The organism is Azospirillum sp. INR13 (genome assembly GCF_015390205.1).
Taxonomy (GTDB): domain Bacteria; phylum Pseudomonadota; class Alphaproteobacteria; order Azospirillales; family Azospirillaceae; genus Azospirillum.
On the sequence record NZ_VUOI01000025.1, the window covers coordinates 1 to 55,000 of the forward strand.

Genomic DNA, 55,000 nt, shown 5'->3' on the forward strand with positions numbered 1-55,000 from the left:
GAGCTGTCGCGCCAGCGTCTGCGCCCGTCGCTGCTGGAGACCAACTTCGAGCGCTGCCCGCACTGCTCGGGCACCGGCCGTCGTCCGTTCGGTCGAATCCGCCTCGCTGCACGTCCTGCGCGCCATCGAGGAAGAGGGCATCCGCAAGCGGTCGGCGGAGATCACCATCTTACGTCCCGACCTCCATCGCGCTCTACATCCTCAACCAGAAGCGCGGTGAGCTGGCCAAGATCGAGGAGCGTCACAGCTTCCACGTCATGGTCCAGGCCGACGACGGCCTGATCGCCCCGGACCACCGTCTGGAGCGCAACAAGGCCCGCCTGCCCGACGAAGACGGTCCGCTGGTCAGCGCCGACCGCGTCATGGCCGAGACCGATCGTGCGCTCGCCGCCGAGCCGGTCGTCGAGCCGGTCGAGGAGGAGGTCGACGTCGAGACCGCCCAGGCCGAGGAGGCCGGCGAGCGCGCCGAGGCCAACGGCGCCAGTGGCGATGGCAATGGCGAGGATCGCCCGCCGCCGCCGCCGCCGCCGCCGTGGCCGGGGCCGTGACCGCGAGGAAGGCCGCGTCGAAGGCGACACCGCCGGTACGGGCGAAGACGCCGAGGAGTCCGACGAGACGGGCGACGAGTCCGCCGAGACCGGCCTGCCGGTTGCCGCCGAGGCCATTCCCGGCGCTGCCATCTCCGAGCCGGCCGAAGACGACGACTCGGATGAGGAGGACGGCGAGGGCGAGGGCGAGGGCGAGGGCGAGGGCGACGAGGAGACCGGCGCCGACGCCGGCGATCGCAACGGCGATGGCCGCAAGAAGCGTCGCCGCGGCAAGCGCGGTGGTCGCCGCCGGTCCCGCCGCGAAGGTGCGGAAGGGCTGGAGGGCGGCGAGGAGACCGCTGCCGACCAGTCGCCTGCCGCTCCGGCCGAAGCCGCTCCTGTCCAGGCGCCCGCACAGTCTCCGCCGAGGCGTCCGACCTCGACTGGATCCTGGCCGGCGAGAGCGCTCCGGCACACGACGCGGAAGAGGCTCCGGTTCCGGTGCCTGCGACCGAGCCGCCGGTGACCGCTCCGGCCCCGGCCGAAGCAGCCGCCGAGAGGGCTCCGGCCAAGAAGGCATCCCGCAAGCGCAAGGCCGCCGCCGAAGCCCCGGTCGAGGCCGCTCCGGCGGTCGCCGAAGCGCCGGCCAAGAAGGCGTCCCGCAAGCGCAAGGCCGCTGCCGAAGCACCGGCCGAAGCCGCTCCGGCGGTTGCCGAAGCACCGGCCAAGAAGGCGTCGCGCAAGCGCAAGGCCGTTGCCGAGGCTCCGGTGGAGGCCGCTCCCGCTGCCGCGCCTGTGGTCGCCGAAGCGCCGGCCAAGGGCCGCAAGCGCAAGGCCGCCGCGGCGGAAGCACCGGCTGAGGTCGCGACCGACACGGCCTCCGGCCAAGAAGGCGTCGCGCAAGCGCAAGGCCGCTGCCGAAGCTCCGGCCGAAGCCGCTCCCGCCGCCGCTCCGGCAGCGCCCGAACCGGCTCCGGCAGCCGCTTCGGAACCTGCTGCAGCTCCTGCTGCGGCCGGCGACAACGGCGATGCCTCGACAAGCCGCGCCGCGGCTGGTGGAAGCGGTAAGCCGCACGGCCAGTTGGGACCTCTGGAAAAGGAAAAGGCGCCGCGAGGCGCCTTTTCCTTTTCCCGGACGTTATCTCCCTGCCACAGGACAGGTCGGACCATGAGCAAGGCCTTCACCCGCGAGAACGACACGCCCCCCGAAAGCGAACTCGACGATCTCGACGATCCGGCACCGCTTCCGCAGGGCTTCAAGAACTACATGACGCCGCCCGGCTTCCAGCGCATGCAGGAAGAACTGCGCCACCTGCTGCGGGTGGAGCGGCCGAAGGTGGTGGAGGTGGTTTCCTGGGCCGCCGGCAACGGCGACCGGTCGGAGAACGGCGATTATCTCTATGGCAAGAAACGCCTGCGCGAGATCGACCGTCGCATCCGCTTCCTGAACAAGCGCTTGGAATCGGCGGTGGTGGTCAATCCACAGGACCAGAAGAACCGCGAACAGGTCTTCTTCGGAGCCACCGTCACCTATGCCCGCGAGGACGGATCCGAGAACACGATCACGATAGTCGGCGCCGACGAGGTCGATCCCGACCGCGGTCATGTCAGCTGGATTTCCCCCATCGCCCGCGCGCTGCTGAAAGCCCGCGAAGGCGATCTGGTGGATGTCCGCACCCCGGCAGGGATGGAGCAGGTGGAGGTGCTGGAGATCAGGTATGCGGGGTGAGTGGGGGCGTTGATGCCCACTCCCCATCCCTCTCCCGCCTTCGGCAGGAGAGGGGGTAGGAGCTTTGCCTGAGTACGGCGGCGGCCCCCTCTCCCTCGAAGAGGGGAGGGTTAGGGAGGGGGCATCACTGCCGAGACTTCACTCACTCCGCCGGCTGGTAAATCTCCCCGCCCGACCTCGCGGAACTTCTGCGACATCTCGGCCATGCCAGACTCCGCGGCGTCGCGGATTTCCTGCGTGATCTTCATCGAACAGAATTTCGGTCCGCACATCGAACAGAAATGCGCGGTCTTGGCCCCTTCGGCCGGCAGGGTCTCGTCGTGGTAGGCCATCGCCGTCTCGGGATCGAGCGACAGGGCGAACTGGTCGCGCCAGCGGAAGGAGAATCGGGCCCGAGACATGGCGTCGTCGCGCAGTCGCGCCGCCGGGTGGCCCTTGGCGAGGTCGGCGGCATGGGCGGCAATCTTGTAGGCGATGACGCCGGCCTTCACGTCGTCACGGTCGGGCAGGCCCAGATGCTCCTTCGGCGTGACGTAGCAGAGCATCGCCGTGCCGAACCAGCCGATCATCGCCGCACCGATGGCGCTGGTGATGTGGTCGTAGCCCGGTGCGATGTCGGTCACCAGCGGCCCCAGCGTGTAGAAGGGCGCCTCGCCGCACAGAGCCAGTTGCTTCTCCACATTGTGCTTGATCTTGTGCATGGGCACATGGCCCGGCCCTTCGATCATCACCTGCACGTCACGCGCCCAGGCGATCTTGGTCAGTTCGCCCAGGGTCTCCAGCTCGGCGAACTGAGCGGCATCGTTGGCGTCGGCCTGACTGCCCGGCCGCAACCCGTCGCCCATCGACAGGGCCACGTCATACGTGCGGCAGATTTCGACGATGTCGGCGAAATGATCGTAGAGGAAACTCTCGCGGTGATGCGCCAGGCACCATTTGGCGATGATCGAGCCGCCGCGCGAAACGATGCCGGTCACCCGCTTGGCAGTCAGCGGAATATGGGCCAGCCGCAGGCCGGCATGGATGGTGAAGTAATCGACGCCCTGCTCCGCCTGTTCGATCAACGTGTCGCGGAACAGTTCCCAGGTCAGGTCCTCGGCCCTGCCTTTCACCTTCTCAAGAGCCTGATAGATCGGCACCGTCCCGATGGGAACCGGGGAGTTGCGCAGGATCCATTCGCGGGTCTGGTGGATGTCGGCACCGGTGGACAGGTCCATCACCGTGTCCGCTCCCCAGCGGATCGCCCAGACCATCTTCTCCACCTCCTCCTCGATCGAGGAGGTCACGGCGGAGTTGCCGATGTTGGCGTTGATCTTGGTCAGGAAGTTCCGGCCGATGATCATCGGCTCCGACTCGGAGTGGTTGACGTTGGAGGGGATGATCGCCCGCCCGCGCGCCACCTCGTCGCGAACGAATTCCGGGGTGATGAAGTCGGGAATCCCGGCTCCGAAATCCTCGCCGTCTCGGACTGATTCCAGCGCCGCAGCGCGGCCGATATTCTCGCGAACGGCGATGTATTCCATCTCCGCGGTGACGATGCCGGCGCGGGCATAGGCCATCTGCGTGACGGCCCCGCCACCCTTGGCGCGCAGCACGCCGCTGTCGGTGGTCTCCACATCGCCCCGGGCCAGGATCCAGTCGCGGCGGTGCTTGGCCAGACCGGCCCGCACGTCGATCGCCACGGCCTCGTCGGTGTAGGGTCCGGAGGCGTCAAAGACGGTCAGCGGCGGCTCGCCGCCCGACAGCGCGATCTCGCGCATGGCGACGCGCAGGTCGGGAAAACGCGTGCCCGGCACATGGATTTTCCGCGACGACGGCAGCGGGCCGGTCGAAATGCGGATGGCGGATTCGTTGAGGTCCTTAGGCATTGGGTTTCTCCGTCGGAGTTGGGCGGACAAACCCGGGACTGCGGACGGAGGTGCGGTGTCTTCGTGCGGGCCGTTTCCCGATATGGCGGGCGTCGCTACGGCCGGACGGGGGCCTTTGCGGCCCGTCACGAGGTCCCTCCCTTCGCCGGTATGACCCGGATCAGGTTCGAAGGGTCACCACGCTGCCGGAGACGCTTGGCGCCGTCCGGCCGTTGGTATCTCAGCCCCCTGTCGGGACCCCCCTGGAATGCGCCCATCCTGCCGGGACGGACGGACCCTGTCAAAAGGAAAGAACCGCGGACGATCAGCAGTTCGTACTGTCAAGCCGTTCTGTATGGATGCAGCGTCACATCCAACGTTTCAGACGGACATAGATCATCGGCAGCAGCGCCGACAGCAGCATCAGCCCCAGGGCGCTGGGATAGCCGAAAAGCGAGTCGGTTCCCGGCATCTCCTCGAAGTTCATGCCGCCGATGCTGGCGACCAGGGTCGGCGGAAACAGCAGGACCGTCAGGACCGAGACGATCTTGACGATCTCGTTCTGCTCCACGTTGATCTGGCCCAGCGCCGTGTCCAGCGCCAACGCGACCTTTCCCGACAGGAAACGGGCATACTGGTCGAGCCCCCGCAGATCCTGCAGCGTCGTCTTGGCCCAGCGCCGCGTCGCCTTGCCAGGGTTCCAGCCGTCGCCGCGCGCCAGGAAATCGGTCATGCGCGACAGGCTGGCCAGGCTGATGCGGGCCTTGCCGATCAGGTGGCCGGCATGGCCGATGCGCTTGAGCGTCTGGGCATCGTCCAGCGTTTCGCCGCGCGAGCGCAGCTTGCGCCCGCGGAAGAAGCGGCGGTTCAGCACGTCCAGCTCCACCCCGGTCCGCCGCAGAACGGCGGAGGTGCGGTCGACCATCCCGTCCACCAGCGCCGCCAGAACCAGTTCGCCACGGGTGGCGGACACCTGCCCATGGGTGGCGCGGCGGCGGAAGGCAAGCAGTGCCTGCGGATCGATGTCGTGGATGGTGACCAGCCGGCGCCCGGCCAGCACGAAGCTGACGGTGGCGATGCGCGGCTCGTCGGTGTCGGCCCAGACCAGGGCGGTGACGGTCATGGTCAGGGCACCACCGGCGATACGCAGGCGGCTCGACTCCTCGATCTCCGCCATCTGCTCGCGGGTGGGCAGGCTGGTGCCGATCAGCGCCTCCGCCCGCGCCAAGTCCTCGGCGGTCGGGTTGATCAGATCCAGCCAGACGGTAGCCTCCGGCAGCGGCCCCACCTCGTCCGCGGCCTCCCTGGCCCAGCGCAGCAGACCGCCGTCATTGACGAAGACATGCAGCAAGGCTGTGCTCCTTGCGTGGGTTCGAGACGGCGGGTGGAGCGCCTACGTCATCCGGCCGCCGCGTCTTGGCTTCTCGGGCGGTTTAACCGGCGGGGGTGACTTCGCCTCGGTGCCGAGGTCCAGCGTCTCCCCCTCCGCCTTCAGCGCCTGTTCCAGCTTGCGGCGGAAGGCACCGCCATCCCGCTTGGCATCCAGGAAATGGCCGACCGCCTCCTTGGCGGAGTCGCTGTCGTAGGGGACCTTGCCCAACGCCGCCAATTTGGCGCGCTCCACCAGCTTCGGGTCCATCCGGTCGCGGATGGCCTTCATCTGGCGGAGCAGGTCCTTGCGCAGGTCGGTCATCGCCCCCCCTTGAACAGCGTCAGGCCTTGCCGATCAGGGTGCCGGCGCCCCCTTCGGTGAAGATCTCCAGCAGCAGCGCATGCGGCACGCGGCCATCCAGGATAACAGCGGCGTCGACTCCCTGCTCCACCGCGCCGATGCAGGTCTCGATCTTCGGGATCATGCCGCCGGACGCGGTGCCGTCGGCGATGGCCTTGTGGGCATCCTCCAGCGACATCTTCTCGATCAGCTTCTTTTCCTTGTCGAGGACGCCGGCGACGTCCGTCAGCAGGAAGAAGCGCGCCGCCTTCACCGCCGCCGCGACCGCACCGGCCGCCGTGTCGGCGTTGATGTTGTAGGTGTCGCCATTGACGTCGAAGCCGACCGGTGCGATCACCGGGATGATGTCCGACTGCGCCAAAGCATGCAGGATCTGCGGGTTGACCTTGTACGGCTCGCCGACGAAGCCGAGGTCCAGCACCCGCTCGATGTTGCTGTCGGGGTCGCGCTGCACGCGCTCCAGACGGCGGGCGGTGATCAGGTTGCTGTCCTTGCCCGACAGGCCGACGGCACGGCCGCCGGCGCCGTTGATGGCGGCGACGATCTGCTTGTTGATGGAGCCGGCCAGCACCATCTCGACCACCTCGACCGTCTCCTTGTCGGTGACGCGCAGGCCGTCGATGAAGCTGGACTTGATCTTCAGCCGCTCCAGCATCTGGCCGATCTGCGGGCCGCCGCCGTGGACGACCACCGGGTTGATGCCGACCTGCTTCAGCAGGACGATGTCGCGCGCGAACAGCTCCGCCAGGCTGGCGTCGCCCATGGCGTGGCCGCCGTACTTGATGACGAAGGTGCTCCCGGCATAGCGGCGCATGTAGGGCAGCGCTTCGGACAGGGTACGGGCCTTGGCGAGCCACTCGTCACGGGTGGGAGTCTGCACGGGAGGATGCCCTTTGTCGGGGTGGACGGTCGGGCTTCTTTAACGGAAAGGCCGGCCGGTTGCCTAGGGGTCAATTTAACGGTCACATACCCCCGTGCCGGCCGGCTGCGGCCGATGCCCTGCCGGCCGGGCCCCACCATCCGGCCAGCCGGGTCATCGGCTGGGTCAGCGCGGTCACCGCCACCGCCATCAGCACCATGGCCGAGAAGCAGGCGCCGGACAGCACCCCCGCCTCCAGCAGGACGGTCAGCACGATCACCTCCATCAGGCCCTTGCAGGGCATCAGCGTGCCCAGCCGAAGGGCGTCCGGCCAACTTTCCCCGCTCAGGCGCGCGGGCAAGGTCGTGCCGGCCATCTTGCCGACGAGCGTCGCCAGGGTTGCAAGTGCGAAGACCGTCCACTGCGCCGGATCGTCCAGCGTCAGGTTCACCTTCAGCCCGGTCAGCGTGAAGAAGAAGGGCAGCAGGATCAGGGTGGAGAAATGCTCCAGCCGGTCGAGGATCGCGGCGGCGTAGCGGCGCGGCATGGCGGTTCCGGCGACGAAGGCGCCCAGGATGTAATGCAGCCCGATCAGTTCCGTCACCGCGGCTGAGGACAGCAGTGCCGCGCAGGTCACCACCACCGCAGTGTCCCCCATCCGGCCATCGGGGGCCACCCGCTCCAGCAGGCGGTCCAGCAGCGGACGCACGACCAGGACGGTCATCCCGACATAGGCGAATCCCAGCATTCCCACCCAGGCGACCGCCCAGCCGCCGCCACCACCGGACAGGCCATCCGCCGACGCCCAGGCCAGCACGGCGGTGATCAGCAGCCACAGCAGCGCATCGTTCACCGCCGCATAGCCCAACGCCAACCGCCCGACCCGGTCGCCCAGCAAATCCATCTCGCGCAGGATGGCACCCAGCACCGGCAAGGCGGTGACGCCGACGCAGATGCCGAAGCCGGCGGCGAACAGACCCGGCGTGGCGTGCGGTCCCGTCATGCCGGGAAAGGCGCCGGCCAGCCACCAGCCCAAGGCTCCGCCCATCAGCGTCGGCACGATCATGCTGGACAGCGCCACCGTGGCGAAGGCGCCACCCCGCCCGCGGAAATCGGCAGGGTCGAGGTGCAGCCCGGTCAGGAAGGCGAAAAAGACGACGGCCATCAGCGCAAGGCCCGACAGCGGCGCCAGGGCGGCCGGCGCGAACAGCACGCCCCACAGTTCCGGCACCAGTTGGCCGAGCAGCGACGGCCCCAGCGCCACGCCGAACAGGATCTGGATCACCACCATCGGGGCGATGTGGCGCCCGCCGCCGAGCCGCCACAGCAGGAACGGCCCGGCGATCAGCAGCAGGGCCTGCATCAGGAACAGCAGCGCGGGAGAGAGGCCACCCATCGCCGTCTCTCCGTGCTATTCGGCGGCCAGAGCGAGCGCCGCGAGGCTGGCGCGCAGTTCGGCGATGCCGGTGCCCTTCTCGGAACTGGTGACGTGGATGTCGGGGAAGGCGGCGGGGTGCTTCTTCAGTCCCGCCTGGGTGTCGCGGCGGATCCTGTCCAACTCCGCCGGCTTCACCTTGTCCGCCTTGGTCAGCACGACGACATAGGGCACCGCAGTGCGGTCCAGCATGTCCATGATTTCATGGTCGTTGGGCTTCAGCCCATGGCGCGAATCGATCAGCACCAGCGCGCGCCGCAACGTCACCCGCCCGCGCAGGAAGCGGCGGACCATGTCGTTCCACGCCTCCACCTTCTCCTTCGATTCCTTGGCATAGCCGTAACCGGGCATGTCCACCAGCTTCAGCCGGTTGCCGAGGTTGAAGAAGTTGAGCTGCTGCGTGCGCCCCGGCGTGTTGGAGGTGCGGGCCAGGGTCTTGCGCCCGGTCAGCGCGTTCACCAGGCTCGATTTGCCCACATTCGACCGCCCGGCGAAGGCGACCTCCGGCAGATCGGCCTCCGGCAGCTGGTTCAGCGCGTTGGCGCCCCAGACGAAGTCGCACTCCTTGGCGAACAGCAACCGCCCGGCCTCCAGCGCGGCCTCGTCGAAGCCGGCAACGATGCTGGGGGTGTTGGGGGTCGGCGTGTCGGGGGTGGTCATGGCAGGCGCTTTCGTTGGTACGGGCTCAAAAACATACCGCCGGCAAAGTCCCGTCAAGGGTCTTTGCCGGCGGCAGGTCTCGGACGATGGGCAGAGCGAGCTGCGATCCGGGAATCAGACCTTCACGCCCATGCGACGCATGATGGTCCACTGCTGGGCGACCGACAGCAGGTTGTTCCAGGCCCAGTAGATCACCAGACCGGCCGGGAAGCCGGCAAGCATGAAGGTGAAGACGATGGGCAGGAACTGGAACACCTTCTGCTGGATCGGGTCCGGCGGGGCCGGGTTCATCTTCTGCTGCAGCCACATGGTGACGCCCATGATCAGCGGCCAGGCACCGAGATGCAGCATGGCGGGGGGATCCCAGGGGATCAGGCCGAACAGGTTGAAGATGGTCGTCGGATCGGGCGAGGACAGGTCGTGGATCCAGCCGAAGAAGGGCGCGTGCCGCATCTCGATGGTCACGAACAGAACCTTGTAGAGCGCGAAGAACACCGGGATCTGGATCAGGATCGGCAGACAGCCCGACACAGGCGAGACCTTCTCGCGCTTGTACATGGCCATCAGTTCCTGGTTCATGCGCGCCTGATCGTCGCTGAACTTCTCGCGCAGCTCCTGCATCTTCGGCTGCAGGGCCTTCATCTTGCTCATCGCCTGGTAGGACTTGTTGGCGAGCGGGAAGAAGACGGCCTTGACGCAGACGGTCAGCAGCAGGATGGCGAGGCCGAAGTTGCCCAGCACCTGCCCGAAGAAGTCGAGCGCGTAGAAGAAGGGCTTGGTCAGGAAGTAGAACCAGCCGAAGTCGATCGCCAGATCGAAATTCTTGATGTTCAGCTTTTCGGAATAGGCGTCCAGCAGCTTGACCTGCTTGGCGCCGGCGAACAGGCGGCCGGTGGTCTCGGCCGAGGCACCGGGCGCCACGGTGACCGGATCGCCCATGAAGTCGGCCTGATAGCGGTCGGCATTGGCGACGGTGCTGTGGACGAAGCGCGCGGTGACCTTCTGCGCCGGGTCGGGGATGACCGACACCAGCCAGTACTTGTCGGTGATGCCGAGCCAGCCGCCGGTGGTCTCGATCGGCTCGGTGCCCTTCTTGCGCAGGTCGTCGTAGGACCGCTCGGTCAGCGTGCCGTTGAAGACGCCCAGCGGGCCTTCATGCAGGATGTAGTAGCCCGAGGTCTGCGGCGTGCCGGTGCGCGACACCAGGCTGTAGGGCAGCAGGGTGACCGGGTTGGCGCCGGTGTTGCGGACCGTCTGCGTCACCGTGAACATGAAGTCCGGATCGACGGCGATCTTGCGCTCGAACACCAGGCCCTGGCCGTTGTCCCAGGTCAGCGTCAGCGGCTTTTCCGGGGTCAGCGCGGTGCCGTCGGCGGTCCAGCGGGTCGTCGCGGTCGGCGCGGCAATGCCGGCGCCCTGCGGGACCCAGCCGAATTCGGCGTAATAGGCGGCGGGCGTGCCGGCCGGGGCCAGCAGCACGATCTCCGGGCTCTTGGGGTCCGGGGTCTCGTGGTACTGGGCAAGCGTCAGGTCGTCGATGCGGCCGCCGACGAGGTTGACGGAGCCGTGCAGGGCCGGCGTGTCGATCTTCACGCGGGCGCCGGCCGCCAACTGCTCGGCGAGCAGCGCGGGCCGGTCCTTCGCGACCTCTGCCGTTGCGGGGGGCTGCTGGGCGGGCACGCCGGGGGCCGGCACCGGCACCGACTGCTCCGTCTGGGCGGCCTGCTGGGCGGCGAGTTGCTTCTGCTGCTCCACCCGCGGCTTTTCGTAGAAATACTGGAAGCCCAGAAGGATGGCGATCGACAGGGCAATCGCGATGATGAGGTTGCGTTGGTCGGTCATGGCGTCCCGGTTGCCGTGGGGCCTTTGAAGAAGGTCGGCGTGTGCGCGGCCTTGTTACGGGTTTTCGCCGGGCTGGGCAACCGCCGCATGCCCTTTTTCCGGCAAGCCGCAGCGATGGGGCGGCGATGCCCCCGGCGGCAGGGGATCGGGCACGGGATCCCAGCCGGACCCACCCCAGGGATGGCAACGCCCGAGCCGGCGCAACGTCAGCCATCCCCCCCGGATGGCGCCGTGCTTTTCCAGCGATTCGATGGCGTAGCAGGAGCAGGTCGGCTGGAAACGGCAATGCCAGCCCACGAAGGGCGACAAGGTCCAGCGATAGAGATAGACGAGCGCGCGGAGAAGATGCGCGAGTGGGCTGAGGCCGGCGATGCGAAACATGACGTCGCGGGCCCCCTACCCTTCCGCCTCGCGCCACAGGCCGAGGCGTTTCAGCCCGGCCGTCAGGTCGCCGAGCAGATCGGTCCACGGCCGCTCGGCCGTGTCGCCGCGCGCGACCAGGACGAAGTCATGGCCCGGTGCGGCATGGATGGGCAGTATCTGCCGCGCTGCCTCACGCAAACGGCGGCGGGCGCGATTGCGCACCACCGCGTTGCCGACCTTGCGGCTCGCCGTCAGTCCGAGACGGATCGGCGGACCGCCATCGTCGGCGGGCCGCTGCTTGTCGTCGTGCCGGCGCACCTGGAGGATCAGGCCGGGAGCCACGTGCTTGCGCCGTGTCCCGGCCACGGCCAGAAATTCCGGCCGCCGCATCAGGCGCCCGACCTTGTGGTCCGGCGCCGCCATCGCGGGGATCAGGCGCTCAGAACCTTGCGGCCGCGGGCGCGGCGACGGGCGATGACCTTGCGGCCGCCGACGGTGGCCATACGGGCGCGGAAGCCATGGCGACGCTTACGCACGATTTTGGAGGGCTGGAACGTGCGCTTCATGGCGCCTACTCCTTAAGCTTTGCTGATGGTGACGGGACGAAGGCGCCCAGCCGCAGGGCCGGGCGCCGAACCTATGAACCTGGAACGAACCGGTGGGCGCCTTACTCGGCAGCCCGGCGGCCGTTGACCATGCCGCGGCCGGTGGTGCGCTCGGCGATGCGGGCGGCCTTGCCGCGCAGATCGCGCAGATAGTACAGCTTGGCGCGACGGACGGCGCCCTTGCGGACCAGCTCGATCGAGTCGATGCGCGGGGAGTACAGCGGGAACACGCGCTCCACGCCCTCGCCGTAGCTGATCTTGCGAACGGTGAAGGAGCTGTTCACACCGGCGTTCTTGCGGGCGATGACGACGCCCTCATAGGCCTGGACGCGCTCGCGCGTGCCTTCGACGACCTTCACGTTCACACGGACGGTATCGCCCGAGGAGAACTCCGGGATCGTCTTGCCGCCGAGGGCCTTCTCGATCTGCTCCTGCTCGAGCTGCTGCAACAGGTTCATAGCACTACCCCTTTTCTATCGGCGCGCCTCGCGGCGGACCGTCACTCCGGTTTCGGGTCGCGCCGGCGAGCCTGCCGCCGACCCTTGTTCGTAACAGTTGCTGCCGGGCGGCTCGCCTGGTAGAGCGACCACAGGTCCGGCCGTCGGGCCTCCGTGATCTTCTCCGCCTCGGCCAGCCGCCAGGCCTTGACCTTTCCGTGGTGACCGGAGAGCAGAACCTCCGGCACCGCGCGCTCCACACCCTGTCCGTCGGTCCAGACCGCCGGCCGGGTGTAGTGGGGGTATTCGAGCAACCCCCGTTCGAAACTCTCTTCCCCCGCCGTCTCCACGTTGCCCATGACGCCGGGGAGCAAGCGCACCACGGCATCCATCAGGCTCAGAGCGGCGAGTTCCCCGCCGGACAGCACGAAATCCCCGAGGCTGACCTCTTCGAGGCCGTGCGCATCGAGGACCCGCTGGTCCACCCCTTCGTACCGGCCGCAGAGCAGCGTCACCACCGGGGTGGCGGCCAGCTCCTTGACCAGTTCCTGGTCCAGCACCCGTCCGCGAGGCGACAGATAGATCGCCCGGCCGCGTCCCGGTGCCCCCACAGGTCCCGCCGTCGCGGTCAAAGCCGCGTCCAGCACGTCGGGCCGCATGACCATGCCGGCCCCTCCGCCGAAGGGGGTGTCGTCGACGGAGCGGTGTTTATCGCGCGCGAACGAGCGAATGTCCACCGATTCCAGCGCCCAGACTCCATTTTCCAACGCCTTGCCGGCCAGCGAGTGGCCGAGCGGCCCCGGAAACATTTCCGGGAACAGCGTCAGAACCTTGGCGGTCCAGACCCGCGGGCCTTCGGCGCCGTGATTCACGGCCCCTCGCTCCCGCGTCCGTCTTCATCCCTCTCTTCCGCCTCGTCCTCGGAGCCCTCGCGGGCTTCGATCACGGCCGGAAGATCGACGACGATGCGTCCGCCCCGGACATCCACCACCGGCACGCAGGCCTTGGAGAAGGGAAGCATCTCCAGCGGCCCGCCGGCGGTCCGGACTTCGAGCACGTCGCCGGCTCCGAAATCGTAGATCGCCTTCACCGTGCCGTAGAGGCTTCCGTCGGCGAGTTCCGCACGCAGGCCGATCAGGTCGGCGTGGTAGAACTCGTCCTCGTCCTCCGTCGACGGCAGGGCGCCGCGGTCCACGTAGAGCCGCACACCGGCCAGCGCCTGCGCCTGTTCCCGGCTCGTCACCCCGTCGACCTTGGCCAGGAAGTTGTCCTTGACCATGCCTTGGAGCGTCACCGTGAAGCGGCGGGCGCCGGCTTCGTCCGACAGCGGGCCGTAGGCCATGATGTCGGCGGGTTCGGCAGTGAAGCTGCGCAGCTTCACCAGCCCCCGCACGCCGTGCGATCCCGCGAACTGGCCGACACAGATTTTGGCGGTCATCGAAGGAGCACCCGGCACGTCGTCACGACCTCGACCCTGCGGGCCAAGAGGCCCACCTTCACCCTTGTCAGCCCTCGGCGGCAGCCGCGGCGGCGGCGGCCTCGGCCTTCAGACGCTCCTGCGCCTTGGCCTTCGGAGCCGACTTCTTCGGGGTCTCGCGGACGGCGGGCTTCTCGACCAGGCCGGCATTGGCCAGGAAGTGCACCACGCGGTCCGTCGGCTGAGCGCCGACCGACAGCCAATGCTTGGCGCGCTCGGCGTTCAGGATGATGCGCTGCTCGTGCTCGCGCGGCAGCATCGGGTTGTAGGTGCCGATCTTCTCGATGAAGCGGCCGTCACGCGGGCTGCGGGCGTCCGCGATGACGATCGAGTAGAACGGACGCTTCTTCGCACCACCGCGAGCCAGACGAATCTTCAGAGCCATTGGTCGAAACTTTCTCTTCTCAAGTCAAACAGGTATCAGGTGATTTCGAAAGGCGGTCAGGTCACCCGAAGGGACCCTTCCCGCCGAAGCCGCCGAGTCCCTTCGGCAGCAGATTGCCCAGGCCGCCGCGCAGCATCCCCTTCTTCCCAAGCTTCTGCACCTGCTTCATCATTCCGCGCATGGTCTCGAACTGCTTCAGCAGCTTGTTGACCTCCTGCACCGAAGTGCCGGAACCGGCGGCGATGCGCTTGCGGCGCGAAGCCTTGATGATGTCGGGGTTCTTGCGTTCCGCCTTGGTCATCGAGGAGATGATCGCCTCCTGGCGCTTGATCATCCCGTCGTCGACGTTGGCGTCCTTCAGCTGGTCCTTGATCTTGCCGATGCCCGGCAGCATCCCCATCAGGCCGGACATGCCGCCCATCTTGCGGAGCTGCTTCAGCTGCATCGCCATGTCGTCGAGGTCGAAGCCCTGGCCCTTCTCCATCTTGCGGGCGAGCTTTTCGGCCTCGTCCTTGTCGATGGTCTCGACGGCCTTCTCCACCAGCGACACCACGTCGCCCATGCCGAGGATTCGGCCGGCGATGCGGTCGGGGTGGAAGGGCTCCAGCGCGTCGATCTTTTCGCCGACGCCCAGCAGCTTGATCGGCTTGCCGGTGATCTGGCGCATCGACAGGGCCGCACCGCCGCGCGCATCGCCGTCGATACGGGTCAGCACGATGCCGGTGATGCCGACCTTGTCGTTGAAATTGGTGGCGACGGTGACGGCGTCCTGACCGGTCATCGCATCGGCGACCAACAGCGTTTCCGCCGGCCTGGTCGCGTCGCGGACGGCCGCGACCTCCGCCATCAGTTCCTCGTCGATGGCGAGGCGGCCGGCGGTGTCGAGCATGACGACGTCGTAGCCTTCGAGACGGCCGGTCTCGATGGCGCGTTTGGCAATGGCGACCGGGTCCTGGCCCGGCACGATGGGCAGCGTGGCGACGCCGGTCTGCTCGCCCAGAACCTTCAGCTGCTCCTGCGCGGCTGGACGGCGGACGTCCAGCGAGGCCATCAGGACCTTCTTGCGGTCCTTCGTCTTCAGGCGGAGCGCGATCTTGGCGGTGCTGGTGGTCTTGCCCGAGCCCTGCAGGCCGACCATCAGGATCGGCACCGGGGCGGCGGCGTTCAGGTTGATGTCGGCGCCTCCACCCAGCATCTCCACGAGGTTGTCGTGGACGACCTTGATGACCTGCTGGCCGGGGGTGACGGACTTCAGCACCTCCTGGCCGACGGCGCGTTCCTTCACCTGGGCGACGAACTGCTTGACGACGGGCAGAGCGACGTCAGCCTCCAGCAACGCCACGCGAACTTCGCGCAGTGCTGCGGAGACGTCCTCTTCGGTCAGCGCGCCACGGCGGCGCAGCTTGTCGAAGATGTCGCCCAGGCGTCCGGTCAGGCCTTCGAACATGCGATACTCGTTCCCCAGTTCCGGGTCCAGCGTCAGAGCCGCCACCCGCACAAGCACGAAAGCGCCAGTGCGCGAACCTCGCGGACTGGCGGAGATACCCGGCATTGGGCCGGGGTACCCGGTCTATCGACTTGGCGGAAGACAGGTCGGCGGACCATAGAGAAGCCGGCTTGGAGAGTCAACCACCAGAAGGACGTCTCTGCCTTCGGCCGAAGGTCGCCCTTGCCGCCGGGTGGTTATCCGTCCGACACTTGTCACAAATCTTCGCACCTTAACGAATTTTTGGCGACTCTTTCGGATTATGAGTAACCAAATAGAGAAGGTATCCCGGCGATGTCGTCCGCCCAGGGCTTTGGTTCCAACAGCCCGCGAACCAAGCTGACCCAGAGCCAGCTCAACGCGATCCTGTTGCGGCACCAGGCTTTCCGCAAGAGCCAGCCGGGCGGCGTGCGCGCCAATCTGAAGATGCGCGACCTGTCGCATCTCGACCTCTCGGGCATAGACCTGTCGGACGCCGACCTGTCGGGCGCCAAGCTGTTCAGCGCGCGCCTGACCGGCGCCAACCTTGCCAACGCCAACCTCTATGCGGCCGACCTGCGGCTGGCCAACCTGGAGAAGGCCGACATGCGCCGGGCCGACCTGCGCGGCGCCTGCCTGCGCGGCGCCGTGTTGAGCGAAGCCACATTGGTCGAGGTCGACCTACGCGACGGCACCCTGCTGCATTACGATTCCAGCGGGGAGATGTTCTCCAACAAGTATGAGGACAGCGTCCTTACGTCGGAGCTGACGGCGGCGACCATTCGCGGCGCCGACCTGTCGCGGGCGAAGATCGCCAACGCCTTCGTCATGCAGACCGACCTGACCGACGCCATCCTGCGCGGCACGAAGTTCATGCGCGCCAACCTGACCGGCTCCAACCTGACCGGTTGCGACCTGACCGACGCCGACCTGACGGAGGCGAACCTGTCGGGTGCCCGGTTGTCGGGAGCGGTGATGACGGGCTGCGCCATCAATCGCACCAATTTCAGCGGCGCCACCCTCATCGGTGCCATCCTGGACGCGGCCCAGCTGCGCTCGCCCAACATCCAGGCGGCGGTTCTGGCGAAGACGCTGGAAAATCCGGACGACGACCTGCGCGACATCCTGGTGGAGCATCTGTCCTGGATCGACAGCGGCGGCAAGGCCGGCAAGCGCGCCGACCTGTCGGCGCTCGACCTGTCGGGGCGGAAGCTGGACGGCATCAACCTGTCCGCGGCCATCCTGCAATGCATCGCGCTGCGCGGCGCCACGCTGACCGGTGCGGCGATGGCGATAGCCGACCTGTCGCTGGCCGACCTGCGCAAGGCCGACCTGTCGAACGCCGACCTGCGCGGGGTGAATTTCGAGCGGGCGACCCTGACCGGCGCCAATCTGACCGGCGTCCAGCTCGGCCCCGTCCATATCCAGACCATGAGCGGCCACATCTGGCGCGCCAACCTGCAGCGCGCCCGGCTTGGTATGGCGCTGCTGTGCAAGGCTGACCTGCGCAAGGCCAACCTGGCCGGCGCCAATCTGGCGGGTGCGGACCTGACCGGGGCCGATCTGAGCGAAGCCGACCTGACCGGGGCCGACCTGACCGGCGCGGTCCTTGACGGCGCCACGCTGGACCAGGCGATCGTCGAGGAGGCGATCGGACTGCAGGGCTGAGGTCAGTTCACGCCGAAGGCCCGCCGCGCTTCGCCATCCAGTCGCCGGAACCGTAGACGCTGCGGACATGGTGGACCAGCAGGTTGCGGGCGTCGATCAACTGGCCCATCCGCTCGCGGCAGGCGACGATCCCGGTATCCGGGTGGTAGACCGGCGCCAATTCGCGAAAACGCCGCCGCACCTGATCCTCGTCGAAACACCATTCGTTGACGAAGCCGAACAGTTGGGCCGCGTCACGCACCTCGGTGATGCGGCCGTCCAGCGGCTGGAAGGACAGGCGCTGCAGCGCATGGGCCAGCGTCTTGTTGCGGTATCCCAGCGTCTCGACCGCGGCTTCCAGCCGGCGGACGTCCTCGCCCGGCAGGATGCGGGCGCCGGGATCGGCCAGCGCCAGCGCCGCGGCCAGTGCCTTGCGGATCACGGCGTCGGACGCGGCATCGCACGGGGCGGCGCCCCCCACCTCCAGCACCGCCTGCCCGCCGGCATCTTGCGGGCCGGGGTCGACGGCGCCCTCCGGAGCCAGCAGCAGGGCGGCAGTGGCCAGCACCGGCACCCCGACCCCGCGCATCGCCGCCAGTTCCAGCACGGCGGCACGGAAACGGACGCCGCAGGGCACGGTGCGCCCGGAGGCGGCTGGGGGACTGGAGTCTTCCGGTGCGTTCATCGCCGGTGCGGTCATCGTCAGCGCCAACACATGGTGGAAGCGGGCGCGAGTCTACGCAACGGCTGGAAATCCCGCAATCGCGCGGATGGACGCGGCGGGACGGGGTGGTTCCTTTTCCGCCTCAGCGGAGCGTCGTGGCACCCGGCTTGGCCGGCAACCTGTTCAGCAGGTCGTCGATATAGGCTGTCTCGTCCTTGCCGGACATGGCGGCAAAGCCCTTCAGCATCTGGCTGCCGAAGGTGAAGACGCTGGCGAGGTCGATTCGCCATGCCCCGCCTTCGCGCACGAAGTCGGCGGGGACCAGCGCCGGCCGGTTGTCGACCATCAGCAGGCCCGACGCCCGGTCACCCTTCACCCGCACCGGCCCCAGCGCACTGCGGGAGATGACGTTGGGTCCGAGCCAGCCGGCCTTCAGCGCATGGTTGGCGATGTCGCCGACCGACATGCGGCGCAGGTCCGACGGGCCGAGATAGCGGCGCAGCCCCATGGCGGCGAAACGCTCCGCCGGCTCCAGCCTCTGCAGCGGCGCCTCGCCGGGCTGGCGGGCGGCGTCGCGCACCGACTCCAGCGTCTTGACCGAATTGCGGGTGAGCAGCGGAATCACCGCAGACCCGCGCTTTTCGACCAGCGCGGTTCGGGCGGCATCGAAGGTGGCGGCGACCGCCCGCTCCTCCGGCGTTTCGCGCGGCGGGGCGGCGAAGCTGGTGGATGCTGCGATCAGGATGACGAAAAAGGCGAGGAAAGCGACACGCATACCAGAAGAACCGGATAGGGAACGGAACGTCACGCCTTCGCCTCGACGCCGAAGAACTCGAGCTGCCAGCGCATCTCTTCATCGGTCATCGGATAGTGCGTGCCGTCGCGAGCATTAAGCGCCGTTTTCGGCGGAATTTGGGCGAGCCGCAATTGGACCTGCCGGGCGAAGCGCATGGTGAGACCGGCGCGCCAAACCAGGGCGGTGACTGCGCGCGGCGCATGGGTGGCGACGATGCGGTCCACCACCGCCAACTCGATCTGCGACAGTTCCGCCAGCGCCGCCATGACGAAGCCGCGGTCGCCCTCCACCATCGATCCTTCGATCAGCTTCTCGGTCAGCTTGCCTTCCTTGTTCAGGCGTGCCGCCTTGTCGCTGGGGCGTTCCACCGGCTTTTCCGGTCCGGCGGCGGCACTGCCGACCGCCTCCTCGCCGAAATCCACGGGGCCGAGCGGCAGGCCGGGCGCGGCGCCGGCCGCCTGCCCCACCCGCTGGCGCACCGCCTCCACCAGACCGCGCGCCGCGGCGGGGTCGAGGTCGTCGCGGTCCTGCAGGACCTTCAGCAGATTGTCGGCGACGAAGCTGGCCAGACGCGCCACCGCGCGCGCCGGAAGCCGCGGACGGCGGACCAGCGGCGAATGCCAGGGCTCGTGCTGCGGCGCCTGATCGAGGATGCGGTCGAGCGTCTCCTCGCGGATCTGGGCAGACGGGTTGCCGAGCAGCGCCGTCACCGCCGCCTCGTCGTCCGACCGGGCGATGGCGTCGGCGACCGACGCCGTCACGTTCTGCCGGCTGGCGATGGCGGTCATCGCGCCGCGCACCGGCCCCTTCATGATGATGTCGGTCAGATCCTCTTCGGTGAGGATCGGCGAATGTTGCAGGACGGGGCCGCAGACCGACAGTTCCACGTCGCGGGCCAGCCGGTTGATCACGCCGTGCGGGGCGTTGGGCAGATCCTTCAGCGCTTCGGCCAGGATGCCGCGCACCTCCGTCGCCTGATCGCGGGCCAGCGTTTCCAGGCATTCCACGGTCAGCCGCTCGATCTGGATCGCCTGATCGGCCGACAGTTCGGGCAACAGGCGGGCGATCTTCCGCGCCACCGCCTGACGCACCATGACCTCGCGGTCCTTGGCCAGCAGCAGATCGGCCTGACGCGGGGTGCCGGCGTTGGTCGCGATGGCCCGGCGCACCTCCGCCGCGGCGTCGGCGGCAAGGAAATACAAAAGCTCCGGCCGGGTCTTGGGATGCTCGGCGACCTTCCGGCGGACCGCCGGATCCTCGCTCTGCACCATCCGCTTGGCGGATTCGTAGTCGGCGGGATCGAGCGTCTCGGGGCGCTGGGTGGCAGGCGGGGTCACGATGCGGGCTCCGCGGCGGAAACGTCGGAAGATAATTCTACGGAATCGGACGCCTGATAGGCCGGGGCCAGGGCGTAGTGGCCCTTGCCGCTCTTCTTGGCGTCGTACATGGCGGCGTCGGCACGGTCGGTCAACTCCCGCACCGTCTCGCCGCGGCCGGGGGCGTGGACGGCGATGCCGATCGACAGGCCCAGCGGCTTCTCATGACTGGCCGACAGGTGGGCCAGCTCGCGCATGCCCTTCAGCAGCCGTCCGGCGACGATGCGGGCCTTCGCCTCGTCGGTGCGGCCCAGCCACAGGACGAACTCGTCGCCGCCCAGCCGGCCCGGCAGGTCGCCCGGCCGCACCCCGGTGGTCAGCAGCGTGCCGATGGCCTTCAGCACCGTATCGCCCTGCTGGTGACCATGCAGGTCGTTGACCGCCTTGAAGTTGTCGAGGTCGACATAGAGAAGGGCCGACGGGCCGCTGTCCGGCCGCGAGATTGACTCCTCCAGCCGTTCGAAGAAGGTGCGGCGGTTGAACAGACCGGTCAGCCCGTCGCGCTCCGACAGGCGACGCAGCCGCTCCTGGTAGGCGAGATGGGCATGGGCGATGCCGATATGGTCGGCCACGCCCGACATCAGCTGCCGGTCGTCGTCGTCCCACGGTTCGGAATCGCCGGCGCGCCAGACCAGCAGCGCGCCGTTCACCGCCTGCCGGTATTCCGTCCGCTCGCCGATCAGCTGGACGTCACCCAGCCGGTCGGCCACCAGCCCCTCGCCATTCGCGATGCGGTCGAGCAGAGCGGTGCCGACCTCCGGCAGTTCGGCCCCGAATTCCGCCACCAGCGACAGGACGACGCGGTCGCCCTCCCCGCACCCCTCTTCCGCCCGGTAGATGCGGCAGCCGTCGGCGCTGAGCGCCCGCGCCGTCTCGGTCGCGGCCACGGCCAGCGCCTCCGCGGCGTCCAGACGGTCGCGCAGGGTGTGGACGATGTGGCCCAGCAGCCTTTCGCGGTTCCGGATGCGCGCGAGCTCGTTGGAACGCAGCACCTGCTCAGTCACGTCGCGGCAGACGCCGCGGGCGCCGATCCAGTCGCCCTGCGGTCCGAACAGCGGCAGGGCGGAGGCGACGATGCAGGCCGGCGTGCCGTCAGCGCCCTTCAGCCAAAGCTCCGTCTGGTCGACCGGGCGGCGGCAGTCGAAGGGCGTCGGCAGGTCTTCCGTCTCCTCCAGCGCCAGGCTGCGCGGATCGCGGCCGATCAGCGCGTCGGCCGGATATCCCAGGGCGCCCTTGTGGCTGACGAAGACGAAGGTGCCGTCGGGCCCCGTCTCCCACGCGAAGTCGGAGGAGACCTCCACCAGATCCTTGTAGCGGCGGCGCGACTCGGTCAGCGTGTGGCGCAGCTGCCGCTCCAGCGTGTCGTCGCGTCCCAGCAGGAGGAAGCCGCCGTCCGGCAGCGGAACGCCGGCCCATTCGACGATCATGATCCCGCGCAGCGACTCCACCGGCACCGACCGCAGGCCCGGCGCCACGCTGGACGCCGACAGCCAGCCGCGGAGGTCGGGCAGCCAGCGCGGGTCGCTGTCCATCATGTCCTCCGCCTCCGCATTGGCTTCGGCGACGGCCAGGGCCGCATCCAGCCGCAGAGCCGGGCCGGGATACAGCGCGACCAGCGTCACGGGGCCGGACTGGCCGCCGGTGGCGGCGGAAGGGGCGGCGGAGGTACCGGTGGTCAGGAGGAGGTCCACGGCGATCCCAGATGGGCAATCCACGAAGCGGGCGGGGCGAAAAACCTTCGGCTGCAAACCGTTGCAGAGTCCGATCCATGCTACCTCTTTAGGGGTTAATCTTCAATCAACCAACGAGGTGGAGGACTCCGCATTGCCCCGGCCCGCAAATGGGGCGGGTGGCGGCTGCGACCTTGTGAAGCGGCTTGCGGCCGGCCGGCGTCGGCCCCATTCTTCGGGAATGACCGCCCCGACCTCTCCCGCCGCACCGGCGCCCGCCCCCGTCACCAAGCTCCCCTCCGCGCTGCGGGACCGCGCGGTGTGGATCTTCGATCTCGACAACACGCTCTACCCGGCGTCCTGCAACCTGTTCGCCCAGGTCGACCTCCGCATCAACGAGTTCATCGCCGCGCATTTCAACATCGGCATGGACGAGGCCAGGGTGCGGCAGAAGCAGTTCTTCCGCGATTACGGCACAACGCTGCGCGGCCTGATGAGCGAACACGACGTCGATCCGGTGGCCTACATGGACTATGTCCACGACATCGACGTCGCCGGCGTCCAGCCCTCCGCCCTGCTCGCCGACGCGCTCGACCGGCTTCCCGGCCGCAAGATCATCTACACCAACGGCTCGGTCCGCCATGCGGAGAACGTCGCCGGCCGGCTCGGCATCATCGACCGGTTCGAGGCGGTGTTCGACATCACCGCGGCCGGCTATGTGCCGAAGCCCGACCCTCGCCCCTATGCCACCCTGGTGGAGCGCCACGGCGTCGACCCCGCCGACGCCTGCATGGTGGAGGACATCGCCCGCAACCTCGCCCCTGCCCACGCGCTGGGCATGACCACGGTCTGGGTCCGCGGCGAGCAGGAGTACGAGAAGGCCGGCGTCGGCGCCGGGGTCCACATCGACCATACCGTGGACGACCTGCCGTCCTGGCTGGCCGCCGTTGCGGGCGCATAGGGCGCTGTCGCAAACCGGCCATCATCGGCCGCGGGTATGGTTGACAGCGGGCGCGATGCGGCTCCATGGTGCCGTCCCTTGGACAATCGACAGCAGAACGACCGCGCCATGAGCCACGCCAGCCTGCAGGCCACCATCGACGCCGCCTGGGAAAACCGGGCCGATCTCACCACCGCCACCACCGGCCCCGTCCGCGACGCCGTGAACGCGGCGCTCGACGCGCTGGATGCCGGCGACCTGCGCGTCGCGGAGAAGACCGCGGACGGCTGGAAGGTCAACCAGTGGCTGAAGAAGGCGGTGCTGCTGTCGTTCCGCCTGAACGCCAACGAGATGATCCCCGGCGGCCCCGGCGGTTCCTCCTGGTACGACAAGGTGCCGCCGAAGTTCGAGAACTGGAGCGAAGGCCAGTTCCAGAACGCCGGTTTCCGCGCCCTTCCCGGCGCCATCGCCCGCAAGTCGTCCTATGTCGCCCCCGGCGTCATCCTGATGCCCAGCTTCGTCAATGTCGGCGCCTATGTCGACAGCGGCACCATGGTCGACACCTGGGTCACGGTCGGTTCCTGCGCCCAGATCGGCAAGAACGTCCACCTGTCGGGCGGCGTCGGCATCGGCGGCGTGCTGGAGCCGCTGCAGGCCGACCCGGTCATCATCGAGGACAACTGCTTCATCGGCGCGCGTTCGGAGATCGTCGAGGGCGTGATCGTCGAGGAAGGCGCCGTCATCTCCATGGGCTGCTACATCGGCGCCTCGACCAAGATCATCGACCGCCACACCGGCGAGGTCTTCATGGGCCGCGTCCCCGCCTATTCGGTGGTCGTCCCCGGCTCGCTGCCCGGCAAGCCGCTGCCGGACGGCACCCCCGGCCCGAGCCTGTACTGCTGCGTCATCATCAAGCGCGTCGACGAGAAGACCCGGTCGAAGACCGCGATCAACGACCTGCTGCGGGATTGATCCGGCAGCCGCCCCCCGTCACCCCCGCGAAGGCGGGGGTCCAGGCTACGCATCGCAGCATTCCGGCCCCTGCAGCTGGATCCCCGCCTTCGCGGGGATGACGACCGGCGGAGGCCGGGCCGGTTGGAAAATACCAGCATGACCATCGACCCCGTCGACCTCGCCCAGGATCTCATCCGCTGCCCCAGCGTCACGCCGCGCGACTACGGCGCGCTGGGTGTTCTGGAGGCGGCGCTGGCGCCGATGGGCTTCACCTGCCACCGCCTGCGCTTCCAGCAGGAGGGGACGGAACCGGTGGAAAATCTCTATGCCCGGCTCGGCACCGACGGTCCCAACTTTTGCTTCGCCGGCCATACCGACGTTGTTCCGCCGGGCGACAGGGGCTGGACGGTCGATCCCTTCGCCGGCGAGGTGATGGGCGGACGCCTGTTCGGCCGCGGCGCGGTGGACATGAAAGGCGCCATCGCCGCCTTCGTCGCCGCCGTGTCGCGCCGGCTGCAGGACGGGCCGCCCGCCGGCTCGATCAGCCTGCTCATCACCGGCGACGAGGAAGGGGTGGCGATCAACGGCACCCGCAAGGTGCTGGACTGGATGGCCGAGCGCGGCGAGCGCATCGACGCCTGCGTGGTGGGGGAGCCGACCAACCCCAAGGCGCTGGGCGACATGATCAAGATCGGCCGGCGCGGCAGCCTGACCGGCTTCCTGACCGTGTTCGGCGCGCAAGGCCACGTCGCCTATCCGCATCTGGCCGACAACCCGCTGCCGCGGCTGGTCCGCATGCTGGCCGCCATCACCGAACACCCGATGGACGAGGGCACGGCGCATTTCCAGCCCTCCACCCTGGCGCTGACCACCATCGACGTCGACAACACGGCGACCAACGTCATTCCCGCCCAGGGCAAGGCGACCTTCAACATCCGCTTCAACGATGCCCACACCCCGGCCGGCATCGAGGCGTGGCTGCGCCGCACCTTCGATTCCATCGGCGGTGCCTATGAGCTGGAGGTCTATTGTTCCGGCGACAGCTTCGTCACCCCGCCCGGTCCGCTGACCGAACTGGTAGCCGAGGCGGTGGAAAGCGTGACCGGGCGCCGTCCCGAATACTCGACCACCGGTGGAACGTCGGACGCCCGCTTCATCAAGAATGTCTGCCCGGTGGTGGAGTTCGGGCTGGTCGGCCAGACCATGCACAAGGTCGACGAATATTGTTCGGTGGAGGATCTCCGCCGGCTGACGGACATCTACGAGGCCATCCTGAAGGGCGTGTTCACGCGCCTTGCCGGGTGAGTCTTCCAACCGGGACACCATGATGCCGCTGACCACCCCCGCCATCCTGTCCGCGCTGACCGGCGCCTGGCGGTTGGCCCGCTTCGACCGGACGGGGATGGAGTTCTTCGACCGCACGCCCGAGGGGGCGCTGAACTCCTTCTATGCGGCGCTGGTGGTGCTGCCGGCCTATGCGCTGCTGCTGGCGATCCGGCTGTGGGACCAGCTGGACGGCACCCCGGTGCTGCAGCTGGTGACGGTGGAGGGCATCGCCTATGTCGTCAGCTGGACCGCCTTCCCGCTCGCCCTGTTCCGCATATCGGCGCTGCTGGGCAAGGAGCAGCTCTATCCCGGCGCGCTGACCGCCTACAACTGGTCGGCGGTGGTGCAGATGGCGATCTACCTGCCGGCCATCGTCCTGTCGGCCAGCGGCCTGCTGCCGTCCGGAATGTCGGAAGCGCTGGTCTTCGGCGTGATGATGGCGATGCTGACCTACCAGTGGTTCGTGCTGCGCACCGCCCTGTCGCTGTCGGGGCTGGCCGCCGCGGCGCTGGTGATGCTGGATCTGTTCCTGTCGGCAGCGATCAGCGACTTGGCCGACGGGATGTTGTGAGGGCTGGCTGACTTGCCCCCACCTAACCTCCCCCGCTGGGCGGGGAGGTTAGGTGGGGGTGTAGCTCCGCTCTATCTGCAGATCACCCCTGCGTGGCAACGCCCGCGTCGGCGAAAGTCGCCATGCCGGCGTGGCAGGCGACAGCGGACTTCACGATGTTGATCGCCAGCGCCGCGCCGGAGCCCTCGCCCAGCCGCATGCCCAGATCGAGCAGCGGCTCCTTGCCGATGGCCTGCATCAGGCGGGTATGGCCCGGCTCGACCGAGCGGTGGGAAACCATGCAGTGGTCTAGCGCGCGGCGGTCGGCCTTGAACAGCACGGCGGCGGCGGCGGTGCAGGCAAAGCCGTCGAGCAGCACCGGCACGCGGGCGACGCGGGCGGCCAGGATGGCCCCGGCGATGGCGGCGAACTCGTAGCCGCCCAGGCAGCGCAGGGCCTCGAACGGGTCGTCCTTGGCCTGCGGGTTGGCGGCGACGCCGGCCTCCACCGCGGCGATCTTGCGGGCAAGGCCGGCATCGTCGATGCCGGTGCCGCGGCCGGTCCAGTCGGCCGCCTCGCCGCCGAACAGGGCGAGGCACATCGCCGCCGCCGAGGTCGAGTTGGCGATGCCCATCTCGCCCAGCGCCAGCAGCTGGACGCCCATCTCCACCGCCATCATGCCGTAGGCCATGGTGCGGCAGCATTCCTCCTCGCCCATGGCCGGGCCCTGGGTGAAGTCGGCGGTCGGGTTCTCCAGGTCCAGCTCGTAGACGCGCAGGTCGGCGTCGGCCACCTCGCAGAGCTGGTTGACCGCCGCGCCGCCGTTCTGGAAGTTGGCGACCATCTGCACCGTCACCTCGGCCGGGAAGGCCGAGACGCCGCGGGCGGCCACGCCGTGATTGCCGGCGAAGACGGCGACGCGCGGGCGGCGGACCTCGGCCGGATGCTGGCCCTGCCAGGTCGCCATCCACTGCGCGATCTCCTCCAGCCGGCCGAGCGAGCCCGCCGGCTTGGTCAGCTGCCGTTCGCGCTGGAGGGCCGCGGTGCCGGCCTCCAGGTCGGGGCCGGGCAGGTTGCGCACGAGCGCGCGGATTTCCTCGAAGGTGACGGCGGGCTGCTGGTTGCTCATGATCGGTCCTGAGGGGTGAGCGCCAAAAAACGGCGCGACCTTGCACCCATCCGGCCGTCAAGTCAAAGCGCCAGCGTAGGGCATTTTGCCCCTGCGGCAGCCCTACGGCCCCGCTCAGGCCGCCTTGGTCACGGCATCCTTGCCGGCGGCGCCCGCGGTTGCGGCGGCGACCGGCGTCGCCGATTCGGACCCGACGATCCGGCCGAGCCCCAGCCCGAAGCCCATGGCGACGCCGTTGCCCGCCGTCTGGTCGGTCCGCACCGGCTCCTCGCGCATGCGGCGGTTCTCCTTGTCTCGCAGGCGGGCCGGGCGTCCGCTGACGCTGTCGACTTCGTCCGGCGTCTCCAGCGCGTTCAGCGCCAGCACCTGATAGATCGACAGCGGCGTGCCGTTCAGCGCCTTGGCCGGGGCCATCGGCACCTGGGTGGTGAAGCCGTCCGGCATGTCCTGCTTGCGCACGGCATCGGTCGCCGCCTGGGCCGGGGCGAAGTTGGCCAGCGGGTTCTCCGAGAACTTCGTGGCGAAACGGTCGTAGATCTCTTTCAGCGACTTCGCCTTGCCGGTAGCCTTGTCGTAGAAGACGTTCTTGTTGGCAGCGGCGGCGTCGGGAAAGACGTCGCGGGCGGTGCGGCCGGGATTCTCCTGCATCGCGTTCAGGAACTTCGACGCGCCGCCGGCCCCCAGGAAATGCGCCATGTACAGCTCCGTCGAGCCGATCTTGCCGCCCACCGTCTCCTCCAGATACTCCTTGTTGCCGCGGGTGTATTCCGCCGCCATCAGTGCCGAGGCGGTGGGATCCTTGCGCAGCTCCAGGATCTCCCTCTTCATCTCCGGATCGGCGACATAGGGGCGGCCGTCGCCGCGGGTCTGGATGGCGTTGGCGTATTTGCCATAGCCGTGGTCGGCGCCATGCTCCTTCATCGTCTGCAGCCATGTGCTGTCGATGAACTGATAGAGCCCGGTCGCCGAGGAGGAGGAGGACTTAATGTCCGTGCGGTAGCCGCTCTCCACGGCAGCTTTTTCCATGAGGTAGGAAAAATCGACCCCCGTCCTGGCGCTGGCATTGCGAACGGCGGCCTCCACATTGGCCGGGCCGCGGGATGCGCGGGCCTGCTGGGCGGCGGTGTCGCTGGGATTGCGAGGGCGGAAGCGTAGGTCATGGGTCGATCCCCGTGTGAAGGCCCCGGTGGGGCATCCGGATCAATGCAGATGCCGTGCCAACCGGGTGGACACTTGATGCGGCCACGCAGCGGGCATAGCCTTGCGACGCGGCATCCCGCCCTCTCGCCAAGCACCATTCGATGCTGTATGTTAACCTATAGGTAAACCAAACAATCCTTCCCCTATAAATCTGCCCTGGGAGAACCGCCCCGCCATGACCTACACCGCTCCGGTCGACGATCTGCGCTTCGTCCTGAACGAGGTGGTGGGCCTCGACGCCATCGCCGCCCTGCCCCATTGCGACAGCGCCGCCCCCGATCTGGTCGACGCGATCCTGGAAGAGGCCGGCAAGTTCGCCTCCGGCGTACTCGCCCCGCTGAACCGGGTGGGCGACAAGGAGGGTGCCAAGCTGGAGAACGGCGTCGTCCGCACCGCGACCGGCTGGAAGGAGGCCTACGGCCAGTTCACGCAAGCCGGCTGGAACAGCCTGCCCTTCGAGCCGGAGTATGGCGGGCAGGGCCTGCCCTGGACCGTCGCCTTCGCGGTGAACGAGATGTGGCAGGCCGCCAACCTGTCCTTCGGCCTGTGCCCGCTGCTGACCCAGGGCGCGGTGGACCTGCTGACCGAGCATGCGAGCGACGAGCAGAAGGCGGTCTATCTGTCGAAGATGATCTCCGGCGAATGGACCGGGACGATGAACCTGACCGAACCGCAGGCGGGCAGCGACCTCGCCGCGGTGCGGACCAAGGCGGTGCGGGCCGAGGACGGCAGCTACCGCATCACCGGCCAGAAGATCTTCATCACCTATGGCGAGCATGACCTGACGGAGAACATCGTCCATCTGGTGCTGGCCCGCCTGCCCGACGCCCCGGCCGGCATCAAGGGCATCAGCCTGTTCATCGTGCCGAAGTTCCTGCCCAACGCCGACGGCACCCCCGGCCAGCGCAACGACCTGCGCTGCGCCAGCCTGGAGCACAAGCTGGGCATCATGGCCAGCCCGACCGCGGTGATGGCCTATGGCGACGACGAGGGCGCCATCGGCTATCTCGTTGGCGAGGAGAACCGTGGCATCGAATACATGTTCACGATGATGAACAATGCCCGGCTCGGTGTCGGCATCCAGGGCGTGGCGATCGCCGAGCGCGCCTATCAGCAGGCCCGCGATTACGCGAAGAGCCGCGTGCAGAGCAAGGATCTGGCCGATCCCAAGGGCTCCGGCGTCGCCATCATCAAGCATCCCGACGTGCGCCGCATGCTGCTGGACATGCGCGCCAAGACCGAAGCGGCGCGGGCGCTGGCGCTCTATGCCGGCACGCAGCTGGACATCTCCCGCCACCACGAGGATCCGGCGGTGCGCGCTGCCGCCACCGCGCGGGTCGATGTGCTGACCCCCATCGTCAAGGCGTGGTCGACCGACATCGGCTGCGAGGTGGCCTCCACCGGCGTGCAGATCCATGGCGGCATGGGCTTCATCGAGGAGACGGGTGCGGCCCAGCATTACCGCGACGCCCGCATCACCCCGATCTACGAGGGCACCAACGGCATCCACGGCAACGACCTGACCTTCCGCAAGACCGGCCGCGACAAGGGTGCGGCGGCGAGAGCCTTCGTCACCGACATGCGGGCGACGGTGGAGGAGTTGGGTGCGGCCCCCGGCGACGACCTCACGGTGATCCGGACCGAGCTGTCGGCTGGGCTGGACGCGCTGGACAAGGCGATCGACTGGATGGTGGCGACCCAGGCGGAGGGCGACCTGCAAGGCGCCGCCGCCGGTGCGGTGGCGTATCTGAAGCTGTGGGGGACGGTGGCCGGCGGCTGGATGCTCGCCCGCTCGGCGATGAAGGCGATGGAGGGGATGCGCCAGCCGGGTGCCAACGCGTCCTTCCTGGAGACCAAGCTGATCGTCGCGCGCTTCTACGCCGAGCAGGTTCTGGCGACCGCCCCCGCCCTGCTGCCGACCATCGCCAGCGCCCGCAACACGGTGATGGCGCTGAGCGAAGAGCAGTTCTGAGGTTGGCGCCCCTGTTTCGCGGGGGTGGATGGAACGTTTGAAACACCGTGAAACGGTTTTCCGGACCCTGTTCACCTGTTCCACGCCACCCGTGCGACGGTGGAGGGGAGCGGTGAACGGGGTGGGAAACCGGGCAACGGGGGACATGGGGACTCCGCACAGGCATAGGTTGTTATTCCTATAACGAGCGGAGGTCGCGGGCAACGATCAGCGGGAAAAAGCGGGCGCTATCCCCCCTCTCCCCCCGGGGAGAGGGGATTCGTGCCGCCCCTCCAAGATGCCCCTCACCAGTAACGCATCGCATCCGCGTACAGCCCGCGCAGGTCGTCCTCCGACACCGGGCGGGGGGCGATGGTCAGCAGGCGTTGCTGGGCGGCGGCGCCCTTGACCAGACCGGGGATGTCGGCCTCGCCATAGCCCAGCGCCGACAGGCCGTTCGGCAGGCCGGTCGCCCGCATCATCGAAATCAGCCGGGTCGCCAGCATCTCGCCGCCATCCTCCGGCGAGGCGCCGCGCGTGTCCGCCCCCAGCGCTTCGGCGGCGCGGAGATGGGCTTCGGGGGCAGCGGGGCCGGTGAAGCGGAAGGCGGCGGGGGCGTTCAGCACCACCGAGATGCCGTGCGGCACCATCGGGTCCACCGTCTCGTACCCCGTCGCGGTGAAGCTGTGGTTCATCCCCGCCACCGAATAGGACATGGCGTGCGGGATGTGGACGCCGGCATTGCCGAAAGCCAGACCGGCCAGCGTCGCAGCGAACATCAGCGCGTCGCGCGCTTCCGCGCAGTCGGGGTCGTTGACCGCCCGTTCCAGCCATTGCCCACCCAGCCGGATCGCCTGCAGGCTGCCGATGTCCGACCACGGGTTGGCGCCCTGGTAGGGCGGGCGGGCCGTCGGGGATTCGGGACGCGGACGGGAGCGGAAGGGGCGCGCGGTGTGGCTCTCGATGGCGTGGGTCAGCACGTCGAAGCCGGTGGCGGCGATGGCGCCGGGCGGCAGGCTGTCGATGGTGCGCGGATCGACGACGGCGAGGCTCGGCCGCAGATAGCGGGACGAAATGCCGGTCTTCACCTGCTTTTCCACATGGTCGAAGATGGCGACGCCGGTGGTCTCGCTGCCGGTCCCGCAGGTGGTCGGGCAGGCGATGTGCGGCTTGACCGGGCCGGGGACCGGAATGCCCTCCCCCAGCGGCTTGTTGACATAGGCGAGGAAGTCCGCCGGATGGGTGGCGTAGAGGTTCGCCGCCTTGGCGGTGTCGATCACCGATCCGCCGCCGATGGAGACATAGCCGTCGAATCCGCCGTCCCGCGCGAAATCGGCGGCGTCGAGGAAGGAGGCGCTGGTCGGCTCCACCCGGCAGCGGTCGTAGACCACCGGGTCCATGCCCGCCCGCTTCAGCGACTCCAACGCCATGGCGAAGGGTTCCGTCGCCGCAACGCGCGGGTCGGTGAACAGCGCCACCCGCGTCATGCCAAGCGAGACCGCGTCGCCGCCCAATTCGGCCAGCATGCCGGGACCGAACTTCATCCGCGCCGCCTCGACGGTGAAGCCCTCCTCGCCGTCGGGAAGGATGGGATAGGCGTTGCCGTGCGTCTCGCGGTCCATCTGGCGCTGCTCCTCCGGTGGCGGGGGCCGGGTTCCCTCCCGGCCCATCCTTCACCGTATGGGAGCGTTCCCCGCCCGGTCTGTCAATGCGTCCGTTGGTCCAACAGATTGTCTGTGGGCAGATCATCAGCCGGAGAAGGCGGCTCCGGCGGGGTGCCGGCGGCGGGCGGGCGCAGAAGCCGCTGATACAGCCAGCCGATGCCGACCAGCGAGACGCCGAGCCCGAGGAAGGAGGCGACGCGGTACATCCCCTCCAGGTCCGACATGTCGCTGAGGAACACCTTGGCGACCACCGCCAGCACCAGCACCAGACCGGCATGACGCATCCAGCCCCAGCCGAAGCGGATGCCAACCACAAGCATCGCCACGGCGAACAGCAGAAAGCCGACCGAATAGGCGTACCATTCGGCGTCCGACATCTCGTAGCCGTTCAGCACCGGCCCCTGGAAGGCGCGGCGAATCTCCAGCGCGAGGTTGGTGGCGATCAGCAGCATCGGCAGGACCGGCGCGGCGCTCCGCAGGCTGCGAGACGGCGGCGGGTCGTACCAGAGATAGAGCAGCAGCAGGACGGCCGGCGCGCCATAGGCCAGCAGCAGCCGGTTGACCACCGGCCAGGTGCCGACCCATTCGAAATTCCACAGCGGGTTCAGCCCCAGCAGATGCAGGAAGAAGGCGGTCGCGGCGGCCAGCAGGACCAGCAGGCGCCGGCCCCACACCGCCACCGGCCGCGCGCTCCACCGCCGGTCGGCGGCCAACAGCAGGGCAAGCCCCAGCCAGGACAGGGTGTGCAGCGCCACCTCCGTCAGGCCGGACGGTTCCGCCTCCAGGCTGCCGGCCATCCAGCGATGGATGCCCAGCGACAGCATCAGGGTGGTGAAGATCAGGGCGCCGGCCTCCAGCACCATCACCACCAGATCGTCGCCTTTCCCGTCCGGTGCCGTCCGCATCAGGCGCGCCGCCACCAGGAAGCCCAGCGCCGGCAGACCATAGCCGTAGGCGATCCAGGCATAACCTTCGTAATCCAGCACATAGGGGTTGATCGCCAGCCGCACCAGCACGACGACCGCCACCAGCAGGGCGACCCCGCGCAGTTCGCGCAGGGTCATCCGCCGCTCCAGCCAGGCCAGCACCGGCACCTGCATCGCCAGCGCCACGGTCAGCCACGCCTCCTGCAGGGTCATGGTGGCGCCGAGGGCGATGGCGCCGCTCGCCCCGGCGGAGAAGGCGGCAAGGCCCAGCGCGGCGCCCGGCCGGTGACGGTGGCGGGCCAGGGGCGTGGTGCCGGCGACCAGCAGGGCAGCCAGTCCCAGCGCCGCGGCCGGCCAGCCGATGGCGGTCTCCGGCGGCGCCACTTGGGCGTAGGCCAGCGTCAGCAGGGCCAGCGGCACCAGGGCCGACAGCGACGCCCACAGCGCCGCCCGCCGCGCGCCCCACAAGGCGGCGAAACCGCCGATGCCGAACAGCGCCGCGAAGCCGCCCGCCACCCACAGGAAACGCGCGACCTCCGCCGGGTAGCCGGCCGGATCGGCGACGATCAGGGGCTGGCCCTCGGCAGTCAGCGGCGGCGGGCTGGACGGGACATAGGGCAGGCTCCAGGGCGCCAGCGACAGCAGCACGGTCAGCGCCGCGATCCAGGCAACGCCGGCGATCCGCTCGGTCCGCCGGCCGGCGGCCATGGCGAGAAGCGCGAACAGGGTCAGCACGCTCAGCGACACCGCGTCATGCCCGTCGCTCCAGGTGACGGCGGCGAACAGCAGGCCGAACAGCCGCATCGCCATCATCGCCAACCGGTCGGCGGGATGGCGCTGCTTGCGCCGGATCCAGTCGGGCAGCGCCCTGCGCCAGCCGGTGGCGGGCGCCGGCTCCGCCAGCCGGTCCTCCGCGGTTCCCGCAACCACGCCCAGCACGGCCGGAACCAGGAAGAGGGCGGAGGTCAGCAGCAGGTAGAGGCCGGTCGGCAATGCGTCGCCGCTGCGCCACGGGTCGATCATCCACACCAGCGGCCAGAGCGCCGCACCGGCCAGCGCCCCCCAGCCGAGCCAGCGCCAGCGGCGATACAGCACCACCGCCATGCCGGCCCCGTTCAGCGCCAGCAGATAGGCGAACAAGCCCCAGGCGTCCGGATTGTCGGATGGTATCAGAAGCGGCGTGACATAGCCGGCCAGCAGCCCGAGCGCGGCGATGAACGGCCCCTGCAGCAGCGACAGCCCGATGCCGACCAGCGACAGGGCGGCCAGCAGCGCGAAGGCGACCAGCGGCGCGAACAGGTCGAACAGGGCGAAGCCGCCATAGACGCTGGCGAAGGCGGTGAACAGGCCGGCGGCGGTCAGGGCCGGCGGCACGTAATCGGGGCGGAGCGCCGCGACGGCGCGCTGGGCCGGCCGGCGGCGCAGCCATTCGCCGCCCACCATCAGCCCGAAACCGGCGAGCAGCCCAAGCGCCACCCGCACGCCCGGCCCGAGCCAGCCATGCTCCACCGACAGCTTGATGAAGAAGGCCGCCGCCAGCGCCATGGTGCCGCCGCCGAGCCAGATCAGCCAGCGCGAGGCCAGCGATTCCTCCAGCTCGCGCCAGCCCGCCCGCGGCGGGGCGGTGGGCTTCGGCACGGCAGGCTGCGCGGCCTCTTCCGGCACGGGAGCCGCTTCGGCGGCAAGGACCGGTTCGGGGGGTTGCTCCGCCGGCGCTTCCTCCGTCGCCGCGGCCTCCGCCTCGACGGACGGGACGCCTGCAGAGGGGCGGCGCCGGTCAGCGCCTTGTCCAGCCTGCCGCGCAGCGTGGCGATCTCCGCCTCCTGCGCCTTCAGCCGCCGGTCCAGCCGGTGGGTGATGAAGCCGAAGATCAGCAGTAGGACGACGAACTCCATAACCACACCACCTGCACGCAACCGCCCCGCCTGTCGGGGGCCTTTCGCGGCAGGATAGCCCTGCAACAATGCACTGTCTCGGGCGTGCCGGGGGGCCTCCGATAGGGAAATGCGCCTATGACCGGACCCGCAGCCGCGCCATCGTCGCCAGCGCATCGTCCACGGCGTGGAAATCGGCGGTGTTGTCGAAGACGCACCAGACCGGCCGCAGCGCCGCCTCGGCAACGAGCCGTTCCGCAAGCGCGTCCAGCACCGCCGGCTGGTAGGCGGAGCGGTAGATGACCGGCGACCCGTGCAGCCGCCAATAGCGCACGCCGTCCCAGCCGCCGGGATCCCCGGCCCCCGGCACCGGGGCGGGGTCGGCGGCGACGCGGGCGACGCGGTGGGCGGCCAGCAGGGCGTCGGCTCCATCGCCGAACCAGGAGGCATGGCGCGGCTCGCACACCGCGTCGCCGTCGAAACGGGCGCGCAGCAGCGCGAAGAAATCCTCCGCGACCGCACGGTCAAAGCGCAGGCTGGGCGGCAACTGGACCAGCAGCGGGCCGAAGCGGTCGCCCAGCATCCCGGCCTCCGCCAAAAAGCGCTCCAGCGCGGCGTCGGCGCCCACCAGCCGGGCTTCGTGGCTGATCGCCTTGGGCAGCTTCACCGCGAACCGAAAACCAGATGGGGTGGAGGCGGCCCAGCGCGCCCAGGTCTCCGGCTTGTGCGGACGGTAGAAGCTGCTGTTCACCTCGGTCATCGCCATGACGCGGGGCGGTGCGTTCCAGATGGGTGCCCTCGGCGGGAAAGGCCGGGGCGGACAGCTTGGGAATGCTCCAGCCGGCGGTGCCGATCCGGATCGGATGAGCGGTGGCCAAGGCGGGTTCCTCTCTGCTGCGCCGGGTTGCCGCTCTGGCAACGCCCGCCACGCAGAGCTGTTCCCCAACCCGGGAATTCCGCAGATCAGGGACCGCGCAGGCTCCGCCAGGCGCAGACGGCGGCATAATAGATCGACGTCGCCAGCCACAGGCCGAACAGCCAGCCCGGACGCGCCGGCTCCAGCACCACCAGCGCGATGCAGCAGAGCAGCCATACCGTGGTCACCGCGATGTTCAGCGGCATCAGCGCCTTGACCCGGAAGGGATGCAGGAACTTGACCGTGGTGAAGGTCAGCAGCCCCAGCGCCACCACAACCGCCGCGTTGAACCAGGGATTGAGGTCGAGCAGCCAGAGATAGAGGGCAACGACGTTCCAGATCGCCGGGAAGCCGACGAAATAATTGTCGCCGCTCTTCATCCCGACATTGGCGAAGCAATAGAGCGCCGTCAGCAGGACCCAGGCGGCCAGCCCGACGCTGACCAACCCCTCCGGCAACAGGCCGAAGCGGTGCATGAACACCGCCGGCACCACGACATAGGTCAGGTAGTCGATGACGAGGTCCAGCGCCGAGCCGTCGATTCCCGGCAGCACCTGCTTGACCGAAACGCGGCGGGCCAGCGTGCCGTCCACGCCGTCGACGACCAGCGCGATGCCCAGCCACATCAGGCACAGCTTCGCATCGCCCGCCGCCGCCGCCAACAGGCCGAGCAGCCCCAGCACGGCGCCGCTGGCCGTGAAGATGTGAACGCCCCAGGCCGACAGGCGATGGGTGATTCCATAGCCGGCGCTCATGCCGATGTTTTCCGTGGGTGGCGAGGAGGACGGTGGCAAGGACAAGGCGATGACCTGAACGGAATGGGGCTGGGACGGAACGCGGTGAAGCGGCGGATCTTCTGACACAGATGAACGCAGATAAACACAGAATTGTGGGGGTATGAAACCTCCGGCTCCGCCCATGCCGCCGTGCGCCGCCGTCGCCGCGCCGTCCCTGCCCCGCCTCTTATGCCGCCCGCGCGCCGCCCTGCCGGAAGGCCGCCTTACCGGCCAGCGCGTCGGGCATCGGGCCGCCGGTCGCCCAGTCCAGCAACTCCACCGTGTGGACCACCGGCAGTCCGGTGCCGGACGCGATCTGGGTGATGCAGCCGAGATTGCCGGCCGCCACCGCCTGCGGATGCGTGCTTTCGATGGCCGCGACCTTGCGGTCGCGCAGTTCCCCCGCCAATTCCGGCTGCAGCATGTTGTAGGTGCCGGCCGATCCGCAGCAGAGATGGGCGTCGGGGATCTCCTTCACAAGAAAGCCGGCGGCGCGCAGCAGGGCGCGCGGCGGCTCCTTGATGCGCTGGCCGTGCTGCATGGAACAGGCGGAGTGGTAGGCGACCGCCTGCCCCGTCTCCACCACCGGCCGGGCCAGCCCGATCTCGTCCATCAGTTCGGTCACGTCCTTCGCGAGAGCCGCCACCTGCGCCGCCTTGACGGCATAGGCGGAGTCCTCGCGGAACATGTGGCCGTAGTCCTTCACGCTGGTGCCGCAGCCCGACGCGTTGATGACGATGGCATCCAGCCCCTCGCCCTCGATCTCCCTGGTCCAGGCGTCGATGGTCTTCCTGGCGGCGGCGTGGGCGAGGTCCTCCTTGCCCATATGGTGCGTCAGGGCGCCGCAGCAGTCGGCTCCCTTGGACACCACCACCTCGACGCCGTGACGGGTCAGCAGGCGGATGGTCGCCTCGTTGATCTGCGGGGCCAGCACCTGCTGGGCGCAGCCGATCAGCAAGGCCACACGCTTCTTCCGCGGCCCCTGCGCCGGATGCACGCCGGGCCGGTCGCTGTAGCTCGGCGCCGGGACGCTGGCCGGGGTCAGCGCCAGCATGGCGGACAGCCGCTTGGGCAGCATGGCGCGGAACGGGCGTCCCAGCGACGCTCCCAGCAGCGCCATACGGAACAGCCGCGGATTGGGCAGCACCCGTGCGATCAGGTCGCGCATCGCCCGGTCGGCGGGCGGGCGGGTGTGGGTGGCCTCGATATGGGCGCGGGCGTGATCGACCAGATGCATGTAGTGGACGCCCGATGGGCAGGTCGTCATGCAGGACAGGCAGGACAGGCAGCGGTCGATGTGCTTGACCGTGGTGTCTGGCGGCGGGCCGCCCTTCTCCAGCATGTCCTTGATCTGGTAGATGCGGCCGCGCGGGCTGTCCAGCTCGTCACCCAGGATGGTGTAGGTCGGACAGGTCGCGGTGCAGAAGCCGCAATGCACGCATTTGCGCAGGATCTGTTCCGAGTCGCGGATCGCGGCATCGGCCAGCTGGGCCAGCGAGAAGTTCGTTTGCATCGAGGTCGGTCTTCCCGTTACAGCCCCGCATACATGCGGCCGGGGTTGAGGATGCCCTTGGGGTCGAAGCTTTCCTTGACGCGGCGGCTGAGCGCCATCAGCGGCTCGGGCAAGGGCTGGAACACGTCCGTCGCGGCGCGTACGGCCTCCGGCGCCCGCACCAGCGTGGCGTGTCCACCGGCGGAGAGTGCGCTTCGGATGGTTGTGCCCGAGTCGGGCGGCGCCGCCAGCCAGACCAAGCCGCCGCCCCAGTCGTAGAAAGCCTCGATGTCGAGCTTGCGGCGGATGGCGTCGACGGTCGAAGGGCCAGTCGAAGGGGGGACGGAGAGTTTTCCAGAGGTGGGGAGTGTCGCCGCGGTTGCCCCCTCCCCGACCCTCCCCCGCTGGAGCGGTGGAGGGAGATTGGGCCGTCGTCGGCAAGGCCCCCTCTCCCGCCGAAGGCGGGGGAGGGTTGGGGAGGGGGCCGTCGGCGACCACCTCCCCCAACCACCCCCCATCCCTCACCTCGCGCCAGATCGCCAGCGACCCGTCGCGCCCCAGCACCGCATCCGCCCGCAGTTCCTCGCGCAGCATGGTGACGCGCGCGGCAACCGACGGGCCGAAGCCCTCCAGCCGCACCAGCGTCACCGCTCCGCCCGCCCCCGCCACGGCGGACACGCCCGACCGCGTGGCGATCCCTGCCGGCAGATGGGCGGCGCCCGACACCTCGTAGGGGCTGCGCAGCGCGCGGTCGAGCATCGCCACCGCAGCCGCGTCGTCCAGCCCGAACAGCAGCAGCGTCGCGGTATCCTCCGGCGCCGGCAGCACCTTCACCGTGATCTCGGTCAGCGCGGTCAGCGTGCCGAAGGAGCCCGCCATCAGCTTGGGCACGTCATAGCCGGTAACGTTCTTCACCACCTTGCCGCCGCCCTTGTAGGCCTCCGCCCGGCCGCTGACCCCGGCGATTCCCAGCGTGTGGTCGCGGGCGGAACCGGCGGAGATGCGGCGCGGCCCGGCCAGCCCGCTGGCGACCAGCCCGCCCAAGGTTCCTCCCTCGGGCGGCTCGAAAGCCAGATGCTGCCCGCGTTCGGCCAGCATCCTGCGGATCGTCGCCATCGGCGTGCCGGCCAGCGCGGTCAGCACCAGTTCCTCCGGTTCATAGGCGATGACGCCCGACAGGCCCGACAGGTCGAGCGCGTGGCCGGCCTGCACCGGGCGGCCCAGCCCGCGGCGGCTGCCGCTGCCCAGGATCTCCAGCGGCTCGCCGGCCGACAGAGCCCAGCGCACCGCGGCGGTCACCTGCGCGGCGGTCTCCGGCTTCAAGGTGGTGATGGTCATGGCGGACAACGGCCCCTCAGAAGCGCGGGATGTCGGGGAAGCGCAGTTCCCCTTGGTGGACGTGCAGCCGGCCGAGTTCGGCACAGCGGTGCAGCGTGGGGAAGACCTTGCCGGGATTCAGCAGACCGTCGGGGTCGAAGGCGCATTTCAACCGCTGCTGCTGCTGCAGATCGGCCTCGTCGAACTGGTCGGTCATCAGGTCGCGCTTTTCCACGCCCACGCCATGCTCGCCGGTCAGCACGCCGCCGACCTCGACGCACAGGCGCAGGATGTCGTTGCCGAACGCCTCCGCCGCCTCCAGCTCGCCCGGCTTGTTGGCATCGTAGAGGATCAGCGGATGCAGGTTGCCGTCGCCGGCATGGAAGACGTTGGCGACGCGCAGGCCGCAGCGGTCCGACATCTCCTGCATCCGCTGCAGCACCAGCGGCAGCGCCTTGCGCGGAATCGTACCGTCCATGCAGTAATAGTCGGGACTGATCCGCCCCACCGCCGGGAAGGCGGCCTTGCGCCCGGCCCAGAAGGCCAGCCGCTCCTCCTCGCTTTTGGACACGCGGGCGTAGCAGGCGCCCTTGTCGCGGGCGATGGCCTCCACCCGGTCGATCAGGTGGTCGACCTCCGCCGCCGGGCCGTCCAGCTCGACGATCAGCAAAGCCTCGACATCCAGCGGGTAGCCGGCATGGACGAAGGCCTCCGCCGCGTGGATGGCGGGGCGGTCCATCATCTCCATGCCGCCGGGGATGATGCCGGCGGCGATGATCGCCGCCACGCAGTCGCCGCCCTGCTCGCTGCTGGGGAAGCCGAGCAGCACCGCACGGGCGGTCGCCGGCTTCTTCAGGATGCGCACGGTGACCTCGGTCACCACGCCGAGCAGCCCCTCCGACCCGGTGATGATCCCCATCAGGTCGTAGCCGCCGGCGTCCAGATGCTTGCCGCCCAGCCGGATGACGGTGCCGTCCATCAGCACCATCTCCAGCCCCAGCACGTTGTTGGTGGTCAGCCCGTATTTCAGGCAGTGCACGCCGCCGGAATTCTCGGCGATGTTGCCGCCGATGGTGCAGGCGATCTGGCTGGACGGATCGGGGGCGTAATAGAAGCCCTCATGCGCGACCGCGTTGGAGATGCCGAGGTTGGTCACCCCCGGCTGCGCGGTGACGCAGCGGTTGGCATAGTCGATGTCGAGGATGCGCTTGAACTTGCCCATGCCGAGCAGCACGCCGTCGGCCAGCGGCAGGGCGCCGCCGGACAGCGAGGTGCCGGCCCCGCGCGGCACCACCTTCACCCCCATCGCCTTGCAGGCCTTCAGGACCTGCGACACCTGCTCCACCGTGCTGGGCAGGACGGCGACCATCGGCAGCTGGCGATAGGCGGTAAGCCCGTCGCATTCATAGGCGCGCAGTTCGTTCTCGTCGACGATCACGCCTTCGCCGGGAACGATGGCGCGCAGCGCCTCCACGATCTCCCGGCGGCGGGCGATCACCCCGCTGTCCGGCACCGGCATCTTCATGGCGGGCGGTCCTTATCCCGTTGCGGCGAACTCGTCCGCCACACGTACCATCCGCCGCGATCCTAAGACAAGACGATGCGGCGACCGGGATGCAGGCACCTGAAAACGCAAGAGCCGCACCCGAAGGCGCGGCTCTTGCGTAAACACCCGATGACGGAGAGGCTGGGCGCGATGCCCGGCCTCGCAGTCGATCGATCCTTGCGGATCGATCAGCCCTGGCGGGCCTTGAAACGGGGGTTCTGCTTGTTGATGACGTAGACGCGGCCCTTGCGGCGGATCACGCGGCAGGCCTTGTGGCGCGTCTTCATCGACTTCAGGGAGTTGACGATTTTCATGATGCTGTTCCTGAACGCTCGGCGGCTCGATTGAAGGCGCGCACCATAGTGCGGTGCCCACCGACTGTCAACGCCCGGGAATGCTCCGAAACGATGGCCGCCGCCGACCGCCTTTTGCGCCGCGCCCGCATGAGCGGAACGACAGAGGCGGGAGTCGGAAGACGCGACGCATATCTCCGAGACACGATACCCCGTTATGTTCTCCAATAAAGAGAGGATGCGCGGGCGATCCGGTAAATGGTATGGAAGATATACAACCGGGCGTTAGACGCCGCCGATGGGTGGTGAGCGGAAGACGACTGCCTGACAGGGATTCTCGACTTGCCCTACGCAAGCCGCTCCCAACAAAAATCACCCACCACTTGAGCCAATACACAGTATTTATTTGCAGGCCCACATCTCATTCACCAATCCTTCGCAATATTCTGCGGTGTATTGACGCGACGACGCGAAATCGTATGCTGCGGAGTTGAAGGCGTGTTCTTGCTGATGTAGGAACATCCTCAGATATTCAGCGGCATCTGGCCCGCCGCCGCGCACGATTACAGCCGATCCCGCCGGGATCGTGCCGATTCGTGCCGGACCGGACCGGACTCCGCCCCGTTCCGCGCATGGCATGCCGACTCCGGCCCGCCCTGCGCAGTGCATCATCGAAGGGGGGATCATGAAGTTCTGGAAGTCTCTGACTCTGGCGGCTGCGGCCGGTGCGATGTTCATGTCGGCCACGAACGCCCAGGCGGCCTATCCGGAGAAGCCGATCACGATGATCGTGGCCTTCGGCGCCGGCGGCGGCACCGATCTGCTGATTCGCGCCCTGGCGCCCTTCCTTGAGAAGCAGCTGGGCGACGGCTCCCGCGTCGAGGTGGTGAACAAGCCCGGCGCGGGCGGCGAGATCGGCTTCGCCGCCATCGCCGATTCGGCCCCGACGGCTACACCATCGGCGCCATCAACTCGCCCAACGTCAACGCCATCCCGATCGAACGCCAGGCCCGCTATTCGCTGGACCGGCTCGACCCGCTCTACAATCTGGTCGACGATCCCAGCTCCTTCGCGGTCCACAACGAAGGGCAGTTCAAGACGCTGACCGACGTGGTGACCTTCGCCAAGGCCAACCCCAACAGTGTGACGGTCGGCACCACCGGCATCGGCTCCGACGACCATCTGGCGATGCTGGTGTTCCAGCGCCAGGCCGGCGTGACCTTCACCCATGTGCCCTTCCAGGGCTCCGCCGCCAACGAAGCGGCGCTGGCCAACAAGAAGATCATGCTGAGCGCCGTGAACATCGGCGAGGCGATGCAGTACAAGCAGAAGGACCCGATCGCCGTCCTGGGCGTGATGGCCGATAAGAAGGTGGAGCAGGCTCCCGACGTCGCCACCTTCAAGGACCAGGGCTTCAACGCGCTGATGTCGTCGCTGCGCGGCATCGCCGCCCCGAAGGGGCTGCCGCCGGATGTCCGCACCAAGCTGGTCGACGCGCTGGACAAGGCCGCCAACGACCCGGGCTTCCAGGCCAAGGCGAAGGATCTGTACCAGCCGGTGCGCCTGCTGCCGCCGGAGAAGTATGCCGCCGAACTGGCCGAGTCGACCAAGGAACTGCGCGAGCTGTGGGCCACGAACCCCTGGCTGAAGTAAGACCTGCGCAAGGTTGACGCGAGAAGAAAGGGCGCCGGCGATCTGCCGGCGCCCTTTTCCATTCCAGCGTCAAAGCTTGCGTTTCTCGGCCGTCATCCCCGCGAAGGCGCTAGGGCGTTCACACAACTGAGAGCAATATTAAGGCTCTGGAATAAAGGGGACTTTGCGTCATCCCCGCGAAGGCGGGGATCCAGGATGCTCCGCATTGAAGCGGCTGAACCTGCTGGATTCCCGCCTTCGCGGGAATGACGGCCGAAACCCGTTCAAGGAAATCTCAGCCCCTCATTTCAGCCAGGGCGTCTCCTTCCACATGGTGCGGAAGGTCGCCTCCTGGACCTTCAGTTCCGCCGCATACTGGTCGGGGGGCAGCAGGCGCAGCGGTTGATAGGCCTTGCGGGCGATCTCCTGGAATTCCGGATGCAGGACGGCCTTGCCGATGGCATCCACCAGCTTGGCACGGATGTCCGGCGGCAGCCCGACAGGTGCGGCAAGACCGCGCAGCGACGCCATCTTCACGTCGAATCCCAGTTCCTTGAAGGACGGGACGTCCGTGGCCTGGGCCGACCTCTCCTCGGTCATCACGCCCAGGATGCGGATCGGGTCGCCTTCGCGCGCCCGCGCCGATTCGCCGATGTTCATCGAGGTCACCTGGATGTGCCGGCCCAGAAGCGCGCGGTGGGCGTCGGCACTGCCCGGGAAGGGCACATGGGTCAGCCGGCTCTGGGTCAGTCGCTGGAACATCAGCATGGCCAGATGGTCGTCCGATCCGATGCCGGTGGTGCCGACCGTCACACTGTTGGGGTTGGCCTTGGCGAAGGCGGCGACGTCGGCCAGCGTCTGGTAGGGGCTGTCCTTGTGGACGACGAAGGAACCGGGTCGTCGACCAGATTGTAGAGCGGGTCGAGCCGGTCCAGCGAAAAGCGGGCCTGACGCTCGATCGGAATCGTCACGACGTTGGGCGAGTTGATCAGCCCGATGGTGTAGCCGTCGGGGGCCGCGTCGGCGATGGCGGCGAAGCCGATCTCGCCGCCCGCGCCGGGACGGTTCATCACGATGACGCGGGTGCTGCCGCCCAATTCCTTCTCGATGAAGGGGGCGAGCGACCGGACGATGAAGTCGGATCCGCCGCCGGCCGCATAGCCGACGATCAGGGTGATCGGCTTCTCCGGATAGGCCGCCCAGGCCGCACCCGGCCCCGCCAGCCCGAAGGCCGCAGCCAGCGCGGAGGCGGCAATCCCGGCGGCACCGGCCAGCCGGGCGGCACGCCGCCGCAGTCCGCGCGAAAGGGCACCGAACCGCCCGGTTCCGAGCGGATCGGCGGCCGTTCCCGTCGATCCACCCCGCACGGCGGGACGCGCGTTCGTATCCATACATCGACTCCTTCGGTTCTCATCCGCTGAACAGCCGGGACCAACCCGGGATCGCCGACCAGGCGGATGCGGCATCTTTCAATTGCTTTTTATCGATCGTCAGACGCCAAGCCGGCGCCTTCTTGCGGCACGCCCATCGTAGAGGCGATTTTCCGCCGATCAACCACCGTTTCGATATTTTCAGCTACCTATAAATATTCTATTACTTGTCCATCTATCGAGCTTCACCCGCCATACGGCGCATCCGGGACGAATCCGTCCGTTCGCCGCTCATTCCCGAAAGGCTGTTCCCGGCATGACCGTTCACAAGGATTTCGTCCGCCCCGACGCCGCGACGGTGGAGGCTCTGCGCGCCCAATCCCCCGCCACCCTGCACGAGGCGATGGGCAAGAAGGGCGCCATGGGCCACCCGATCAAGCCGCTGTTCCCCGGCATGCGGCTGTGCGGGCCGGCGCTGACCGTATCCTGCGGGCCGACCGACAACCTGATGATCCACATCGCGGTGGCGCTGGCGAAGCCGGGGGACATCCTGGTCGTCGACTTCAAGGGCATGACCGACGCCGGCCCCTGGGGCGACGTGCTGACCGCGTCTGCCATCGCCCGCGGCCTGGGCGGACTGGTCATCGACGGCTGCGTGCGCGACGCGGTCGCCATCCGCGACATGGGCTTCCCCGTCTTCTGCCGCGGCACCAACATGAAGGGCACCAACAAGACCGACGCCAAGGGCGACATCAACACGACGATCGTCTGCGGCGGCGTGATGGTGTCGGCCGGCGACATCGTGGTCGCCGACGACGACGGCGTGGTGGTGGTGCCCCAGGCATTGGCCGCCGACACGCTGGAGAAGGCCGCCGCCCGCGAGGCCGCGGAAGAGGCCTACCGCCACAAGCTGGAAGCCGGCGAGACCACCATCGAGCTGCTGAACCTCAAGCCCTATCTCGACGCCGCCGGCATCACGCTCTGACCCTCCCTCTTGATCGAGCCTTCCGCCATGCCCGACATCATCATTTCCGAATTCATGCAGCCGAGCGCCGTCGACGATCTGCGCCGCGACTTCGACGTCCATTACGACGAGACGCTCTACAAGCGCCTGGACGAGCTGTATGCGATGGGCCAGGACGCCCGCGCCATCTGCATCCGCAACGAGACGGAGATCCGCGGCGCCTTCTTCGACGCCTTCCCCAAGCTGAAGGCGGTCGGCCGGCTGGGCGTCGGGCTGGACAACATCGACGTGCCGGCCTGCCGGGAGCGCGGCATCGCCGTCCTGCCCGCCACCGGCGCCAACGAGGTGTCGGTGGCGGAGCTGGCCATCGCCGGCCTGATGATGCTGGTGCGCGGCACCACCTATTTCGCCACGCCCGACGTGGCCGCCGGCAAATGGCCGCGCGGCCGGCTGATCGGGCGCGAGGTGTCGGGCAAGACGCTGGGCATCGTCGGCTTCGGCCGTATCGGCCGCCATGTCGCCCGCCGCGCCCAGGGGCTGGACATGACGGTGATCGCCGCCGACCCGCATGTGCCGGCCGACGATCCGGTCTGGGCCCGCATGGGCGTCGAGAAGGTGTCGTTCGACCGCATCTGGGACAGTGCCGACGCGCTGTCGCTCCACCTGCCCTACACGCCGGAGACCCACAATCTGGTCGGCGCCGAGGTGATCGCCCGGCTGAAGCCCGCACCATCCTGGTCAACGTCGCCCGCGGCGGCATCGTCGACGAGGCGGCGCTGGCCGCGGCGCTGAAGAGCGGCCATCTCGGCGGCGCCCTGCTGGACGTCTTCGCGACGGAACCGCTGCCGGCCGACAACCCGTTCCAGGGCGTGCCGAACCTGATCCTGACCCCGCACATCGGCGCCACCACCGACGAGGCGCGCGTCCGCACCGGCCACATGATCGCCGACAATGTCCGCGCCGTGCTGACCGGCACCATCCCGGACACCGCGATCGTCTGACCGCGTCCCGACGACGGAAACGGGCCTTTCCCCATCTGTGGGGAAAGGCCCGTTTTCTTGGCTCGGCTTGCGGCGGCGGCACAAAAGGCGGAGAGTCGCGGCAGGGCACCCCACCTCCCCACCGGTTCTTGAAGGCCCCCGCCTTGCGGCTGCTGCTGATCGAAGACAACCGCCGGCTCGCGTCCCTGACCGCGGAGGGGCTGCGCAAGGCCGGCTTCGCCGTCGACCCCGTCCACAGCGCGGAGGAGGCGTCGGCCGCCCTGGCGGTCGCCGGCTTCGACGCCGTGCTGCTCGACCTCGGCCTGCCCGATGCCGACGGGCTGACCCTGCTGTCCGCCCTGCGAGCGAAGGCCGACCCCACCCCGGTGCTGATCCTGACCGCCCGCGACGCGGTGGACGACCGGGTGCGAGGCCTCAACCTGGGGGCCGACGACTACCTGCTGAAGCCCTTCGCACTGGAAGAGCTGGTGGCGCGCATCCGCGCCCTGCTGCGCCGGCCGGGGGCGGCACTGGGGATGGTGCTGCAACTCGGGAACATCGCCCTCGATTCGACCGGCCGGCTGGCGACCGTCGGCGGCCGGCCGCTGGACCTCAGCCGGCGGGGAGCTGGACGCGCTGGAACTGCTGTTGCGCCGAGCCGGCCGCGTGGTGTCGAAGGCGGCGCTGGAGAACGGCCTCTACGGCTTCGGCGAGGAGGTCGGCTCCAACGCGGTGGAGGTGCTGATCCACCGGCTGCGCAAGCGCCTGCAGGCGGCGGGCGCCAGCGCCGGCGTCCAGACCCTGCGCGGCATCGGCTACATCCTGATCGAGGACCCGCCCGGAACCGATGGGGGCAGCGGCGTGGAAAGCGGCGGATGACCGGCAGGCAGCCGCCCTCCCTGATGGCCGCCATCGCGCGCTGGCTCGTTCTGGTCACGCTGCTGGCGGTCGCGACCACGGCGCTGCTGCTCTATGTCGAATTCAAGGACACCCACGACCGGATGCGCCAGCGCACCCTGTCCGGCGTCGCCCGCATGATCGAGAAGGCGGTGCGCGGACCGGACGACCGGCTCGTCACCGCCCTGCCCGACTCCGTCCGCGCGATGCTGCGGGTGAACGCCGCCTCCTTCGCCATCGTCGACGGGGACGGCCGGCTGCTCCTCGGCTCCGACGGGGTGTCGGGCCCGCTCGACCCGACCGGCTCCGACCGGTCTCACGCCGTCTTCCGGGTGCCGGCGCGCGACGGCGAACCGGCGCTCTACGGGCTGAGCCGCCGCATCGAGGTCGACGGCCGCCGCCTGTGGATCCAGGTGGTCTCCGGCGAGGAGGAGCTGCACATAGAGTGGCTGCTGGAGGAGTTCGTCGAGCATTTCGGCTGGATCTGGCTGCCCTTCGCCCTGGTTCTGATCCTGGTCAACCTCGTCATCATCCATCGCGGACTGCGGCCCCTGCGCCGGGCATCGGCCGGCGCCGCCGCGATCGGGCCGGACAGCGTGTCGGAGCGCCTGCCGGAAGAGGGCATGCCGCGCGAGGTCCTGCCGCTGGTCCGCGCGGTGAACCAGGCGCTGGACCGGCTGGAAGCCGGCTATCGGGCCCAGCGCAGCTTCATCGCCGACGCCGCGCACGAACTGCGCACGCCGCTGGCCGTCCTGGACGCGCATCTGGCGCTGATCGGCACGCCCGGTGCCCCGATCCGGGCGGATGTCGCCGGCATGACCCGGCTGGTGGACCAGCTGCTCGACCTCGCCCGGCTGGACGCCCTGCGGATCGCGCCGGGCGACACCGTCGACCTGACCGCGCTCGCAGTGGAGGTCGCGACCCACATCGCCCCGCTGGCCCTGGACAGGCGCCGTGGGATCGAGGTCGTCGGGCAGGAGGATCCCCTGCCGGTGCGCGGCGCCCACGACCCGCTGTTCCGCGCCCTGCGCAACCTCGTGGAGAATGCCGTCTGCCACGCCCCCGCCGACAGCACGGTCAGCATCGAGGTCGCGGTCTCCGCCACGGGCGAACCGCTGCTGCGGGTGATCGACCGCGGTCCCGGAATTCCGCCGGCCCTTCGGTCCCGCGTCTTCGAACGCTTCTGGCAGGGCGGCCGCGACCAGAGCACGGAGCGCACGGACTCCGGCGGCGCCGGGCTCGGGCTTTCCATCGTCGCGCGCACCATGGCCGCGCATGGCGGCAGCGTCGCCGTCGCCGACACGCCGGGCGGCGGCGGCACCTTCACCCTGCGCTTTCCCCTCCAGCTGCGGCGGACTGACGCAGAGACGGCCAAAGCCGACGCGGCGGGCGGGCTGTAAGCGGCACGTAAGCTTGGCGGTCTAGACCGGACGGCGACTCTCCCCTCCATCCGGAGCATCGCCATGACCGTCACCGCCTACAGTCCGGCCCAGAAATCCCTGCACTGGCTGATCTCCCTTCTCATCGTCGGCCTCTACCTGCTGACCTTCGGCGAGGAGTTCTACGAACGCGGACACCCGATGCGCGCCACGATCTGGTGGCTGCACATCTCCTTCGGCCTGCTTCTGCTCGGGCTGGTCCTGGCGCGGCTGGGGCTGCGCCTTGTCCGCGGCATCCCCGCATTGCCACCCACCATGACGCCGGCCGAGCGCGGCGCGTCCCATCTGGTTCATCTGGGGCTCTACGCCCTGATGCTGGCGGTCCCGCTGATCGGGGTGGCGCTGACCTGGCTGCGCGGCGATACGCTGACCTTCTTCGGCCTCTTCTCCATTCCGTCACGGTCGCCGCCGACCGCAATTTGGGCCGTTCGGTTAAGGAGATTCACGAACTTGCCGCCAACCTGATCCTCGCTTTGGCCGCGCTGCATATGGCCGCCGCGCTGTGGCACCATCTCGTCCGCCGCGATGGCGTTCTCGGCCGCATGCTGCCTGACCGGCAGGCCGACCGGAAAGCCGGCCTCGCCGACTGACCCGACCCGCCCCTCTCCAAACGCGCGAGCGGCACCCCTGTGCGCTCGCGCGCCGAGAGGCTATAGTCATCGCCATACATATGCATGGCGATGATCGATGGCAGAACGCAAGACGACGGGACGCAGCCGGAAGGCCGGAAACACGCGGAACGGAACGGAACTGGACGATGCAGGCATGACCGCCGGTCTCCTTCCCTTTCCCGGACTGCTGTCCTCGACCGCCGCTGCGGGCGTGGAGGTGGAGGGAGCCGGAGACACCCTCTTCCCCGGCGATGCGGCCGACGGGACCGCTTCCGGAACCGCGGGAGAAACCAGCGACGAGGCCGGCGGCGACGATCCTCACTACATCGACCATCGCGAGCGGCTTCGCCGCCGCTTCCTCGACCGCGGACCCGACGCGCTGGAGGATTACGAGTTGCTGGAGATGGTGCTGTTCGCCGTCAGTCCGCGGCGCGACGTGAAGCCGCTGGCCAAGCTGCTGATCCGGACCTTCGGCAACCTGTGGGGCGTGGTCAACGCACCGCCGGAACGGCTGCGCGGGTGAAGGCGGAGGGCGTGTCGCTCGGCACCGACAACGCCGTCGCCGCGGTCCGCATCGTCGGGGCCGCCGCCCTGCGCGCCCTGCAGCAGCGAGTGATCGACCGGCCGGTTCTGGCCTCCTGGCAGGCGCTGATCGACTATTGCTCCGCCGCCATGGCGCATGAGCCGACGGAGCAGTTCCGCCTGCTGTTCCTCGACCGCAAGAACACGCTGATCGCCGACGAGGTGCAGCAGCGCGGCACCATCGACCACACCCCGGTCTATCCGCGCGAGGTGGTGAAGCGGGCACTGGAACTGTCCGCAGCCGCCGTAATCCTGGTCCACAACCACCCCTCCGGCGATCCCACCCCCAGCCGGGCCGACATCGAGATGACCAAGGAGATCGTGCGCGCAGCCAACGCGATCGGGCTGATCGTCCACGACCATCTGGTGATCGGCAAGGGTGGGCGCCACACCAGCTTCAAGGCCAGCGCCTGCTGTGAGCGGCGGAGGCCCCCTGCTTTCCGCGCAGCCGGGCCATGCTCCGCCACTTTGCATTTGCGAATCGCTCTCCATTTTGTTGACGTGACGGTGCCCTGCTGAAAGACCTGCCCCCTCCATGTCCTCCTCGCCCCTCTCCCTGAAGCGCCGAAGCCTGCTGATCGGCTGCGGAGCGCTCGTCCTGATGTCGGACCGCGCACTGGCCGCGCCCGCGGCACCCCGCCGCCTCAAGCCTCAGGAACCAGCACACCGGCGAGACCTTCGAAGGGCCCTACCGCGACGCCTCCGGTCCGCTGCCCGACGCGATGGCCGACCTCTCCAAGCTGCTGCGCGACCACCGCGCCAACAAGGAGGGGCCGATCGACGTCGGCACGCTCGATTTCCTCGCCGACATCATGGAGGCGGTCGGGCAGAGCAAGGCGACCATCCTGTCGGCCTTCCGCACGCCGGAGACCAACGCGATGCTGGCCGCGCGCAGCCTGGGCGTGGCCGAGCACAGCCAGCATCTGCTGGGCGCGCGCTGGACATCACGCTCCCCTCGCGCCTGCCGATGCGCATCGCAGCGCGCTGGAGCTCAAGCGCGGCGGCGTCGGCTGGTATCCGCGCTCGCATTTCCTGCACATCGACACCGGGCCGCTGCGCAGCTGGGAGATGTTCGGGCAGAATCTGGACGGGCTGTTCGCCCCCGGAATCCGCGGCGCCCGCCCCCGCACCGTGTCCCAGCGGATGCAAGCTTCACCGCGCGCTCGCCCGCCGCCAGCTGCTCGGCAGGCGCTGAGCGGTTGGCAGCATTGACCTGTCGGGGGTGGATCTACCCGGCTACCCGGTGTAGGGAAGATCGCATGACCGACCGCATCGCCCTCACCGCTCCGATGTATTATCCGCCGCTCACATAGCGCGGCGTCGATCGGTCATACCCGAAACCATGCCGTCGCAAGTCCGGCGGCCATGGTCTTCTCCCCGACAGAGACAGTCTCCGGACGGCAACGGTCCATCCGCAAGAGACCTGTCCCATGTCTTTTCCCATGTCTTCCAAATCCAGTGCCGCCGATTTCCTGCACATCCTGCGCGAGCGCGGCTTCCTCCATCAGTGCAGCGACCCGGCCGACGACCTGTCGGCCTTGCCGGCGCCGCGCCGGGCGGCGTGCTGACCGCCTATGTCGGCTTCGACGCCACGGCGGCCAGCCTGCATGTCGGGCATCTGCTGTCGATCATGGCGCTGCGCTGGCTTCAGCGCACCGGCAACCGTCCCATCGTGCTGATCGGCGGCGGCACCACCAAGATCGGCGATCCCAGCTTCCGCGACACCACGCGGCCGATGCTGGACGACGCGCAGATCGCCACCAACTCCGCCGGGCTGCGCCGCGTCTTCGGCCAGTACATGACTTTCGGGACGGGCCGGCCGACGCGGTGATGGTGGACATGCCGGCTGGCTGGACGGGCTGGATTACGTGCCCTTCCTGCGCGACGTCGGCCGCCATTTCACCATCAACCGCATGCTGAGCTTCGACTCCGTGCGCCAGCGGATGGAGCGCGAGCAGCCGCTGACCTTCCTGGAGTTCAACTACATGATCCTCCAGGCCTATGATTTCCTGGAGCTGTCGCGGCGGCACGGCTGCCTGCTGCAGATGGGCGGGTCGGACCAGTGGGGCAACATCGTCAACGGCATCGAGCTGGCCCGCCGGGTGGAGCGGCGCGAGCTGTTCGGCCTGACCACGCGCTGCTGACCACCGCCTCGGGCACCAAGATGGGCAAGACCGCCGGCGGCGCGGTGTGGCTGAACGCCGATGCGCGCAGCCCCTTCGACTTCTGGCAGTTCTGGCGCAACACCGAGGATGCCGACGTCGGCCGTTTCCTGCGCCTGTTCACCGAACTGCCGCTGGACGAGATCGCCCGGCTGGAGGCGGCTGCAGGGGTCCCGAGATCAACGAGGCGAAAATCGTCCTGGCGACCGAGGCCACCCGCCTGTGCCACGGGGCGGCAGAGGCCGAAAAGGCGGCTGCGGCTGCCGGCTCCCCCTTCGCAGCGGACGGCGACGGCCTGCCGGAGATCGCCTGCAGCGCGAGGGGGCCGATGGCGTGCCGCTGGTCGACGCGCTGGTGGCGGCCGGCCTGTGCGCCTCGAAAGGCGCGGCGCGCCGCCTGATCCGCGAGGGCGGCGCCCGGCTGGACGGCGAACGGTGACCGACGAGGCGGCGGCGCTCACGGCCACCGCCGTCCTGTCGGCCGGCCGCAAGCGCCATGTCCGCCTGATCCTGACGCCCTGATGAGGCCAGTGGCGTCAGCCCTCCAGCTGGCGCCACATCTCCAGGTCGCGCTCGGCGGTCCAGATGCGGGGATCGGGATACTGCGTCGCCTCGTCATAGGCGCGGGTGACGTTGAAGGGCATGCAGTGGTCGAAGATCACCCAATGGCCGAACTTCGGCTTCAGCGCGGTGTAGGTGTCCTTGTAGATCGCCCGCAGATCCTTGCCGGCGGCGACGCCCTGCTTCACCAGTTCGAACAGTTCGCTGGTGAAGGCGCGGGTGCCGCGCAGCCCCTCCTCCACCTGTTCCGGCGTGGTCAGGGCGGCGCCGCGGCCGGGCACCAGCTTTTTCCGGCTTCAGCGCGGCGATGGCGTCGAGCGTCGGCCGGCCAATGGGTTGAAATAAGCGTCGCCGCAATAGGGGGTGGCGCCGTATTCGACGAGGTCGCCGGAGAACAGGAATCTTCTGCTGCGGGAGCCACACCACGGTGTCGCCCTTGCTGTGGCCACGGCCGAGTTGCAGCAACTGCACCTCCAGCGAGCCCAGCCACATCGTCATCCGGCCGCGGAAGGTGATGGTCGGCCAGGTGAGGCCGGGGACCGATTCGACGGCACGGAACAGGCGAGGGAAGCGGCCGATCTCGCTCGCCATGTCGGCTTCGCCGCGCTCGACGATCAGGTCGCGGGTGTCCTCGCTGGCGATGATCTGCTCCGGCGCATAGCCGGACGCGCCCAGCACGCGCACCGCATGGTAATGCGACAGCACGACATGGCGGATCGGCTTGTCGGTGACCTCGCGGATGCGGCGGATGACATCCTGCGCCATCACCGGCGTAGCCTGCGTGTCGATCACCATCACCGCATCGTCGCCGATGACGATGCCGGTGTTGGGATCGCCTTCCGCCGTATAGGCATAGGCGTTGTCGGACAGCCGGTCGAAGCTGACCGCCTTTTCCTCCAGGTCGGCATGCGAGGCAAAGTTCTTGGACATCCCGTTTCTCCCAAGGCACGGCCTCCGCCGAAGCATCGTCCCGATAGGCCGCATTGATCGGTTTGCCCAACCATATCGTTTCACTTGAAACCATGCAACGCGTTTGCTGCTACCGAGGCGTCCGGGTCGAAGACAGCAAAAAGCCCGCCGAGCGCAAGCTCGGCGGGCCTTTTTTGTAGATTTGGTTGCGGGGCAGGATTTGAACCTGCGGCCTTCAGGTTATGAGCCTGACGAGCTACCGGGCTGCTCCACCCCGCGGATGTCTCTCATATAGGGTGATGGATGTCGTGACGATGCCGGCGATTTGTGCTTCGGTTTGACGTCTCTTGAGCCTGAGTGACCTGGCGGCGACCTACTCTCCCACGTCTTAAGACGCAAGTACCATTGGCGCGGAGGCTTTTCACGGCCGAGTTCGGGATGGGATCGGGTGTTTGACACCTCGCCATGACCACCAGGTCACCAAGGCTCAAGACCGACGCTGTTCCGAAGCGTATCGCTGTTCAGTGCAAGTGATTGAGGAGTATCGAACCGGCGGCGTTGCGTCAAGCAGGGCCTTTCCAAGCAGGCTTGCTGCTGCGCATGGCGCGGTTTGTGGGGTGAGATCAAGCCGATCGAGCGATTAGTAAGGCTTAGCTTCAGGCATTGCTGCCCGTCCACATGCCTCCTATCGACGTGATGGTCTGTCACGGCTCTCAAGGGAGCTCTGGTTTAGAGGTGGGTTTCCCGCTTAGATGCTTTCAGCGGTTATCCCGTCCATACTTAGCTACCCGGCCATGCCACTGGCGTGACAACCGGTGCACCAGAGGTATGTCCATCCCGGTCCTCTCGTACTAGGGACAGATCCTCGCAAAACTCCGACACCCACGGCAGATAGGGACCGAACTGTCTCACGACGTTCTAAACCCAGCTCACGTACCACTTTAATCGGCGAACAGCCGAACCCTTGGGACCTGCTCCAGCCCCAGGATGTGATGAGCCGACATCGAGGTGCCAAACGACTCCGTCGATATGGACTCTTGGGAGTCATCAGCCTGTTATCCCCGGCGTACCTTTTATCCGTTGAGCGATGGCCCGTCCACGTGGAGCCACCGGATCACTATGGCCGACTTTCGTCTCTGCTCGACTTGTCAGTCTTGCAGTCAGGCGGGCTTATGCCATTGCACTCGACGAGCGATTTCCGACCGCTCTGAGCCCACCATCGCGCGCCTCCGTTACACTTTGGGAGGCGACCGCCCCAGTCAAACTACCCGCCATGCAGGGTCCCGGACCCGGATCACGGGCCACGGTTAGATGCCAGAGACTTCAAGGGTGGTATTTCAAGGTTGGCTCCACCCGGGCTGGCGCCCGGGCTTCCAAGCCTCCCACCTATCCTACACATGAAGTCCCTAGCACCACTGCAAAGCTGTAGTAAAGGTGCACGGGGTCTTTCCGTCTGACCGCGGGAACTCCGCATCTTCACGGAGAGTTCAATTTCGCTGAGTTGGTGTTGGAGACAGCGGGGAAGTCGTTACGCCATTCGTGCAGGTCGGAACTTACCCGACAAGGAATTTCGCTACCTTAGGACCGTTATAGTTACGGCCGCCGTTTACCGGGGCTTCAATTCAAGGCTTGCACCTCTCCTCTTAACCTTCCGGCACCGGGCAGGCGTCAGACCCTATACGTCGCCTTGTGTGGCTTCGCAGAGCCCTGTGTTTTTAGTAAACAGTCGCTACCCCCTGGTCTGTGCCCCCCACAGGTGGTTGCCCACCCATAGGGCCCTCTTCTTCCGAAGTTACGAGGGCAATTTGCCGAGTTCCTTCAACACCATTCTCTCAAGCGCCTGGGTATACTCTACCAGTCCACCTGTGTCGGTTTGGGGTACGGTCTATACGGCGGGGCTGTTTCCTGGAACCGGTCCACAGCATGTCCAATCCGATAAGGACATACACGCTTTCCGATCCGTCACCTCCGCCAGGCCCACGACTATTAACGTGGTTCCCATCGACTACGCCTTTCGGCCTCGCCTTAGGGGCCGGCTCACCCTGCGTGGATTAACCTTGCGCAGGAACCCTTGGACTTTCGGCGACAGTGTTTCTCACACTGTTTGTCGCTACTCATGTCAGCATTCTCACTTCCGATACCTCCAGGCGGCCTCACGGACACCCTTCGCAGGCTTACGGAACGCTCCGCTACCACTCAGAGGACAGATGCCAGACGGCAGACGTCAGTGGCGTTCAGCTTTGCCCAGACCCTGGAGCATGCGGGCGACTTCCTGGAAGCCGTCACGCCATGCCTGCCAAGTTTCCTGGTCCACATAGCCGAGGTCCAGGCAATAGCGGCACCACAGCCTCATCTCGTCGGCTGACGAGATCGCCATGTGCAGGTATCGCCGGAACTCTGTTTTCGACCACTGTTGTCTTGAAAAGCCTTCAACCAGGTTTGCGCACACCGATTTGGAGGCCCGCCGCATCTGGTCGGCGAGCGCTCCCTGCTCGATGGCAGGAAACCCAAGGCTTTTCTGGTG

General features: G+C 68.4%; 52 protein-coding genes, 1 tRNA gene, 2 rRNA genes, 6 pseudogenes and 1 riboswitch (1 of these 62 cut by a window edge). Of the genes and pseudogenes, 25 read left to right on the forward strand and 36 right to left on the reverse strand.

Annotation, left to right across the window (positions count from 1 at the left end):
- Positions 1-115: 115 nt before the first annotated feature.
- The 5 genes from F1643_RS25000 (at position 116) to greB (ending at position 2,256) form a co-directional block, all read left to right on the forward strand.
- A complete protein-coding gene (locus tag F1643_RS25000; RefSeq protein ID WP_370540654.1) occupies positions 116-220 on the forward strand; it encodes a hypothetical protein in 105 nt (34 codons plus the stop codon).
- 10 nt (positions 221-230) lie between these two features.
- Entirely contained in the window at positions 231-548 is a 318-nt protein-coding gene (locus tag F1643_RS25005) for a hypothetical protein (RefSeq protein ID WP_370540655.1), read from the forward strand.
- Positions 496-1,053, forward strand: a complete 558-nt coding sequence (locus F1643_RS23595) for a hypothetical protein (protein WP_194914336.1) — start codon at positions 496-498, stop codon at positions 1,051-1,053. Before F1643_RS25005 ends, F1643_RS23595 begins: the two co-directional genes overlap by 53 nt.
- Complete coding sequence (locus tag F1643_RS23600) at positions 1,050-1,595, forward strand: hypothetical protein (protein ID WP_194914337.1); 546 nt, start codon at positions 1,050-1,052, stop codon at positions 1,593-1,595. Before F1643_RS23595 ends, F1643_RS23600 begins: the two co-directional genes overlap by 4 nt.
- 100 nt (positions 1,596-1,695) lie before the next feature.
- Positions 1,696-2,256: a transcription elongation factor GreB gene (gene greB, locus F1643_RS16590; protein ID WP_194914338.1), complete on the forward strand. Its 561-nt coding sequence runs from the start codon at positions 1,696-1,698 to the stop codon at positions 2,254-2,256.
- A 110-nt stretch (positions 2,257-2,366) separates the two neighbouring features.
- Here the strand turns inward: greB and thiC are convergent, their stop codons facing one another.
- The 15 genes from thiC to ffh form a co-directional block, all read right to left on the reverse strand.
- Positions 2,367-4,124 carry a phosphomethylpyrimidine synthase ThiC gene (gene thiC, locus F1643_RS16595; RefSeq protein WP_194914339.1) on the reverse strand — a complete coding sequence of 586 codons (1,758 nt, stop codon included), beginning with the start codon at positions 4,122-4,124 and terminating at the stop codon, positions 2,367-2,369.
- Positions 4,125-4,244: 120 nt separating this feature from the next.
- Positions 4,245-4,378, reverse strand: a riboswitch (TPP riboswitch).
- Positions 4,379-4,470: 92 nt separating this feature from the next.
- Complete coding sequence (locus F1643_RS16600; RefSeq protein ID WP_194914341.1) at positions 4,471-5,454, reverse strand: magnesium transporter CorA family protein; 984 nt, start codon at positions 5,452-5,454, stop codon at positions 4,471-4,473.
- Between the two features lie 42 nt (positions 5,455-5,496).
- On the reverse strand, positions 5,497-5,796 hold the full coding sequence (locus F1643_RS16605) for a hypothetical protein (protein WP_194914343.1): 300 nt from the start codon (positions 5,794-5,796) through the stop codon (positions 5,497-5,499).
- Between the two features lie 19 nt (positions 5,797-5,815).
- Positions 5,816-6,715 carry an acetylglutamate kinase gene (gene argB / locus F1643_RS16610; protein ID WP_194914345.1) on the reverse strand — a complete coding sequence of 300 codons (900 nt, stop codon included), beginning with the start codon at positions 6,713-6,715 and terminating at the stop codon, positions 5,816-5,818.
- A gap of 82 nt (positions 6,716-6,797) precedes the next feature.
- Complete coding sequence (locus tag F1643_RS16615) at positions 6,798-8,090, reverse strand: cation:proton antiporter (RefSeq protein WP_194914347.1); 1,293 nt, start codon at positions 8,088-8,090, stop codon at positions 6,798-6,800.
- A gap of 15 nt (positions 8,091-8,105) precedes the next feature.
- On the reverse strand, positions 8,106-8,789 hold the full coding sequence (gene yihA, locus F1643_RS16620; protein ID WP_194914349.1) for a ribosome biogenesis GTP-binding protein YihA/YsxC: 684 nt from the start codon (positions 8,787-8,789) through the stop codon (positions 8,106-8,108).
- Positions 8,790-8,903: 114 nt separating this feature from the next.
- Positions 8,904-10,631: a membrane protein insertase YidC gene (gene yidC / locus F1643_RS16625; protein WP_194914351.1), complete on the reverse strand. Its 1,728-nt coding sequence runs from the start codon at positions 10,629-10,631 to the stop codon at positions 8,904-8,906.
- Positions 10,632-10,685: 54 nt separating this feature from the next.
- Positions 10,686-11,012 carry a membrane protein insertion efficiency factor YidD gene (gene yidD, locus F1643_RS16630; RefSeq protein ID WP_149225550.1) on the reverse strand — a complete coding sequence of 109 codons (327 nt, stop codon included), beginning with the start codon at positions 11,010-11,012 and terminating at the stop codon, positions 10,686-10,688.
- Positions 11,013-11,027: 15 nt separating this feature from the next.
- The gene (gene rnpA, locus F1643_RS16635; RefSeq protein ID WP_194914352.1) at positions 11,028-11,417 is read right to left on the reverse strand and encodes a ribonuclease P protein component; all 390 of its coding nucleotides are present in this window, start codon (positions 11,415-11,417) and stop codon (positions 11,028-11,030) included.
- A gap of 8 nt (positions 11,418-11,425) precedes the next feature.
- Entirely contained in the window at positions 11,426-11,560 is a 135-nt protein-coding gene (rpmH, locus tag F1643_RS16640) for a 50S ribosomal protein L34 (protein ID WP_012973146.1), read from the reverse strand.
- A 101-nt stretch (positions 11,561-11,661) separates the two neighbouring features.
- On the reverse strand, positions 11,662-12,057 hold the full coding sequence (gene rplS, locus F1643_RS16645) for a 50S ribosomal protein L19 (RefSeq protein ID WP_109150133.1): 396 nt from the start codon (positions 12,055-12,057) through the stop codon (positions 11,662-11,664).
- 41 nt (positions 12,058-12,098) lie between these two features.
- Positions 12,099-12,845, reverse strand: coding sequence for a tRNA (guanosine(37)-N1)-methyltransferase TrmD (gene trmD / locus F1643_RS16650; RefSeq protein WP_370540656.1), 747 nt, complete (start codon positions 12,843-12,845; stop codon positions 12,099-12,101).
- 59 nt (positions 12,846-12,904) lie between these two features.
- On the reverse strand, positions 12,905-13,474 hold the full coding sequence (gene rimM, locus F1643_RS16655) for a ribosome maturation factor RimM (protein ID WP_194914354.1): 570 nt from the start codon (positions 13,472-13,474) through the stop codon (positions 12,905-12,907).
- 67 nt (positions 13,475-13,541) lie between these two features.
- Positions 13,542-13,898, reverse strand: a complete 357-nt coding sequence (gene rpsP, locus F1643_RS16660; RefSeq protein ID WP_063633821.1) for a 30S ribosomal protein S16 — start codon at positions 13,896-13,898, stop codon at positions 13,542-13,544.
- Between the two features lie 61 nt (positions 13,899-13,959).
- Positions 13,960-15,345: a signal recognition particle protein gene (gene ffh, locus F1643_RS16665; RefSeq protein ID WP_194914382.1), complete on the reverse strand. Its 1,386-nt coding sequence runs from the start codon at positions 15,343-15,345 to the stop codon at positions 13,960-13,962.
- Between the two features lie 333 nt (positions 15,346-15,678).
- On the opposite strand from ffh, the gene F1643_RS16670 reads away from it, so the two are divergent.
- A complete protein-coding gene (locus tag F1643_RS16670) occupies positions 15,679-17,031 on the forward strand; it encodes a pentapeptide repeat-containing protein (protein ID WP_194914355.1) in 1,353 nt (450 codons plus the stop codon).
- 7 nt (positions 17,032-17,038) lie between these two features.
- On the opposite strand, the gene F1643_RS16675 is transcribed toward F1643_RS16670, so the two are convergent.
- From F1643_RS16675 to F1643_RS16690, 4 genes are all read right to left on the reverse strand, one after another.
- Complete coding sequence (locus F1643_RS16675; RefSeq protein ID WP_255542909.1) at positions 17,039-17,710, reverse strand: hypothetical protein; 672 nt, start codon at positions 17,708-17,710, stop codon at positions 17,039-17,041.
- Positions 17,711-17,816: 106 nt separating this feature from the next.
- Positions 17,817-18,449, reverse strand: a complete 633-nt coding sequence (locus F1643_RS16680) for a hypothetical protein (protein WP_194914356.1) — start codon at positions 18,447-18,449, stop codon at positions 17,817-17,819.
- Positions 18,450-18,478: 29 nt separating this feature from the next.
- Positions 18,479-19,807 (reverse strand): DUF2336 domain-containing protein, encoded by a 1,329-nt coding sequence (locus F1643_RS16685; protein WP_194914357.1) that lies wholly within the window; start codon positions 19,805-19,807, stop codon positions 18,479-18,481.
- Positions 19,804-21,537: a diguanylate cyclase domain-containing protein gene (locus F1643_RS16690; RefSeq protein ID WP_194914360.1), complete on the reverse strand. Its 1,734-nt coding sequence runs from the start codon at positions 21,535-21,537 to the stop codon at positions 19,804-19,806. Before F1643_RS16690 ends, F1643_RS16685 begins: the two co-directional genes overlap by 4 nt.
- Before the next feature lie 220 nt (positions 21,538-21,757).
- Between F1643_RS16690 and F1643_RS16695 the strand changes: the two genes are divergently transcribed.
- From F1643_RS16695 to F1643_RS16710, 4 genes are all read left to right on the forward strand, one after another.
- Positions 21,758-22,477: a pyrimidine 5'-nucleotidase gene (locus tag F1643_RS16695; RefSeq protein WP_194914361.1), complete on the forward strand. Its 720-nt coding sequence runs from the start codon at positions 21,758-21,760 to the stop codon at positions 22,475-22,477.
- 108 nt (positions 22,478-22,585) lie between these two features.
- On the forward strand, positions 22,586-23,428 hold the full coding sequence (gene dapD / locus F1643_RS16700) for a 2,3,4,5-tetrahydropyridine-2,6-dicarboxylate N-succinyltransferase (RefSeq protein WP_194914384.1): 843 nt from the start codon (positions 22,586-22,588) through the stop codon (positions 23,426-23,428).
- A 138-nt stretch (positions 23,429-23,566) separates the two neighbouring features.
- A complete protein-coding gene (gene dapE / locus F1643_RS16705) occupies positions 23,567-24,715 on the forward strand; it encodes a succinyl-diaminopimelate desuccinylase (protein WP_194914362.1) in 1,149 nt (382 codons plus the stop codon).
- Between the two features lie 19 nt (positions 24,716-24,734).
- Positions 24,735-25,307, forward strand: a complete 573-nt coding sequence (locus F1643_RS16710) for a hypothetical protein (protein ID WP_149225563.1) — start codon at positions 24,735-24,737, stop codon at positions 25,305-25,307.
- An 82-nt stretch (positions 25,308-25,389) separates the two neighbouring features.
- On the opposite strand, the gene cobT is transcribed toward F1643_RS16710, so the two are convergent.
- Positions 25,390-26,415 carry a nicotinate-nucleotide--dimethylbenzimidazole phosphoribosyltransferase gene (cobT, locus tag F1643_RS16715; RefSeq protein WP_194914364.1) on the reverse strand — a complete coding sequence of 342 codons (1,026 nt, stop codon included), beginning with the start codon at positions 26,413-26,415 and terminating at the stop codon, positions 25,390-25,392.
- 114 nt (positions 26,416-26,529) lie between these two features.
- Positions 26,530-27,441 (reverse strand): hypothetical protein, encoded by a 912-nt coding sequence (locus F1643_RS16720; protein WP_255542910.1) that lies wholly within the window; start codon positions 27,439-27,441, stop codon positions 26,530-26,532.
- 349 nt (positions 27,442-27,790) lie between these two features.
- Between F1643_RS16720 and F1643_RS16725 the strand changes: the two genes are divergently transcribed.
- The gene (locus tag F1643_RS16725; RefSeq protein WP_194914366.1) at positions 27,791-29,587 is read left to right on the forward strand and encodes an acyl-CoA dehydrogenase; all 1,797 of its coding nucleotides are present in this window, start codon (positions 27,791-27,793) and stop codon (positions 29,585-29,587) included.
- 284 nt (positions 29,588-29,871) lie between these two features.
- On the opposite strand, the gene F1643_RS16730 is transcribed toward F1643_RS16725, so the two are convergent.
- From F1643_RS16730 to ykgO, 9 genes and pseudogenes are all read right to left on the reverse strand, one after another.
- On the reverse strand, positions 29,872-31,188 hold the full coding sequence (locus F1643_RS16730; protein WP_194914368.1) for a hydroxyacid-oxoacid transhydrogenase: 1,317 nt from the start codon (positions 31,186-31,188) through the stop codon (positions 29,872-29,874).
- Between the two features lie 83 nt (positions 31,189-31,271).
- On the reverse strand, positions 31,272-33,794 hold the full coding sequence (locus tag F1643_RS16735; RefSeq protein ID WP_370540651.1) for a DUF2339 domain-containing protein: 2,523 nt from the start codon (positions 33,792-33,794) through the stop codon (positions 31,272-31,274).
- A gap of 372 nt (positions 33,795-34,166) precedes the next feature.
- Positions 34,167-34,796: a DUF72 domain-containing protein gene (locus F1643_RS16740; protein WP_255542911.1), complete on the reverse strand. Its 630-nt coding sequence runs from the start codon at positions 34,794-34,796 to the stop codon at positions 34,167-34,169.
- Between the two features lie 197 nt (positions 34,797-34,993).
- Positions 34,994-35,701: a phosphatidylcholine synthase gene (gene pcsA / locus F1643_RS16745; protein WP_194914370.1), complete on the reverse strand. Its 708-nt coding sequence runs from the start codon at positions 35,699-35,701 to the stop codon at positions 34,994-34,996.
- A gap of 208 nt (positions 35,702-35,909) precedes the next feature.
- Positions 35,910-37,235, reverse strand: a complete 1,326-nt coding sequence (gene glcF / locus F1643_RS16750) for a glycolate oxidase subunit GlcF (protein ID WP_194914372.1) — start codon at positions 37,233-37,235, stop codon at positions 35,910-35,912.
- 17 nt (positions 37,236-37,252) lie between these two features.
- Positions 37,253-37,732: an FAD-linked oxidase C-terminal domain-containing protein gene (locus F1643_RS25010; RefSeq protein ID WP_370540657.1), complete on the reverse strand. Its 480-nt coding sequence runs from the start codon at positions 37,730-37,732 to the stop codon at positions 37,253-37,255.
- 505 nt (positions 37,733-38,237) lie between these two features.
- Positions 38,238-38,552: pseudogene (locus tag F1643_RS23610) on the reverse strand (FAD-binding protein); the annotation flags it as partial.
- 16 nt (positions 38,553-38,568) lie between these two features.
- Positions 38,569-40,056, reverse strand: a complete 1,488-nt coding sequence (locus F1643_RS16760; RefSeq protein WP_194914375.1) for an FAD-linked oxidase C-terminal domain-containing protein — start codon at positions 40,054-40,056, stop codon at positions 38,569-38,571.
- A 209-nt stretch (positions 40,057-40,265) separates the two neighbouring features.
- The gene (gene ykgO / locus F1643_RS16765) at positions 40,266-40,391 is read right to left on the reverse strand and encodes a type B 50S ribosomal protein L36 (protein WP_012973122.1); all 126 of its coding nucleotides are present in this window, start codon (positions 40,389-40,391) and stop codon (positions 40,266-40,268) included.
- A 664-nt stretch (positions 40,392-41,055) separates the two neighbouring features.
- Here ykgO and F1643_RS23615 point away from each other — a divergent pair.
- A complete protein-coding gene (locus tag F1643_RS23615; protein ID WP_255542914.1) occupies positions 41,056-41,475 on the forward strand; it encodes a hypothetical protein in 420 nt (139 codons plus the stop codon).
- Positions 41,367-42,023, forward strand: coding sequence for a tripartite tricarboxylate transporter substrate binding protein (locus F1643_RS16770; RefSeq protein ID WP_370540658.1), 657 nt, complete (start codon positions 41,367-41,369; stop codon positions 42,021-42,023). Before F1643_RS23615 ends, F1643_RS16770 begins: the two co-directional genes overlap by 109 nt.
- Before the next feature lie 282 nt (positions 42,024-42,305).
- On the opposite strand, the gene F1643_RS25015 is transcribed toward F1643_RS16770, so the two are convergent.
- Together F1643_RS25015 and F1643_RS25020 are read right to left on the reverse strand one after the other, a co-directional pair.
- Positions 42,306-42,857 carry a tripartite tricarboxylate transporter substrate binding protein gene (locus tag F1643_RS25015; RefSeq protein ID WP_370540659.1) on the reverse strand — a complete coding sequence of 184 codons (552 nt, stop codon included), beginning with the start codon at positions 42,855-42,857 and terminating at the stop codon, positions 42,306-42,308.
- Positions 42,812-43,393, reverse strand: coding sequence for a tripartite tricarboxylate transporter substrate-binding protein (locus F1643_RS25020; RefSeq protein WP_370540652.1), 582 nt, complete (start codon positions 43,391-43,393; stop codon positions 42,812-42,814). Before F1643_RS25020 ends, F1643_RS25015 begins: the two co-directional genes overlap by 46 nt.
- Before the next feature lie 295 nt (positions 43,394-43,688).
- On the opposite strand from F1643_RS25020, the gene F1643_RS16780 reads away from it, so the two are divergent.
- From F1643_RS16780 to tyrS, 12 genes and pseudogenes are all read left to right on the forward strand, one after another.
- Positions 43,689-44,357 (forward strand): 4-carboxy-4-hydroxy-2-oxoadipate aldolase/oxaloacetate decarboxylase, encoded by a 669-nt coding sequence (locus tag F1643_RS16780; RefSeq protein ID WP_194914376.1) that lies wholly within the window; start codon positions 43,689-43,691, stop codon positions 44,355-44,357.
- Between the two features lie 54 nt (positions 44,358-44,411).
- A pseudogene (locus F1643_RS16785) lies at positions 44,412-45,178 on the forward strand (hydroxyacid dehydrogenase); the annotation flags it as partial.
- Between the two features lie 27 nt (positions 45,179-45,205).
- The gene (locus tag F1643_RS23620; protein ID WP_255542922.1) at positions 45,206-45,337 is read left to right on the forward strand and encodes a hypothetical protein; all 132 of its coding nucleotides are present in this window, start codon (positions 45,206-45,208) and stop codon (positions 45,335-45,337) included.
- A 143-nt stretch (positions 45,338-45,480) separates the two neighbouring features.
- A pseudogene (locus tag F1643_RS25025) lies at positions 45,481-45,759 on the forward strand (response regulator); the annotation flags it as partial.
- Between the two features lie 226 nt (positions 45,760-45,985).
- Positions 45,986-46,195, forward strand: coding sequence for a helix-turn-helix domain-containing protein (locus tag F1643_RS25030; RefSeq protein WP_370540660.1), 210 nt, complete (start codon positions 45,986-45,988; stop codon positions 46,193-46,195).
- Complete coding sequence (locus F1643_RS16795; RefSeq protein ID WP_194914377.1) at positions 46,192-47,613, forward strand: ATP-binding protein; 1,422 nt, start codon at positions 46,192-46,194, stop codon at positions 47,611-47,613. The genes F1643_RS25030 and F1643_RS16795 overlap by 4 nt, the downstream gene beginning before the upstream one ends.
- 63 nt (positions 47,614-47,676) lie before the next feature.
- On the forward strand, positions 47,677-48,117 hold the full coding sequence (locus F1643_RS16800) for a cytochrome b (protein ID WP_206692535.1): 441 nt from the start codon (positions 47,677-47,679) through the stop codon (positions 48,115-48,117).
- Positions 48,072-48,242: a cytochrome b/b6 domain-containing protein gene (locus F1643_RS21790; RefSeq protein ID WP_206692536.1), complete on the forward strand. Its 171-nt coding sequence runs from the start codon at positions 48,072-48,074 to the stop codon at positions 48,240-48,242. Before F1643_RS16800 ends, F1643_RS21790 begins: the two co-directional genes overlap by 46 nt.
- A gap of 97 nt (positions 48,243-48,339) precedes the next feature.
- Positions 48,340-49,250 (forward strand): annotated as a pseudogene (gene radC / locus F1643_RS16805) (DNA repair protein RadC); the annotation flags it as partial.
- Positions 49,251-49,549: 299 nt separating this feature from the next.
- Positions 49,550-49,720: pseudogene (locus F1643_RS23625) on the forward strand (DUF882 domain-containing protein); the annotation flags it as partial.
- Positions 49,721-49,829: 109 nt separating this feature from the next.
- Positions 49,830-50,057 (forward strand): DUF882 domain-containing protein, encoded by a 228-nt coding sequence (locus F1643_RS23630; RefSeq protein WP_255542921.1) that lies wholly within the window; start codon positions 49,830-49,832, stop codon positions 50,055-50,057.
- A gap of 218 nt (positions 50,058-50,275) precedes the next feature.
- A pseudogene (gene tyrS / locus F1643_RS16815) lies at positions 50,276-51,528 on the forward strand (tyrosine--tRNA ligase).
- A 93-nt stretch (positions 51,529-51,621) separates the two neighbouring features.
- Here tyrS and F1643_RS16820 read toward each other — a convergent pair.
- The 4 genes from F1643_RS16820 to F1643_RS16835 form a co-directional block, all read right to left on the reverse strand.
- Positions 51,622-52,497, reverse strand: coding sequence for an MBL fold metallo-hydrolase (locus F1643_RS16820; RefSeq protein WP_255542915.1), 876 nt, complete (start codon positions 52,495-52,497; stop codon positions 51,622-51,624).
- Positions 52,498-52,679: 182 nt separating this feature from the next.
- Positions 52,680-52,755 (reverse strand) — tRNA-Met (locus F1643_RS16825).
- An 81-nt stretch (positions 52,756-52,836) separates the two neighbouring features.
- Positions 52,837-52,953 (reverse strand): 5S ribosomal RNA (gene rrf, locus F1643_RS16830).
- A gap of 142 nt (positions 52,954-53,095) precedes the next feature.
- A 23S ribosomal RNA gene (locus F1643_RS16835) occupies positions 53,096-55,000 on the reverse strand; it runs 1,285 nt beyond the window's last position.

Bases quoted from the DNA above. Each gene is read 5' to 3' on its own strand.
- F1643_RS16780 (WP_194914376.1), top strand. From the start codon at position 43,689: ATGACCGTTCACAAGGATTTCGTCCGCCCCGACGCCGCGACGGTGGAG.
- yidD (WP_149225550.1), bottom strand. From the start codon at position 11,012: ATGTTTCGCATCGCCGGCCTCAGCCCACTCGCGCATCTTCTCCGCGCG.
- F1643_RS16670 (WP_194914355.1), top strand. From the start codon at position 15,679: ATGTCGTCCGCCCAGGGCTTTGGTTCCAACAGCCCGCGAACCAAGCTG.
- pcsA (WP_194914370.1), bottom strand. From the start codon at position 35,701: ATGAGCGCCGGCTATGGAATCACCCATCGCCTGTCGGCCTGGGGCGTT.
- trmD (WP_370540656.1), bottom strand. From the start codon at position 12,845: ATGTTTCCGGGGCCGCTCGGCCACTCGCTGGCCGGCAAGGCGTTGGAA.
- F1643_RS16675 (WP_255542909.1), bottom strand. From the start codon at position 17,710: ATGACCGCACCGGCGATGAACGCACCGGAAGACTCCAGTCCCCCAGCC.
- F1643_RS16760 (WP_194914375.1), bottom strand. From the start codon at position 40,056: ATGAAGATGCCGGTGCCGGACAGCGGGGTGATCGCCCGCCGCCGGGAG.
- ffh (WP_194914382.1), bottom strand. From the start codon at position 15,345: ATGTTCGAAGGCCTGACCGGACGCCTGGGCGACATCTTCGACAAGCTG.
- F1643_RS16615 (WP_194914347.1), bottom strand. From the start codon at position 8,090: ATGGGTGGCCTCTCTCCCGCGCTGCTGTTCCTGATGCAGGCCCTGCTG.
- thiC (WP_194914339.1), bottom strand. From the start codon at position 4,124: ATGCCTAAGGACCTCAACGAATCCGCCATCCGCATTTCGACCGGCCCG.
- greB (WP_194914338.1), top strand. From the start codon at position 1,696: ATGAGCAAGGCCTTCACCCGCGAGAACGACACGCCCCCCGAAAGCGAA.
- dapE (WP_194914362.1), top strand. From the start codon at position 23,567: ATGACCATCGACCCCGTCGACCTCGCCCAGGATCTCATCCGCTGCCCC.
- F1643_RS23615 (WP_255542914.1), top strand. From the start codon at position 41,056: ATGAAGTTCTGGAAGTCTCTGACTCTGGCGGCTGCGGCCGGTGCGATG.
- F1643_RS16725 (WP_194914366.1), top strand. From the start codon at position 27,791: ATGACCTACACCGCTCCGGTCGACGATCTGCGCTTCGTCCTGAACGAG.
- dapD (WP_194914384.1), top strand. From the start codon at position 22,586: ATGAGCCACGCCAGCCTGCAGGCCACCATCGACGCCGCCTGGGAAAAC.
- F1643_RS16720 (WP_255542910.1), bottom strand. From the start codon at position 27,441: ATGGAAAAAGCTGCCGTGGAGAGCGGCTACCGCACGGACATTAAGTCC.
- F1643_RS16820 (WP_255542915.1), bottom strand. From the start codon at position 52,497: ATGTCCAAGAACTTTGCCTCGCATGCCGACCTGGAGGAAAAGGCGGTC.
- F1643_RS23595 (WP_194914336.1), top strand. From the start codon at position 496: ATGGCGAGGATCGCCCGCCGCCGCCGCCGCCGCCGCCGTGGCCGGGGC.
- rpsP (WP_063633821.1), bottom strand. From the start codon at position 13,898: ATGGCTCTGAAGATTCGTCTGGCTCGCGGTGGTGCGAAGAAGCGTCCG.
- yihA (WP_194914349.1), bottom strand. From the start codon at position 8,789: ATGACCACCCCCGACACGCCGACCCCCAACACCCCCAGCATCGTTGCC.
- F1643_RS16695 (WP_194914361.1), top strand. From the start codon at position 21,758: ATGACCGCCCCGACCTCTCCCGCCGCACCGGCGCCCGCCCCCGTCACC.
- F1643_RS16795 (WP_194914377.1), top strand. From the start codon at position 46,192: ATGACCGGCAGGCAGCCGCCCTCCCTGATGGCCGCCATCGCGCGCTGG.
- ykgO (WP_012973122.1), bottom strand. From the start codon at position 40,391: ATGAAAATCGTCAACTCCCTGAAGTCGATGAAGACGCGCCACAAGGCC.
- F1643_RS16730 (WP_194914368.1), bottom strand. From the start codon at position 31,188: ATGGACCGCGAGACGCACGGCAACGCCTATCCCATCCTTCCCGACGGC.
- rpmH (WP_012973146.1), bottom strand. From the start codon at position 11,560: ATGAAGCGCACGTTCCAGCCCTCCAAAATCGTGCGTAAGCGTCGCCAT.
- F1643_RS25020 (WP_370540652.1), bottom strand. From the start codon at position 43,393: ATGGATACGAACGCGCGTCCCGCCGTGCGGGGTGGATCGACGGGAACG.
- rplS (WP_109150133.1), bottom strand. From the start codon at position 12,057: ATGAACCTGTTGCAGCAGCTCGAGCAGGAGCAGATCGAGAAGGCCCTC.
- yidC (WP_194914351.1), bottom strand. From the start codon at position 10,631: ATGACCGACCAACGCAACCTCATCATCGCGATTGCCCTGTCGATCGCC.
- F1643_RS16740 (WP_255542911.1), bottom strand. From the start codon at position 34,796: ATGGCGATGACCGAGGTGAACAGCAGCTTCTACCGTCCGCACAAGCCG.
- rnpA (WP_194914352.1), bottom strand. From the start codon at position 11,417: ATGGCGGCGCCGGACCACAAGGTCGGGCGCCTGATGCGGCGGCCGGAA.
- F1643_RS16680 (WP_194914356.1), bottom strand. From the start codon at position 18,449: ATGCGTGTCGCTTTCCTCGCCTTTTTCGTCATCCTGATCGCAGCATCC.
- F1643_RS25010 (WP_370540657.1), bottom strand. From the start codon at position 37,732: ATGGGGGGTGGTTGGGGGAGGTGGTCGCCGACGGCCCCCTCCCCAACC.
- F1643_RS16710 (WP_149225563.1), top strand. From the start codon at position 24,735: ATGATGCCGCTGACCACCCCCGCCATCCTGTCCGCGCTGACCGGCGCC.
- glcF (WP_194914372.1), bottom strand. From the start codon at position 37,235: ATGCAAACGAACTTCTCGCTGGCCCAGCTGGCCGATGCCGCGATCCGC.
- rimM (WP_194914354.1), bottom strand. From the start codon at position 13,474: ATGACCGCCAAAATCTGTGTCGGCCAGTTCGCGGGATCGCACGGCGTG.
- F1643_RS16800 (WP_206692535.1), top strand. From the start codon at position 47,677: ATGACCGTCACCGCCTACAGTCCGGCCCAGAAATCCCTGCACTGGCTG.
- F1643_RS16605 (WP_194914343.1), bottom strand. From the start codon at position 5,796: ATGACCGACCTGCGCAAGGACCTGCTCCGCCAGATGAAGGCCATCCGC.
- cobT (WP_194914364.1), bottom strand. From the start codon at position 26,415: ATGAGCAACCAGCAGCCCGCCGTCACCTTCGAGGAAATCCGCGCGCTC.